Genomic DNA, 57,671 nt, shown 5'->3' on the forward strand with positions numbered 1-57,671 from the left:
TCACGTCGCTTCAGAACATGCGCCATGAACCTATCCGAGCACTTGCCTGTCAATATATCCATCTCTATGATTATCTTTTCCAGTGGTTATCCCGTGGCCCGAAAACAGACCCCACGGCAATTCAGAGCCCTACCAAGAATCATTTATATAATCTTGATAAACAGCGTTTTATATTTTCAAATATGGCATTACTGAAAATTACCATCTCTCGAAATCTTAGGCTACTTGGAGAGTAGCGTAAAAAGGTAGGAGAATGGTTATTACCCGGTTGTAGAGACGGGGCATGCCCCGTCTCCCACCGTCTGGGAGTAATTTTAAATACCATTTTGAAGGGATGAGACGGGGCACGCCCCATCTCTACAGGGATACACACAGGTTATGAGACATGGCGGAATGATACCGAAAACAAGGAGTCGTTTCGCCCGCATCACCGTGTCTATACGTCTAGGAAAAAATGGAAAAATCAAAGAATAGAGAGGGTCAAACACCAATAATGAACAAACAAGCGGATCTATTCGCTTGTTTTTAGCTATTTTTTATTACATTTGCGCCGTGAAAGAATACGCTACTCTCCAAGTAGCCTCACCCCGCTTGAGATTCATAATTATAGACACCGCCAAAGCAGGCGCTATTAACCTCCGTCATTTTCCCTAAAGAGAAACTCCTTAAATAAATTTGTGTTGTCTTGATAGATTTATGCCCCAATAGTTCGCTGATCATTTCAATCGGGACATTTTGTTCTTTTAATGTCATGGCAAAAGAATGGCGAATCGTATAAGAGGTGACATCCGAGGTAATTCCCGCAAATTCTTTCAACGCTTTTAAATTCCGGTTAAATCGAAATAGTGCCGCATTGTATTCGAGGTATTCCTCACGCCCCTCTCTGGTGCCACTCAGAAAGGGAAATAAATATCCGGAATCTCGCACTTTCTCTCCTGACAATTCCTTATACATTGTCTCGGCTGTCTCCAAGATCTCCAGTCTCATCGGTGTCCCGGTCTTCTGACGGTTGTAATCTAATATACCGTTTTTGATATTACCGGTCTTCAAGTGGGCAAAGTCAACGAAAGACATACCCCCAAACAGAAACATCAAGCAAAGCGCCAACTGTGTCTTTCTCTGCTTCCCATCCTCCACCGGGACTGTCATCAAACGGTGTAAATCCTCGATAGGCAAGGACTTCTTACGCTTACTTTCCACACCCGTAAAAATCCCCTTGAATAAAGTGGGAATAAATTCCGCCTTACCGTTCTCCACCGCTTTGTTATAGATACAACGCAAACGCCGCATATAAGTGGAAATCGTATTGCGCATACAGCCGTTCTCCAATAAATAAGCCTCGTACCGGCGAAGATTATCCTTATTAATAGCCGAGTAAGCTATACAGTCGGTTCCGCTATACCTTATAAAGGAGTTTAATGCGTCTTGATAACTCTTAGCCGAGGAATATCGCTTTTCTCGATTCAACTGGGCTATATACTCCCTCATACCTTCTACAAATCCTTTCTCATCCATATCCCTATTTTAAATACTGTTTTGTAAATGAATGAACAAATGTATTTAAAAAGAGATCCCCTTTACCCTATCTCACGAATGAGAATAGTAAAGGGGGAAGACTAAAGTTATTTCTTCAATTTTATCTCGATAACACCATTACGACCTTTCTCTCCAAATTTAGCGATCGCCTCGTTTCCTTTGTACACATTCATAGACGCAATATGATCGGGATTCAAATTGTCCATCCTCTCTTTAGATGATTCCACTCCATCGATGTAAACAATACCGGAGAAAGAGGATTTTACCTTTGATGCCTCCTTAACAGCCTTCTCATTGATATCTATGGCTTTCATGGCCTCCTCTATGGTTCGGTTGATCTCCGGTTGGATCTTCTCCATTTCGGCGGCAATAGTCTCATCTATCTTGGCTGCCTCTATCGCCGCTTGCACAGCCTTGTCGATCTCAACTTGGTGTTTCGCCATTTCCGCAGAAACGATCTCGTCGATATTCGCCGCTTTCACAGCCTCTTCGACCGCCTTGTCAATCTCCGGCTGGTATTTCTCCATCACGGCCGAGACCTTTTCCTGTATCGCTTGCATATCTTTTTCAGAAACGACCGAATCCCTCGCGAGGGTCTCAACCTCTACATTTCTTTTAGGCTCTTTTTTTTCCTGAACCGGAATAATTTCGCTAATTTTGACACTCGAAATCTTCTCCAATTCGTGAGAGATTTCCGGACGGGCAAAGGCTACCACCGTTAAGGCTGCCAACGGGAGTACATACAGATACTTCAACCGTGCCCATGGACTTGATTTTTGTTTTAACATCATAGCTATTCGCTTTTTAAGTGAACTGTGATTAAAGCTGTTGGCCATAGAAGTGAAGCGCTGTGCACCAACAGCTTTTTTGATTAATAATAATTGATATCTTTTTGCGTCGACGCCTTGATTTAATACGCTCTCGTCGGCCTCGTATTCATGGATATTTTGCAATTCCTGTCTCAACAACCAGACAGATGGGTTGAACCAATGGAACAGGATACAAATCTCGGAGATCAGCAGATCAATGGAATGACGGGCTTTTATATGCGCCATCTCATGCGTCATGATCTCTATCCCACTTTCCTCAAAATCCTTCCGGCTTATTACGATCGTTCGCATCCAACTGAACGGGACGACTGGTTGGTCCGTAAGAATCAGATGGATTCCGTCCACCAGCTTCGGTGTACCTTGTCTCATCAACCGAAACAAGGCATAAAATGAATATGCGAATTGACAAAGCGTTAATATCCCTCCAATTATATAGGCTATCACCATAACTCGTAACCATACAGGTTGGCTAGCGGATTCTGCCGACGTTCTCATGGAAACCGCCGCTAGCAAATTCTCCAAATCCATGACCGGACGCTGAATGGCCGTCGCTTCCTCCAAAGTAATCTCACAAAATGGGATGATAACCGAAAGCATGATCAAGCTTAATAAAGCGATCCGGTTGAAACGATGGAAGGTATCACGGCTCAACAATAGCTTATAAAACAGATAAAATATCGTCAAGCACACGGATGATTTAAGGATATATACAAAGAAGATTCCCATATTCGTTCTTATTTACGATTCCCTTGTTCTACATCATCTATTAGTTTTCGCAGATCATCCACAGAGATATCCTCTTCCTTGATCAGCGTAGAGACAACCCCCAGATAAGAATTATTGAAATACTTAGCGATCACATTTTTCAACGTACCGTTGCTATACTCCTTTTCTGTTAAGACCGCATAATATTGATAGCTATTCCCGAAATTTTTATGGGCGAGGAAACCTTTCTCCTCCAAGCCTCGGACAATCGTAGAAAGGGTATTGAAATGAGGTTTAGGCTCCTCGTAATATTCAAGTAGCTCCTTCACGAACAATGGGCCTTTCTGCCAGAACCAGCCCATGATTTCTTCTTCTTTCGCCGTAAGTCGTTTCATAACCTTATCTTGTTTGCGACAAAGTAACTAAAACTTTTAGTTGCCAAACTAATTCGTATAGTTAATAAACTAAAAGAGATAGTTTATTCATTGATCCAATCAAAAAAGCCGCCCCGGGAATGTCCGGGACGGCCTTTATTATATCCAGATGTTTGAATGATTAGGCGACAGGAATCGTTCCGCCAATCAAGATCACAACCAATAAGGCCAAGATAGCGTATAACTCAGGGAATACGGCCATTACCATCGTAGCACCGAATACGTTGTGTCCGGCACCAACACCAGCGATACCATTCGCACAAACTTGAGCTTGGCGGATTGAAGAGTAAAAACCAGCGAAACCTAACACTAAACCAGCGCCGAAAACAGCCGTAGCGGCCAACATGGAAATATCAGCGACCAAGAACTTCTGCATCATAAAGTAGCCCACGAATCCATACAAACCCTGTGAAGAAGGCAACGCACTTAAAGCGATGTACGTACCCAGAGCATCCGGATTTTTCTTCATCGCACCTACCACCGCATTACCTGCGATCGTAACACCATAACTACTGCCGATAAAAGTTAAACCTGTCATCAACGCAATACCTACATAAGCTAATAAAATTGGTTCCATAATAAAATGTGTTTTTAAATTATTCTTTTATTGTTTTATTTTCTCGTTTAATTGTTATGCTTTTCTGAATGGCTCATAAGCCTTACCTCCACCTTCGAACTCTGCGTTCTTGTAATATTCCACGAAGATCAAACGAAGCGGGTGTACCAAGGAGCTGATCGTACAAAGAGCGATATTGATGGAGTGACCCACTAACAAGATCAACAACATACAAATCGCACGTGCCACGATATTCATACCGTCTGTCATCGTAACCGCCAACGTATTAAATACGCCACCCAAGATGGAACCGGTCAGACCGATAGCGAACAAACGAATGTATGATAACGTATCACCCAGCAATCCGGAGGCCATATTGTACGTGTTCCAAAGTCCGGTACCAAAGTTCAAGAATACGTTCTTGCCCGGTGTATTGTACAGATAAGCGACAACCAGACCCAAGATGGCGATTCCGTAACATACCATAACGACAGCGTTCGGCAAGTGAACGTTTAACATCGGAAGTCCGAACGCCAATGCCAAGGATATGATCACGAACACCCAAGCGAACGGAGCGATACTGTGTTTCGTTCCTTTCTGTATCTTGATCTTGTAAGCAGCGACACATTTACCGAATATGATCTGTACCAAACCGATGACAATAGAGAATGTCATCAAGTTGTCGCTATTCACAAAGTAGTTCTTGATCTTTGACAAAGCCGGGATATCCGCCAAGGCCACTCCGAAGAAAGATCCCGTACAAGTACCCACCAATAAGGCGGCGAAACCTAAATACTGGAACAAGGTCAAATAAGGCTTGAAATCCGGGTTCACCTTCTTCTTCAAGATCGTACAAGCGATCATGACCAGCAAACCGTATCCGCCATCGCCGAAACAAAGTCCGAAGAACAGCATAAAGAACGGGGCGAACAACGGGGTCGGATCAAGTTCACCGTAATTAGGCAAGGAGAACATCTTCGTGATAGGCTCGTACAGCTTACTGAATTTATTATTCCGTAACTTGATAGGCACCTTATCCCCATCCTCGATCTCTAATTGCTGGAAGAAATAACCTTGCTTATCCAGCTCGTGCTCCAAGGCCGGAGCGTTTTCCGTCGGCACCCAACCTTCCAACAGCATGAGCTTATCACCCGCTTGCCGGTCTGTCTGCACTAACGCATTAGAAAGATTAAACTCGTCCTGCAGGTTCTTATCGAATTCCTCCAACGTCTTATAATCCTCCACGGCACGATGTTTTAGCTCATCCTCCACATTCTGGATATCCTTGGTACGTTGATCCAGACGGGCACGCAACTTCGCCAATCCTTGAACCGGCATCTTCGGACGTTCAGCGTCTATATCGATCAAGGTACCTTCCTTGGTAATCGTGATAAAATACGTCACCGATTGGAAGTTATTGATCAGAATGGCGTTATACAGCACGCCCCATTCCGGCTCGTACTTAGCGGTAGGACAGGTAAAGAACGTAACATCGTATCCCGCTCTTTTCAGACGGTTGATATTCTGATAACTGAACTCACCCCATATTTCCATATAAGCCAGATCCTTCTCGATCGATTGCTTGGAAGCGATCAATTGCGCTTTCTTATCTTGCAATTCCTCTATCTTACGCACCAACTTCAAGCCTTCCTCTTTCGTCAACTCACGGGCCGGGGCAAACTTAACGTCTTTCTCCGCCGCATGGAGGTTCTTAAAGTAACGCATCAGCGTATTGATCTGTTTACGCTCAGCCAGAAGCTCTTGCAACCTCTCGTTATCCATCACGGAGTTTGTCTCCTTGATATGGACGACACCTAAGTCACGAAGCGTAGAAAGGAACGTATCATACTCCTTATGGTACACCATAAAGGCATATTTACTCATCTTTACTATCATACCTCGGCCTCCTCTTTTTCTTCTTTTGCCTTACGTTTCTCCTGATTGGCTCTCATGATCTTCTGTGAGGACTTAGAAAGACTCTCCTCGTCTTCCATAAACCGTTTCACCTTACGGATCGCATCCTTATAACCCGGAATCTGTACCTTCTCAAACAGGTTCACCTTCTGAGTGGTCTTTTTCCTAGCATGCTCCAACAACTCCAGCTTCATGCCCGAGAACTCCGCCTCGATACCGGTACGAGCCAGCTTTTTCAGCAACTCGATACCATCCGTATACCATGCGGGGGCATTAAAGAGACTATAGTGTCCGATCTCGAACTTAATCTCGTCCAATAACGGGACGATCACGCCGGCGATCTTCTTCGTGGAGAGCGTAACGTCCTTCACGGAGATCAGCTCCGGATTGAACTCGTTCCACAAAGCCACCATATTCTCGTAACTCTGAATCTCTCGTTCTAGCTGAAGTTCCAATTTATTCACTTCGTCCTTGGTCCGCTTCACCTCGATACGCAGGGCGCTCTCCTTGCTCTTGATCGTAGGCAGGGAGCGTTCACGCATCTTCAGTTGCTTTTCCAATTGCTGAAGAGAGGTTTTATTATATTGAAACTTTATTGCCATGTTTATTTAATTTACTTCCAGTACTTATCAACCAATCCTTGTTTGATATTTACCTCCTCCGGGCTGAAATATCTAGCGAACAATCCCCAAGCTACGTCCAGCATCTCCGTCGTATCCAAGTTTACGTCGATAGCCAACAGCTTAGAAGAATAATCCTTGGCGAAAGACAAGGTACGGTTGTCGTAGTCGGTCAAGTCGAAACCGTTCTCCAGCTTGGTCTTAGCGTTGGCGGCATCGGCATACAAACGTACGGCGGCGTTCATTACCTGTGGATGATCCTCACGGGTCTTCTTTCCGGTTACCAGCTGTTTCAAACGAGACAAGCTTCGGAACGGATCGACGATTACCTTACCCACATCGCTATCACGACGCAAATACAACTGACCTTCCGTGATATAACCCGTATTATCAGGTACGGCATGCGTGATATCACCACCGGATAAGGTCGTTACGGCGATAATCGTGATGGAACCTCCCGCCGGGAATTGAACGGCTTTCTCGTAAATCTTCGCCAAATCCGAATACAAGGAACCCGGCATAGAGTCCTTAGACGGGATCTGGTCCATACGGTTTGATACGATCGCCAAGGCATCGGCGTAGTTGGTCATATCGGTAAGCAATACCAAGACCTTCTCGTTCTTCTCCACGGCGAAATACTCAGCGGCGCTCAACGCCATATCCGGGATCAAGATACGCTCTACGGACGGGTCCTCGGTCGTGTTGATAAAACTAACGATACGGTCTAGGGCACCGGCGTTACTAAATGTATTCTTAAAGAACAGGTAGTCGTCGTTCGTCATACCCATACCTCCCAAGATAATCTTATCGGACTTTGCACGCAAGGCTACCATCGCCATAACTTGGTTAAAAGGCTGGTCGGGGTCGGCGAAGAACGGGATCTTCTGACCGGTTACCAAGGTATTATTCAAGTCGATACCGGCGATACCCGTAGCGATTAATTCAGAGGGTTGTTTACGACGTACCGGGTTCACGGACGGACCACCGATCTCGACCTCACGTCCCTCGGGGATCGGACCGCCATCGATAGGCTCGCCATAAGCGTTGAAGAAACGTCCGGCTAACTGGTCACCTACTTTCAAGGAAGGGGCCTTCCCCATGAATACCACCTCGGCATTCGTACGGATACCTTCCGTTCCGGAGAATACCTGCAACGTCACCTCGTCGCCGATAATCTTTACCACCTGAGCCAGCTTTCCGTCTACAGAGGCCAACTCATCATACCCAACTCCCGTTGCTTTCAGCGAACAGGTAGCTTTTGTGATCTGGGTAATCTTCGTATATATTTTTTGAAATGCTTTTGTTGCCATAACTCTTTTAATTTTCGATTCTCTCCTTCAAAAGTTCATCCAGTTCCGTATTAAACTTCTTGAATTGGTCACTCTCATATTCCGAATAGTTCATCTGCTTAAAGATGTTGATCATCTTCTTAAAGTAGTCCATAACCTCAAGGAAGTTATCAAACTTAAACTCTGAACGGCAAACATTTACGACTCTATCCAGCATAAATTCCTGACGTTGCAACGGAGTAACCGCATCGATGGCATCGAAAGCATCCTGTTGCAAGATCACGAAGTCGATCAACTCGGACTTCCAGAATGTAACGTGATACTCGACAGGCACACCATCATCACCCAAGATATTGATTTGCTCGGAGATCTCCTTACCACGCAACATACGGGTCTTGATCTCGTTTACTTTCTCGATCCATTCCGGGGAGATATGTTTAGCGATGTATTCCTGAAACTCCGGATACTCGATATACTTGGAATAACTCTCGATCGGGTTTACGGCCGGATAACGTTTACGGTCGGCACGCTCCTGCTCCAAGGCATAGAAACAACGGGCCACCTTCTTCGTATTCTCGGTCACCGGCTCCTTCAAGTTACCACCGGCCGGCGATACCGTACCGATGAAAGTGACGGAACCTGTAGCGTTGTTTTTCAAATGGACGAATCCCGCACGAGCGTAGAAGTTCGCCACGATAGCGGACAAGTCCATCGGGAAGGCATCCGGTCCGGGCAACTCCTCCAAACGGTTGGACATCTCACGCAAAGCCTGTGCCCAGCGGGAAGTAGAGTCGGCCATCAACAGAACCTTCAAGCCCATGCTGCGATAATACTCGGCGATGGTCATCGCCGTATATACGGATGCCTCACGAGCGGCTACCGGCATGTTGGATGTATTGGCGATAATGATCGTACGTTCCATCAATTTACGTCCCGTATGCGGGTCTACCAATTCCGGAAACTCCGTAAAGACCTCCACTACTTCATTCGCACGCTCACCGCAGGCGGCGATAATCACGATATCCGCTTCCGCTTGTTTAGAGATAGCGTGCTGAAGCACCGTCTTGCCCGTACCGAACGGACCGGGGATAAATCCGGTACCACCCTCAACGATCGGGTTCACGGTATCGATCGTACGAACGCCCGTCTCCAGCAATTTGAATGGACGGGGCTTTTCCTTATAACAAGTGATGGCTTTCTTTACCGGCCATTTCTGGATCATCGTCACGTTTACGTCCGTGCCATTTTCGTCCGTAAGGACAGCCATCGTATCATTGATGGTATATTGTCCGGCTGGAACCACCGATTTCACAGTATAAGATCCCTCGAACTTAAAGGGGACCATAATCTTATGAGGTTGGAAATTCTCGTCCACCTCTCCCAGCCAATCACCGGCGCTCACGGTATCGCCCGCTTTAGCCAGAGGCTTGAAATCCCACTTCTTATCATTGTCCAACGCAAACGTATAATCGCCACGTTTCAAGAATACACCTTCCATCTTATCCAAGTCATTCTGCAAACCGTCATAGTTGCGGGACAACATACCCGGACCCAGCGTAACTTCCAACATATGCCCTTGGAATTCAGCCTCGTCACCGACACGCATACCACGTGTGCTCTCAAATACTTGTACAAAGGCATTCTTACCTATCACCTTGATTACTTCCGACATCAGCTTCACGCCTCCGACAGAAATGTAACAGATCTCATTCTGAGAAACCGGACCATCCACCTCTACGGTTACTAGGTTGGATACGATTCCTTTTACAATTCCTTTCGTAGCCATAATTTATTTTATATTGTTTCTTTTAAATTCTTCCAACGCATTCTCACTACCCATCTTCATGGCGCCTACCAATTCACGGAAAGTCTTCTCGCCTCTCGCCTTATCCAAGGTTACCCAGCGCTCTATCATCTCCAATTTCAATAAATAAGCGAATACACTCTCTATGTCGAACGTCTTGAAGAAGGTATTATCGTCCAGCCATTTCCATTTCAAAAGATCGATTTTCTTCTCACGAACGATCAGATCGGTCTCTTCGGCGATGCGTTGTAACTCGGGCAAATATTCCACGGAATCGCCCAAGCCGAAATCACGGGCGTTCGACGTACGGATATTTTCTGCTATCTCATTATGCCCCACGATATAATTGGCCTTATCAAATCCATATTTACGGCAAGTGATCGCAGTAAGAACATTGTTGATATTCAAGTTAAGCTCGAACCAATCGGCCACGAACTTATTCCCACATTTCATGGCATATTCATAATATAACGCAGCCAAGCGGTCTTCCCATGATATATATTCTTTCTCACTTTTGGTGTCCTTAGCCTCTTCGGCTAGATACAGTTTAAAAAAGTCCACGAAATAAGGCGGGAGATTATCATTTTTGGGAATTTTTTCCTCATCCTTCAACGCTTTATATAAAGTATTGAACTCATCATACGTTATTCTTCCTCTTTGATCCGGATCGGAGTCCGGTCTTTTAGCGTGAGCCAGCAGATTTATATTATCATATTTCAAATAAAATAAATCAATCAGCTTTTTATCCTTAGAAGATAGCATATCCTCTATTTCCGTCCGGAACTCACAGACCGAATAGGCTAGTTTACTATCATCCAACGCTATGTTAGGAAGTCCGGAGATTAAGTAGTAATACTTACTCATATCAGAACAGCATTTCTACTAATTGCGGACGCAAGAACTCTTTAAAGAACTCGATGAACTCGTCTTCGCCAAACGTCACTTTATAAGACCCATCCGCCGGGATAATAGAGAAAGACGCTTTCTTTCCGCTTACCTTCTCGATCTTATACCCTTTCTCTAGCAAGCCTTTGGCATTGGCCTCAAAATACGCCTTCAAGCCATCGGAATCAGAAGCTTGGATAGTCAAGAACTCATTAGCGGGCCAGCTTTTCACAAGCTCAAGGATCACTTTCTGCATATAGGCGGGATCCATCAACGCCGCTTTCACATTCGAACTAGCGATATCACCAGTGATAAGGTTTGTCACCTCGCTCTTTAATGCCTCGACAGACTGGGTGGCGAACAATTTCAATTCGGCTTCCGTATTCTTCTTCAACTCGGCAGCTTGTTTCTCAGCAGCCGCTACGATACGTTTCGCTTCCGCTTCCGCATCTTTAAGAATCGTATCCTTTTGAGCATTGGCCTCGGCGATTATACGCCCCGCTTCTTCGTTCCCCTTCTCTACACCTTCCTTGTAGATCTTGTCTGTTAGTTCCTGAATCTTTGTATCCATTTCCTATTATGTATTTGAATTGTATTTTTCAATAGTAAACGCCCACAAAGTTATTATTTTTCGCGGATTAACATCAAAATAAGTGTGAAATCAAGCTAAAAAATAACACTAGTCAAGTAAAATTCTATTTACATTCGTCTATATTGTATTTTTGTTCGTCTATTTGTATCTTTGTGAGTCAAAATACAAAATTAACATGTTTACGATTAGAAAAGCGACTATTGATGATCGTTCTCTTATTCATGATCTTGCCTCACGCATTTGGGAGAACACGTATGGAAAGATACTTTCTAAAGAGCAATTGGATTATATGTTCGATATGATGTACGCTCCGGATAACATTCTTAAACAAATGGAAGAGTTACATCATCAATATTTTATTATATTGGTGGACGATATGCCGGCAGGCTATTTATCCATAGAGAAAACAGGTGAAAACACGTACAATTTTCAAAAGATCTATTCCCTACCGGAAATGCATGGCACGGGAATCGGGCGTTTTATCATCGAACAAGGTATTAATTATTTGAAGGAGGTACATACCGGGCCTTTCACTATAGAATTATACGTAAACCGTTACAATCCCGCCATAGGCTTCTACAGACATATGGGATTACGGGAAATAGGCACACGGGACCATCATATAGGAAACGGCTATTTCATGAACGATTATATCATGAGCATGGAAGTGGAGAATAAATAGACAGTCATCCCCTATTCATATATTTATATATAGAATAGGGGATGATGATTGTCAACGGGTCTTCCCTCTTTTCGGATTACGAGGTTTCTCTAGGATTCGTACACTACTAACTTTTACAGAGTAAATAACAGCGATCCTATCATTCTTCGGATTCTCAATCGCAAGTTGAGAGTTCCAGATTTTCTTTTCTTGTTTTTTATCCATAACGCTACAATTTAATAGTTCATATTTAATAAGTCAAACCTTGACTGTCTTTTTCTCTTTTCCTTCCGCTATCTCAACCAGATAAACCCCGGCGCAAATACAGATAATGGCGAACGTCTGTGTCCAACTGAAACGGTCTTGCCCGATCAATAGGGATGTAATCGTTGCCACGATCAAGATCAGATAGCCATAAATAGCCACCAACGTAGTTTTCAAATACTTCAATCCGATAGGAATCAACAGATAACTAATTACCGTAGGGAAAATAAGCACAAACATCAATACGGCAAAAGGCCACCAATGAAATGGCTCCGAGAATAAAGGAGCATGAAAGCCCTCTATCGGCAAAATCAATAGACTGGAAAAAGCGGCGCCCGTGAATGTATATCGAAGCATCGTCATCGTCCCTACTTTTTGTAAGATCCGCTGGCTTAATACCAGATACACGGCATAAAACACGGAGCTAGCCAGACATAGCATATTTCCATTAAAAGCGTCCGCCGCTAAATCGTCGCTTTGCTGGGTCAAGATGCAAACCAAGGCCCCAGATAAACCAATCAAGATACCGAGTATTTTCATCCAAGTAGCCTTTTCCTTATAAAAGAATACCATAATCAAAAATACCCAGATCGGTTGCAAGCTCGTGAAAATAGAACTCGAGACCGGCGTTGTCTTGCTAAGCCCCACTAAATAAAGAAACATAAAACCATAGATACCGATAGCGCCTAGTAAGAATAGCCACACCTTATCTTTCGTCGTAGAAACCTCCGGTTTCATAAACCAGCCGATCACCCAAAACGCCACGGCCGCAAACACGCATCGGAAAGAAGCGCCCGTCAACGGGCTCATCCATAAGGGAAGCAAGTATTTCAAGGCGTTCATATTCAATCCACTGAAAGTTTTTGAGACCACCATGCTAATATTAGCTTCTGTTTTCTTATTTTTCACTGTCTATCATTTTTTAGTTTTATATTCGTAAATCAAATTTTATCGTTGAAAAGGAACGAGTCTCGTTTTACATAAGCCCAGATCGTAGCGACCAGCGCAATACAGAGGTTAAAAATAAACGCGAATTGCTGGCTCTTGACATGGAGTATAGACTGGAAGAAATCGATAATAAACGGACAAAGTAATATCGCCAAATAATTCATCGCCATCACGAAAGCTAATGCCAATGTAACTTTCTCAGGAATGGCCGTACGAGTCGTTTTATCATAAGCGATTGGCTGGATAACACCATATCCAAAACCGATAAAAATACATCCCAATCCAATTAGCCATTCCGTACGAGATATCAAAATCAAGGCCATCCCTAAAGCGATCGCCAATAGACTGACAAATTTTGTCTTTTGCTTAAATAAATCAACGATCTGATTCAAGATAAAACCGGGAGCCATAATAGCCAAGAAAAACAATGAAATCATTAATCCGGAATTACCGCTTGTAAACTTATATTCCTTCATTAAAAACGGTAAGTTAAAGCTGACTATAATCACTAAATACGTAGCCAATCCATAAAAACACATGATTTGTACCAGATGCTTTATATCCACACCATATTTACCCGGAACCGTGACGGGATCTGCCGCAACAGGGGCTTTCACTTCTGATTTCGATACGATCGCCGGCTCATTCTCCATACTCCTTTTCAAGTATACGGAAAGTACGATGGAAATCAAGGGCAATAGATAAACGGCAAACGGTAAATGCCAATTCACCTCCGCCAGATATCCCGTTAAGATCGTGGCTAATACCAACGTTACATTTGTAATAGCAGAACTTAAACCAAATTGCTTCGTCCGGTATTTCCCGATAAAGAAACGAGAAATCAAACCGGTCGATAAGGGTACGATCAAGCCAGATCCGATTCCCATTAAGGCGCTCACCGCTATCAACTGCCACATCTTATTAGAGAGTAAGTATAGAATACCACTTAGGGCAAAGATCACTAAGCCTAATTGCAATAGACGTATCTCATTTACTTTCTCCGTTAATTTACCCGACAATATAATAAATGGAATTATCAATAACGATGGCAAAGAGGAAAGCATCTGAATATCCAGTTCCGTAGAATGAGGAAAAATAACGGAAAGTTTCCCTAATATCGGAGAAACCGCTAAACCCGGTAATGCATTTAAAGCGGAGATAGACCATATCCCTACCAGAGTTATAAGGGGAATTGTGCCCCGGCCTGTCTGTATTCTCATAAAGATTTAGTTTTACGTTTTTATCTAATCAAAACAAACATTTTATGTGAAAGTTCATTATTTTCGCTCTTTCCAAGAGGACTGGACTTGTATCGCTAATAAACCCCAAATAATGTAAATCCAAAAAACATTCCAATCCATAATCTGTTTTGGCATAAACGCTCAGTGGAAGCAGTATTCCATTGACTCAAATCATTTTATTAACAAAAAAACTAAAGAAAAATGAAAGACTCAAATTTCAGAAATGGCGATGCCAAAACAGCGATTTTTGGCTCAGAAGTGATGTTGACACCCTCTCCAGTAGATAAGATTCCTGATGGCCCTACAACCCCGGAGATCGCTTATCAAATGGTTAAAGACGAGACTTTCGCACAAACACAGCCTCGCTTGAACCTAGCTACATTCGTTACTACGTATATGGACGAGTACGCGACAAAATTGATGAACGAAGCTATCAACATCAACTATATTGACGAAACAGAGTATCCGAGAATCGCTGTTATGAACGCCAAATGTATTAATATCATGGCGAGTCTTTGGAATTCTCCCGAGCAAGAAAAATGGAAAACCGGAGCCTTGGCTATCGGTTCTTCAGAGGCTTGTATGCTAGGTGGTGTAGCCGCTTGGTTACGTTGGCGCAAAAAGAGACAAGCACAAGGTAAACCAACTGACAAGCCTAATTTCGTGATCTCTACTGGCTTCCAAGTCGTATGGGAGAAATTCGCCCAGCTATGGCAAATCGAAATGCGTGAAGTTCCCTTGACTTTAGACAAGACGACACTTGATCCGGAAGAAGCGCTTAAGATGTGTGACGAGAACACGATTTGTATCGTTCCTATCCAAGGTGTAACATGGACAGGACTGAACGATGACGTAGAAGCCTTGGACAAAGCGCTCGACGCATACAATGCCAAGACCGGTTATGATATACCTATCCACGTAGATGCCGCCAGCGGTGGTTTTATCCTTCCGTTCTTAAGCCCGGAGACAAAATGGGACTTCCGTTTGAAATGGGTTCTTTCTATCAGCACATCCGGACATAAATTCGGATTGGTTTACCCGGGATTGGGTTGGGTTGTTTGGAAAGACAAGAAATATTTGCCGGAAGAAATGGCATTCAGCGTAAACTATCTTGGAGCGAATATCACTCAGGTTGGTTTGAACTTCTCTCGTCCTGCCGCACAAATCCTCGGACAATACTATCAGTTTATCCGTCTCGGATTCGAGGGCTACAAACAAATCCAATATAACAGTATGGAAATCACGAAATACATCCACCAAGAAATCGGTAAGATGGCCCCATTCGTTAATTACAGCAACGAGGTTGTGAATCCATTGTTTATTTGGTACATGAAACCGGATTACGCTAAGAACGCCAAATGGACACTTTACGATTTGCAAGATAAATTGCAACAAAGCGGTTGGATGGTTCCAGCGTATACACTACCGAAGAAGCTGGATAACTACGTGGTTATGCGTGTCGTAGTTCGTCAAGGTTTCAGCCGTGATATGGCCGATATGTTATTAGGTGATATCAAGAACGCTGTAGCTGCATTGGAGAAACTTGAATATCCGACTCCTACTCGCATCGCTCAAGACAAGAACGTTCCGGTTAAGGGTAAGGTATTTACTCACACCGCAATGAGCAACGCTAAGAAATAAAAACAAAATTCATCAAGGCGTGCATGAAAGGACTATCAGTGTTTTCATACACGCCTTCTTTAATCCAATTCATATATGGACAAAAAAATAACGATCGCCCAAATAAAGGAAGTAGCTCAACAGGCTTACGATCTTTACAAGACAAATACGGATGGTAAGAATGCCGATTACATTCCTTATCTGGCGAATATCAATAAAAATCTATTCGGAATCAGTATTTGTCTTTTAAACGGACAAACCATCGAGGTGGGAGATTCCGAATATCGTTTCGGTATTGAATCCGTATCGAAAGTACACACCGCTATCTTGGTACTGCGCCAATACGGAGCGAAAGAATTATTGGAGAAGATTGGTGCCGACGCTACCGGATTGCCATTTAACTCCATCATCGCTATCTTATTGGAAAACGACCATCCTTCTACCCCATTGGTAAATGCCGGCGCTATCACGGCTTGTAGTATGGTGAAGCCTGTCGGTGATTCCAAACAGAAGTGGGATGCTATCGTAGCCAATATCACGGATTTGTGCGGAAGCGCACCGCAGTTGATCGACGAACTCTATAAATCCGAGTCCGCAACGAACTTCAATAACCGCTCCATCGCTTGGTTGCTAAAGAATTACAATCGCATTTATGACGATCCGGATATGTCTTTGGATCTGTATACCCGTCAATGTTCTTTGGGTATCACGGCTAAGCAACTATCTGTCGCTGCCGCTACGGTCGCAAATTTAGGTCTTAATCCTGTGACAAAGAAACAAGTATTCGATGCAGAGTTATCTCCGAAGATCACTTCCATGATCTCTACCGTAGGTTTTTATGAACACACCGGTGATTGGTTGTACACTTCCGGTATTCCCGCAAAAACTGGCGTAGGCGGTGGCGTCATGGGTGTACTTCCCGGACAATTCGGTATTTCCGCATTCGCTCCTCCTATTGACCAAGCTGGTAACTCTGTAAAGGCACAGCTTGCTATTAAGTATGTAATGAATAAACTCGGATTGAACGTGTTCAACGGGCACCGTGTGACGATCGTTGACTAATAGACTGAATCAGTTTAAACGAGAAATAGTATAGAAAAAGTGTTTCATTACGATGGGCAGTTATACCATCTAAATGAAACACTTTATTTTTTGTATCAATAAAAATCGGATCAATTCTCCGACACGACCCAAGCCGAATCGTATACTTCCGTATTCGGGGTCTTATAATACATATCCTTTTCTTGAGGAATGCTTAATTTATAGGTCTTCCCACCTGTCACCAACTTCCGATCACGGAGCCAAGGATTAAAACGTTTCAAGTCCGCATAAGTGATCCCATGCTCTTTAGCGAAAGCCGACAGATTCTGTATATCTTGGCTTACAGCCACGTCTACGGTAGGGATCGGCTTATACAGGTCACGGGCACGAAGCACAAAACCGTATTTCGACGGATTCTCGAAAATTTGCTTGATCGCCATGATTCGATAAATATAACGGGTAGTCTCCTCCACCAGCCAGAGATCAAAGGAGGAATCCGCATCTTGTTTGACCAGCTCACCGGATATACGTCCCATGCCGCCATTATAAGAAGCGGCTACCGCCGCCCAATCTCCATATTTCTTATAGGCGGCTTTCAAATAGCGGCAAGCGGCCCCAGTAGCTTTCTCCACATGGCAACGCTCGTCGACCGTCGGGGTGATTGTCAAACCATACTCCCTTGCCGTGCCCTCCAGTAATTGCCACATCCCGACAGCACGAGCCGGAGAGGATACACGGGGGTCCAAATGGCTTTCTATCACCGCTAGATATTTGAAATCATCGGGAATGCCGTTCGCCTTCAAGATCGGCTCGATCACCGGGAAATAACGGTTCGCCCGCTTGATCAGAAGCATCGTCGTAGAATGGAAATAAGTAAAGCTACTCAATTCACGGTCATAGGCTTCCCGCATATCATAGCGGGTAATATCGATTAGTTTCCCACAAAAAGGAACCGAGGACGGAACATCCGGAGACAGGGTCATGGACGAGACAACCGGACGGCTCTCTATCACTTTTTCCACGTCATTCGAACTCATCGAGATACATGCGGTCAAGCAAACGACGCCTCCACATAAAAAACTAGCTAAATTATTCTTGGATATTCTCATTTTCATCTTGAATTGTTTTAGGTCTAAGAATGTTTATATCGCCTTTTTCCTTGTACTTAATGCCATCGGAACCTTCGGCTTCTATCACATAAAAATACACACCCGGCTGAACGTATTTACCGCCCTTCTTTCCATCCCATCCTTGGGCCGGATCTGTCCAGTAATACATCTGTAGGCCCCAGCGATTAAATATCCATGCCTTAAATTTCACCAACGACTTATAGGCAACCCGGAACTCATCATTAATTCCGGGCGTGGTACCCGGGGAGAATGCGTTCGGTATCATCAGATAAGACTCCGAGATATCAATCTGAACCTCATCTTCCGTGCTGCAAGTAGTGCTTTGGTCGCTTACTTCCAACTTGATGATAAAAGTCCCGGATTGGTTGAACGTATAATCCACCTCCTCACCCGTAAAACGAACAACCGGATTATCTTCTTCCCCTTGCCGATAGATTTTCCAATTAAACAGGGCGGCTGTCGGCGTATTCGCGATAGCCGAAAATTGAACAGTGGCGGGAGCGCAATAACCGCTCTTCGTCGTATTCATATTCGGGGCCTCTTGCTCAATCAGCAACGTGTCTATATGAGCATCTACCGCAGCGGCCTGATATTCATCGATACAAAGCGTAACCTCCTTTCCAAAATGACGAGCGAAATAATCGCCTTTCACACAGATCTCCGTATCACACCAAGGAGCGGGAATGGATTTACCGAACAAATTGCCCTCGATGACCGCCGTCTCTTGTTTAGAGGTATATTCTTTTTTATCCGAATTATATTCCAATGTATTATAAATAACATCAAATTGGCGAGACAGTTCACGTCTTGTTCCCGTATTCGGCCAATAATAATAAATAGGTTGGATCGTACCTGTCCCAGCCAAGACCAATCCGCTACATGGATCGCTATTATCGGAGACATGCAGGTTGGATATGTTTAAGGTGTATTTGCTGTAATCAACGATCCAGACGTAACGAGATACGGCTCCTTCCTCGACAAAATAGCCATATCCCTCCTCTACATTCCGAATGGTGGAAGTAGTTCCATTTTGGGTGGAGGCCACCTTCTCGGCCTCCAATCGCTTGGTTTTATAACGATACCATTGATGCGAAGAAGAAGATGATGAGGTATAACTAATCGTCACGTTATCCATTCCATACACCAAGTAGACCTCAAGTCGCTCGGCGGAATCGCCGGAACTCTGCGTGGCTTTCATCGGGCTACCACTTCCTCCCGTCACCACATACTGGGCACACGAGACAGCCGCTACAAACACAAAACTTAGCGATAACAGTATCTTTCTTAATTCCTTCTTTAGCATATATAGTCTAAAAATTACGGTTCCAAAATTAGGGAAATAAAAGGACATACGTAGCATGATAAGCAAAATTCACTATCTTTGTCACAAAATACTCCGAACAGCAAATGAACAAGATTAGTATATACGCATTGACGTTCTTTTTAAGTTTATCGAGCGTAACCGTTTATTCCCAAAAGAATAATAAGCAAGTTATTTTTACTAACGAACAAGGGAGCGATATATTTTATCATACCATCGAACGCGGACAAACCGTATACGCCATAGCGACCATGTATGGCGTAAGCGTAGAGGATATTTATCGGTTGAATCCGGAAAGTAAAGAAGGGATCAAGGCCGGTTCTACGTTAAGAATCCCGCAGAAGGACTCCGCTATCGCACCTTCCGGCAAAGCAGATAACTATACATACCATACGATCCAGCCGAAAGAGACCTTGTACTCTTTATCCATTAAATATTCAGTGCCCGCCACGGATATTATCGCCGCCAATCCGGGTCTCTCCACATCGACCTTTACGATTGGCAAGAATATCCGGATCCCGCCGACACGACTGGAAACCTTGCCTACTACGGAAAAAAAGACCGTACAGAAGGAAATGGAATATACCATACAGAAAAAAGAGACCATGTACCGTATCTGCCGGAAGTTCGATATTTCCAGCGCGGAGCTTTTAAGACTCAACCCCGAGCTGAAAAACGGAGTAAAAGCGGGCATGGTTATCAAGATACCGGTAGCCAGTGAAGAAGTGATCACCCAAAACATAAGACAGCCGGAAGAGCGTGAGGTGAACGCCCTCCTCTCTACTCCTAAAGATATAAAGAAGGTGAACCGTATCCAAGTCGCCTTATTGTTGCCGTTCATGACGAACGAGACAACGCAATCATCCGCGACCTCCCGTTTCGTGGAATATTACGAGGGATTGCTATTGGCGGTCGACAGCTTGCGAAATATGGGAACCTCTATCGAGCTATCGGTATATGATACTGGAAACGGTACGAAGAAAGTCAAGGAGATATTGAAAGAAGATGCGTTATCAAACGCTAATTTGATCATTGGCGCCGTACAGAACGACCAAATCGGATTGATCGCTGATTTTGCCCAAAAGCATAATATCAAATACGTGATCCCTTTCACCTCCAAGAATGATGATGTCTTGTCAAACGCGAATGTTTATCAAGTAAACACACCTCATTCCTATTTATACTCCAAGGCGGCACAAGCCGGATGCGATTTATTCTCGGATTACAATATCATACTTGTCAATATAAAGGATAAAGAAGAAAAGCCGGAATTTATCAAAGCCTTCAAGACGGAGATGCAGCAACGCGATATCCCGTTCAAGGAAGTAACTTATAAAGGGGATACTTTCGCCACGGATATAGAGGCAGCCATGGTAAGGGACAAGCGGAATGTGGTATTGCCAACCTCCGCCTCCTTAGATGCGGTGAATAAGATCAAGGCACCGCTCCGTATGCTTTCCGAGTTAAAAGAGGAGGAGAAAGAGCCTTATATGGTCAACCTATTCGGTTATCCGGAATGGCAGACCTATACAAGAGAGTGTCTGGAGGACTTCTACGCATTGAACACCTATATCTATAGTAATTTCTATGCGGACAACTTATCTCCGGAAGTCCATAGCTTTTATTCCGATTATAAAAACTGGTATAGCAAGAATTTAATCAACACATTCCCGAAATATGGAATCCTAGGCTTTGACACGGGTATGTATTTCCTAGGCGCCATCAATAAATATGGCTCGAACTTCGAGAATAATTTAGACAAGATCCATTATAAGAGCATCCAGACCGGATTCGATTTCCATAGAGTGAATAATTGGGGCGGTTTTATCAATACGAACTTGTTTATTGTACATTACAAGAATGATTATACGGTAACCCGCAGTGAGGTAAGATAATTGATATGATGACGAAAAAGATATTTGTAGCGATATTTCTGTGCATGGCAAGCTTATCGATTTGCTATGCGCAGAAAAGTACTTTTAAGCAAGAGCTTGCGGTTGGAGCGTCCTTCGGATTAAATTTCTCTAGCGTAAGTTTTGCCCCAAAAGTCCCTACGAAGATGAAACTTGGGTTTAACGGGGGAGCGACGATACGTTGGAATACGGAACCCAATTTAGGCATACAGGCGGAATTGAACTTTACCCAACATGGATGGGAAGAGAAGTTTGAGGAGAAACCTCAATATAAATATAGCCGTACGGTAAACTATATGGAGCTTCCGTTCTTGACTCACATCCATTTCGGAAGCAAGCGAGTGCGTGTATTCGTCAATCTAGGGCCTAAAATCGGTTATGCGCTGAGCGAAAGCACGGAGTCGAACCTTAATGGCGAGAACCCGAACGCGAACCGTCCGGACGAACAACATACAATGGAAGTCCAAAAGAAGTTCGATTGGGGGCTTTGCGGCGGACCGGGAATCGAGCTCCGCACCGGAATAGGCTCTTTCCTGTTGGAAGGTCGTTATTACTATGCACTGGGCGATATGTTCAATAGCCGTAAAGGAGACACTTTCTCTAAATCTTCCAGCCAAATAATATCCGCGAAACTAACCTATCTGATTCCCATCTTTAGTAAATAAAGGGGATGGACTCGTGATATCGTAACAATCAATTGAAGATCTGTGCCGCAAGTAATCCCACTCACGGGATAAGAACGGTGGATAATATAGCCAAGCACCGGACGATCTGATCTTTTCACGAATGTGAAGAGATCTTTTCACGCTCGTGATACGATCGTTTCACCCTTGTGAAAAGATCATTTCACATCCGTGAAAAGATCTTTGGATACAGGCGTACAAGCTACTTCCGATAATACCTTTATCCAACAGGAAGGTTCTACAGTAATAAATCATGAATACAATGGGGAACGCATCTAACTATCATTATTGTTGAGGTGACCTACTATAAAAGAAAAGGCCATCCGTCACGGACAGCCAATCTCATTGTTAACCTTAAATCTAATACCATGAAAAACACAGTGCAAATATAGAGACTTTATGTTATGCAGCATAATTTTCCAACAAGAAAAGCCTACTCATTAACTTTATTTAAGATAAACATGCTATACAACATAGAATTCAGCTCTTTTTATCTCGTTTTTTCTATTAACAGCGAAATACTACCACTATAAATATTTCTTACCTTTGCATTTATAAACATAAATATGGATTAATATAAGAAATCATGCTAATTATAGGTATAGCGGGCGGGACTGGTTCCGGGAAAACTACAGTGGTAAAAAAGATCATAGAAAGTTTACCTCCCGGTGAGGTCGTATTACTCCCTCAAGATTCTTATTACAAAGATAACAGCCATGTGCCGGTAGAGAAACGTCAATATATTAATTTCGACCATCCCGACGCATTTGATTGGCCGCTCCTCTCAGAGCAAGTCACCTTGCTGAAAGAGGGGAAATGCATCGAGCAGCCGACTTATTCTTATCTTACCTGCTGCCGATTGCCCGAGACCATTCATATCGAGCCTCGTGATGTTGTCATCATCGAAGGGATCCTCGCTTTATGCGACCCTCAATTACGAGACTTGATGGACTTGAAAGTATTTGTCGATACAGATTCGGACGAACGTCTTATCCGTGTGATCCAACGGGATATGATCGAGAGAGGACGCACGGCGGAAGCGGTAATGGAACGCTATACCCGGGTACTAAAGCCTATGCACCTGCAATTTATAGAGCCTAGCAAACGATATGCCGACCTAATTATACCCGAAGGAGGAAGCAACCAGATCGCCATCAATATATTGAAAATGTTTATCGAGAACAATCTGGGGCTTCCCCATACAGAAAATCAATAAACCAATCGTTCCGACAGGGATCTCCCCAATATAAATGCGTGTACCCCGCCAATACGTTCTTGTAGCGATATAGCGGGGTATCCGTTTGACCTCCTTTCGCCGTAAAGGCTTTCGCTACCGAAGGCAGCGGGCTTTCCATAGGCACGATCCGGGAATAATGGAACTCATGCCCTCGTAGGACATCATTCTTATAGCATAAAGTCCGATACCCTAAACGTAACTTCATGTTCTCCATCGTGGTGGATTGCGGTAATACACCGGCCATTGGATAGGCAATCCCATCCGTACCGATAATCTCTTTACAGAGATACATCATCCCCCCACATTCCGCCAGCAACTTGCCCCCCACTTCCACAAAGGAATGAATCGATTCACGCATCCCGGAATTCATGCTCAACTCCGATAAATATAACTCGGGATATCCACCCGGCAAATAGACAAAATCGGCCTCCGGTAAACAATCATCCCTCAATGGACTGAAATAGGTAATCTTGCCTAGAGTAGATAAGAAATGTATATTTTCCTCATATGAGAAATTAAAAGCGGGATCACGGGCGATGGCTATATTTAAGTTTGCCTTTGAAACAGTCCTCATGACTTCCTTAACCCGAGGAACTGGCTGTCGCTCTGGCAAAGCCGTGATTGCCAACAGGCGGTCTATATCCACATGCTCCTCCACCAAGCAAGCAACCCGGTCCGCAAACTCCTCAAAGCAAAAATCCTCATCCAACGACAACCCCAAATGCCGGCTCGGGATCTCTACATCCGCACACTTCGGTAGATAGCCTAACGCTTCCACACCCGCATCCTCACACGCTTGTCTCAAGAAAGAATAATGACTCTCCGACGCCACGAAATTAAATACCGCCCCCACGACATTCAGATCTTTCCGAAAATTCCGGAAGCCATAAAGCAAGGGAGCTACCGAATAAGCCGTACTTTTAGCGTTCACCACCAATACGATCGGTATCCGCAATAAACCGGAGATCTCCGCACTACTCCCTCGCATGGCATCGTAGCCATCGAACAGCCCCATCACCCCTTCGGTCACGGCTACATCCGCATTCGAGGTATACCGGGCATATAAATCCTTGATATGCCCTTCCGACATCATGAAACCATCCAAATTCACGGAAGCGCAACCAGCCGCCATTTTATGATGACGAGTATCTATATAATCCGGCCCACACTTAAAAGGCTGCACCCGTAAAGAACGATTTCTCAAGGCACGAAGCAATCCTAAGGTAAAAGTAGTCTTCCCGCTTCCCGACGAAGCGGCACCTATTAGCAAATGAGATCTCATGTATTCTGTTTCTAATATATCTGGGAAACAAAGATATGAAACCAACTCGTAAATGTAACATAGAAATAACATAAATTCTTGTTATACTATAAATCGATCCTATTATATTCGCTGCATGAAACAAAAAGAATAAGTAGTTAGTGAAAACAAGATTAACCATATTATATAGTATTTGTTGCATATCAATGTTTCAGGGCACGACTTTTTCCCAAACAAGCACTTTTACCCACCGGAACGACAGTTCCAGTCTAGCGCCTTTATCTACTTGGGGAAGAATCCAAAGACAAACCGACAAGATAATTACCAGCAATGTTTTCCAAATGACCTATATCGGGGTACCGTTGATCGTTAGCGGTTTGATTATCAAAAATGAGGACGATCATTTTCAGAGTTTGCGCAATACATATATTCCAAATTTCCGATACCATTACGACGATTACCTGCAATATCTACCTGCCGTAGCGATGCTTGGCTTAAAAATAGGCGGTGTACAAGGAAGAAGCTCTTGGTCCCGAATGCTCGTATCCGAAGCCATCACCGCCAGTATCATGGGAGCAACCATCAATACGGTGAAACATACGGCAAATGTCACCCGTCCGGATGGTTCGAACAATCATTCTTTCCCTTCCGGGCACACGGCCATGGCATTTATGGCCGCCACCATGTTGCATAAAGAATACGGGACGACCCGTAGCCCTTGGTATAGTATAGGAGGCTATACGGTAGCGACCGCCACGGCCGTATCCCGTATGCTCAATAACAAGCACTGGCTATCGGATGTAATGGTTGGTGCCGGAATCGGGATCTTATCGACCGAGGTCGGATATTTTCTAACGGATCTGATCTTCAAGGACAAAGGTATCACCCATAGCTATCTGGGATTCGAGACATTCAAATACCAGCGAAATCCCTCTTTTTTCGGAATCTATATGGGGTTTAGCTTGATGCCGACAAAGTTTAATCTGGCTCCGGATGTGCGATTAAAAGCATCGCCGGGAAGTACGGCCGGATTTGAAGGCGCTTGGTTCATGAATCGTTATATAGGCTTCGGCGGACGCATCTCGGCGACAAGCATGCCTTTATCCCTTACGAAACCCTTAGCGAATCCGACAGTTCCCGGTACGACCTATCAAGTGAACGCCCTAAAATCCGATCCTCTCGACATGATCGGCGGATACATCGGCTCCTACCTATCGTATCCGGTGACCAATCGATTTCTCTTGGGCACGAAACTGCTAATCGGATGTAATTACAGCCCAGCCTCCCGAATATCAGCATTGGGCGTGGAGGAAGGCAAACCGGAAACGATTGAGAAAGAGATCGTAAACACGAATAAAGCGTTTAATATAGGATATAGCACAAACTCCTCTTTCTCATACATATTGCATCCTAATCTAAATGTGCGGGTATTTCTCGATTATACTTTTATCCCCTCACGATTCGTATCATACATAGCCAACCCCAAAAAAGAAACCGATCGCTTCGAGCATCATAAGACCTTACAGGCCTTGACGCTCGGAGCATCGGTAAATATCATGCTTTGGTAGATTTAAAAATCAATATTGCTCCTTCTCGTTCGGGAAATCTTGAGATTTCACGTCCTCGATGTACGCTTGTACGGCACGGGTAATCTCCTCCCCTAAATTAGCGTAGCGACGTAAGAAACGGGGAGAAAAGCCTTGATTGATACCGAGCATATCATGCATAACCAACACTTGACCATCTACGCCTCCACCGGCGCCAATGCCGATAACCGGGATCGTAAGCTCCGAAGCGACACGAGCCGCCAACTCCGCCGGGATCTTCTCCAACACCAAGGCGAAACAACCTATCTCCTCTAGCAAATGGGCATCCTCGATCAGTTTATTAGCCTCGGCCTCTTCACGGGCACGTACCGTATACGTACCGAATTTATTGATCGATTGCGGCGTCAATCCTAAATGTCCCATAATTGGAATACCGGCACACAAGATACGTTCGATAGATTCCCGAACCTCAGCCCCGCCTTCCAACTTGATACAATCGGCATGCGTCTCTTTCATCACCCGGATAGCGGAGGCCAAGGCTTCTTTAGAGTTTCCTTGGTACGTACCGAAAGGCAGGTCTACCACCACCAGCGCACGATTCACCGCTTTCATGACCGATTTACCATGGTAAATCATCTGGTCGAGCGTAATCGGCAAAGTGGTCACGTTTCCAGCCATTACGTTAGAAGCGGAGTCTCCCACCAAGATCACATCCATTCCTGCTTGATCGATCAATTTCGCCATCGAATAATCATAGGCGGTAAGCATGGATATTTTCTCGCCACGCTGCTTCATCTCTATCAGGCGATGCGTGGTCACCTTTCTATTATCATCTACTTTTGCGACAGACATATTATATTTTTTTATTAATTGTTTCGGCCGCAAAGGTAAGTATTATTATTTATTTTCAAGACAAACATTCACGGCACTTAAGCCTCTGTCGCCACGTTCAAGGTCGAACGTCACGATATCGTTCACGGAGATATCATCCACAACATTGTTCACGTGAAAGAAATACTTTTCCGTCCCCGACAAGTCACGGATAAACCCGAACCCTTTTGCCTCATTAAAATAGTCTACCCTGCCCCTTAAGATAACGGGAGCCACATCCTCTTTCTTAGGAGTCGAGATCAAGATATCTTCCTGATTTATCTCTTCTTTTTGACGAAGTTCGGGAGGGACAGAGGTGATCATCCCATTTTCATCCACATAAGCGATCATATCCTCAAAGCTAGTCGCCTTACCGGATGATTTTCTTTCCTCTTTCCTGTTCTGTTTCTCTACTCGGCGGGCTTGTTTCTTTTTCTCGTTTTCACGTTTACCAAATGATGCGTATTTTGCCATACAGTCGATTTTAATTTATACTAGGGCCTCACGTTCCGTGAAGCGTTGTTTATACTAACTTAGCGTGAGAATTGATGATTAAAGGTGAGATCCGCTTAATAATAATATAAAAAGAAGAACTATGTCGATAATGATTCTAGACTCAAACTTTCGCAAAGATAATAAAATAAACGGAGAAAACCTTATAGATCCTCTCATTTAAGAATAAAAAAACTTACTTTTGCATCCTATACCAAAAAGCATTTATGAAACTACTTTTTTTTGATTTAGAGACTACCGGCATAAAATACTGGAGAAATGGCGTCCACCAAATAAGTGGGGAGATCGTAATTGATGGGGTTACGAAGGAATCTTTTAATTTCAATGTCTGCCCACATCCCCAATGTGAGATAGAGGAAGAAGCGCTTCGCATTTGCAACGTGTCCAAGGAACAGATACAAGCTTATCCTCCCATGCGAGAGGTGTACGTTAAATTCGTGAACATGCTGTCCAAATACGTGGACAAGTTTGATAAAAAAGACAAGTTCTTTCTCGTAGGATACAACAACGCCTCTTTCGATAATCACTTCTTGAAAGCCTTCTTCGTACAGAACGGAGATAATTATTTCTACTCATGGTTCTGGGTGAACTCGATCGACGTAATGGTATTGTCTACCCAGCATTTGATGCGCAAACGGCATGAGATGACAGATTTCAAGCAGGAAACAGTGGCAAGGGCTTTAGGCATACAAATAGATTCCGCTAAATTGCATGACGCATCCTATGATATTCAATTAACCAAAGAAATTTATAATAGGATATCCTCCCTCTCATTTATGGGTTGATTGATTCTTTTTATAAATTATCGTTTTTGACTATAGGTTGATTTAATTATCTTTACGGCGTAGAATCAATTTTTAAGATGTCTGTGAAACATAGTATCCGTATTTTCTTCTTTATTATCGCTCTCGTATATACAGGTTCCTTGACTGCCCAAGAAAAGGCGTATCCGAAAAACGGAGAGGGCATCACTCTTTTTCTCAAACGCTTCAACCGTACCGGCGGGACGTATCAGAAAGAGTTTATCGAGCTTAATAAAGGGAAGTTGGGTAAAAATAACACTCTGCGCATGGGCGTAAAATATACCTTGCCTCCGCTCGCCTCCGCCCCTCAGAAGAAGAATTATCAGCCCCTATTCGGCAAGTCGCTAGCCAGTTACAAAGTAACCTCTTCCGATTTAAAGGGAGCTTGCTTTTATCTGGTCAGCGGTCATGGCGGTCCGGACCCCGGAGCGATCGGTAAAATGGGCTCCCATGAATTGCATGAGGATGAATACGCTTACGACATCATGCTACGTCTGGCACGCAATCTTTTAACGCGAGGCGCAAAGGTACATATTATCATCCAAGACGCAAAGGACGGAATACGTGACCAGCAATTTCTCAATAACAGCAAACGGGAAACTTGTATGGGTAGTCCGATCCCCCTCAGCCAAGTAAGCCGTCTGGATCAGCGTTGCGCCAAGATAAACAGCTTGAGCCGGAAAGATAAAGAAACTTATAAGAGAGCGATATTCATCCATGTGGACAGCCGGAGCCGGCATCAAAGGACCGATGTCTTTTTCTATCATAAGCCCAAGGATCAAGCGAGCAAGCGCTTGGCTAAAACGATGAAATCCACTTTCTCGCGCAAATACAACCGCCACCAGCCGGGCCGGGGATTCTCGGGCACGGTAGACGATCGTAACTTATATGTATTACGTCACACGACCCCGACCTCCGTATTCGTCGAATTGGGCAACATACAAAACCAATACGACCAACAACGGATCATCCTCAGCAACAATCGGCAAGCCTTGGCCAACTGGCTTTGCGAAGGTTTTGTCACGGATTATAATTATTATAGGAAGTAGCATCCCTAATGATCTATTATACTAACACATATCCTGCGGCAGAAATGTTATATGAGCGATCTTAACAGCAATGTAACATATATTTCATTTCTCCGAAATAAGAATATCCGTTCTTTGCCAAAAATAATTATATTTGTATATGGAGAGCCGTAAGGCACTCTTTTAAAAACAGAACAGCTTATGGCAACAACTCGTATTCTTGTAGTGGATGATGAAGAGGATTTGTGTGAGATCCTTAAATTCAACTTAGAAATAGAAGGTTATGAAGTAGATACCGCCTATAGTGCGGAAGAGGCATTAAAAAAGGATCTGACCGTTTACAATTTATTATTGTTGGATGTCATGATGGGAGAAATCTCCGGTTTCAAGATGGCACGTATCCTGCGACAAGATGAGAAGACGGCCAATACCCCTATCATCTTCCTCACGGCCAAAGATACGGAGAACGATATGCTCACAGGGTTCAATCTCGGGGCGGATGACTATATCTCCAAGCCTTTCTCCATCCGCCAAGTGATAGCGCGTGTTAAGGCCGTACTAAGAAGAACTTCCGAGAAATCAAAAGAAAAAGAGATTGAGAAACTCGAGTATGAGACATTAGCTCTTGATACGAAACGCATCAAGGCTACGGTAGACGGGGTGGAAGTTCCATTGACCAAAAAAGAGTTTGAGATACTAAAACTTCTATTGGAAAATAAAGGGAACGTCTTCTCCAGAGAGGAAATACTATCTCGCATCTGGAAAGACGAGGTATATGTTCTAGACCGTACCATCGATGTCAACATCACCCGGTTACGTAAGAAAATAGGTCCTTATGGAAAGAACATCGTAACTCGCTTAGGTTTCGGTTATTGTTTTGAATGCTAATATTGTCGTGAATCATGGTAAAGATAGATGGTGAGAAAAGACACCGGATACCGTTTAGCCAACGGCTTTTCTGGTCGGTCTTTTTTATGTTCTTGGGCTTTACGGTCTGTTTCCTGCTATTCCAATATCAGCGGGAAAGGGAGTTCGCGCAAGAAAAGTTGAACAATGTGTTGAGTAACTATAATTACCAATTATTCCGCAAATGCCAACAAAGTACGGACATCAACAAGACCGTAATAAGTTTCATGGACGATATCCCTCAAAAGGATTTGCGGGTAACCATTATAGATCCATCCGGCGACGTATTGTTTGATAATAGCGGGACGGACGAGTTTAATAACCATAACGACCGGAGCGAGGTACGCAAAGCCCGATTATATAATGAAGGGTTCGCTATCCGTTCCTCGGAATCTACGGGAAAAAGGTATTTCTATTCGGCATCAAATATAGGAGGTTATATTTACCGCTCAGCCCTGCCCTATGATCCATATGTAAGAGGGATATTGACGGTAAACAAGGACTTCATTTATTTCATGGCATTGATGACCTTGATTTTCTTCTTTGTCCTTTCCCGTTTTACTTTCAGCATAGGTAAAACGATATCCAAACTAAGGGATTTCGCCTTAAACGTAGAGAAAGATCGAATGCCTGCGGTCGATTATGTTTTCCCGAATGATGAGCTAGGTGATATCTCACAGAATATCGTAACCTTATACCATCGGCAACAGAAAGCGAAAAACGAGTTATCCATGGAACGGGAAAAGCTTATCAAACATTTCCAATATTCCAAGGAAGGCTTCGCTATGTTTACAAGTGAAGGGCGGGAGATTCTTTCTAACATCCTATTCATTCAATTCATAAATGTCATATCCGACACCCAGATCCACCAAGTGGAAGACGTTACTGATATAGCCGAATTAGAACCAATCCGTACCTTCTTGAATAAGAATATCCGGAATCTGAATCGGAAAAAGAAAGTATTAAGAGAGTCCGTGACTATTGACAAGAACGGTAAAATATTCTTGATCGAATGTATTTTATTCCTCGATAATAGTTATGAGATCTCTATTAATGATATATCCCGTCAAGAAGAAGAAAGCCGGATGAAACGACAGCTTACGCAGAACGTCTCTCACGAGCTGAAAACACCGGTCAGCAGCATTCAAGGGTATTTGGAAACAATCCTATCCAACCCAGATTTGAGTTCGGACAAACGTCAATTTTTCTTGGAACGCTGTTATTCCCAAAGTACCCGCCTTACAGGATTATTACGAGATATTTCCGTATTAAACAGACTTGACGAGGCATCCGAGATGTTCGACCTCACGGAAGTAAATATCACGAAGCTTATCGCCGAGATACAAAAAGAATGCTCCCAAGATATGGAAGAAAAACACATCACGTCGGAAATTATCCTCCCGGGAGATCCGACCGTGTTCGGGAATAACTCCCTACTCTATTCCATATTCCGGAATCTATATGACAATGCGATCGCTTATGCGGGAGAAAACATAAGGATTACCGTCAACTGCTATAAAGAAGATCCTAAATATTATTACTTTAGCTTCTCCGATAATGGAGTGGGTATCCCGGAAGAACATATCAATCGCATATTCGAGCGCTTCTACCGGGTAGACAAGGGACGCAGTCGTAAGATCGGAGGAACCGGATTAGGATTATCCATCGTTAAAAACGGGGTTAATTTTCATAAAGGACAAATATCGGCGAAGAGCAGTCCGGGAAAAGGGGTTACTTTTTTCTTCACTTTGAAAAAGAAACTATAAGGCAGACCTCTAAAATTCCATAACATACGCTTGATATTTAATATTAAAATGTATTTTTGTATTGAACATCATACAATATCATGAGAAATACCTATTTAGTATTATTTATCTATTTAATGATCCCAATGTTTTCTTTAGGGGAAAACACCTATACTACCCAACAAAGGGAAGACAGCCTTTTATCCCTATTAAAGTCCTCGCCAGCCATAAATGAACAGATCGAGTTATATAAGGATTTAGCGACAATGTACAGGCAAATGCCCAAGGAGATTGTTTACCTAAACAAAATGGCAGATGTGGCAAGCTCCACTTCGAAAGGTCATGCTTCCTTATATTACGCATGGGCCAATTTATCCCGCCATTATTACAATATACAAAACAGGGATAGCCTGATTTACTGGTCGCATAAGATAGATTCATTGGCCGCGGCCAAGAATGAGGTTCCGGACGCATTATTCGATGCGCGAGGATTCATTTGCCAAATGGATCTATGGGACGGCAATTATGAGTTAGCGATGAACGGGGCGATCAGCCTATACAACTATGCCCGTGATACAAAGAGTGAATATGGATTGATTTGTTGCAATGAGAACTTAGGTTTAATCTATCAAGAAATACATCGGGATAGTGACGCGATAGTAGCTTATCGGGAAGGTCTCGATTTATTACAGAAACGAGGTGACAATCCGAAATTCGAGATGCAATACATGGGAAACCTCATCGAATCTTATCTACGAACCGATCATTTCACCGAGGCCGAGGAATTATTAACCCGTTACGATGAAATGATCCAAGATAGGGAAAGAGAGAATGAAGAACAAGGCACCGCATTCCCCGTGGATCGTTGCCGTGCGCTAATGTATGTTTTTTATGCGGATATGTATGTCCTTCAAGACAAGCCCAAGAAAGCATTGGAGACCTTGTTGAAGGCGACACCGATCGTAGAGAAAACCGGAGATGATTATACGGAATTCTGCTACAACTTCGTTTTCGCCAAGTATTACTATTTAATAGGTAAGTATGGAAAGGCGCTGAATATCATAGACACAAATAAATTAACAGAAGAAGATATACGAACCTCGGAGCTGAAAGTCGAGATACTCGAAGCATTGGGACGTTATAAAGAAGCGCTCGCATTTAGTAGAGAAGTTGTAGAACATACCAAGATGTTGCATGACGAGGCCTTCAACCGGCAGATCAATCAGCTCCGGACATTACATGATCTAAACAATCAAGAGATGCAGGCATACGAGCTACAGCTACGTGAACAACAACTGCATACCCAAAGGTTGTTAATGATTATTCTACTCGTAGTATCGATCGTTCTTTTAGTGATGCTATACATCGTATACAAGTCCTATCGCTCCGCACGCCGCTACCAACGAGAACTTATGGAAGACAAGGAAGCCTTAGTAGAGTCCGAGCGTCAACTTCGTACAGCCAAAGAGATAGCGGAACACGCCAACCAGATGAAAAGCACGTTTATCGCCAATATCAGCCATGAGATCCGTACGCCGCTTAACGCGATTGTCGGCTTTTCGGAATTAATATCCGATGAATCTATTTCCGCTGGCGAAAAGAAAGAGTTTTTCTCCATTATCAACAATAACTCTTATTTATTACTTAATCTGATAAATGACATTCTTGACCTTTCTCGCCTAGAATCCGGGAATATGAAGTTCATTATAGAGAAGACAAACTTATCGGATTGTTGCCGGAACGCTTTAGCAAGTGTAGAGCACCGGGTCTTTCCGGGTGTTCAATTGACCTATACACCTTCTGAAGACCCCTTACATATCCAGACAGATTCGATACGTCTCCAACAATTATTGATAAACTTATTGACCAATGCCTGCAAGTTCACGAAAGAAGGAGAGATCAACCTATCTTATCAAATAGATGAGGACAAGCAGCATGTACGTATCACCGTAACCGATACCGGATGTGGAATACCGGAGGATAAGCAGAAAGCCATATTCGAGCGTTTCGAAAAGGTAGATGAATACGCGCAGGGTACAGGCTTAGGGTTATCCATCAGCCAAACAATTATCGAGCATTTAGGTGGCTCCATTCAATTAGACCCGACGTATAAGCATGGAGCCCGGTTCATCGTACTCCATCCCTACAACCCTCTTGATAATCCATCATGACGTAAACCACGTCTTGAAATCCGGCACTCTCGCCTTGCTAACCAATATACGGTCCAAGGTCGGTACGATCAAATTGATCGCAAGGCGTCCGTTAAACCAGAGATCGATATCTTGCACCGCCTTTCTGGATATCAAGTATTGACGATTGATCCGGAAGAACAAGGCGGGATCAAGGCTATCGGCGAGCTCATCCAAGGTCTGCGTGAAAAGGTATTCCTTCCCGTCCGTCATCACCGCCTTTACATTTCCGTCCGCTATATAGAAAAATAAGATCATATCCACGGAAACAGGTAGCAGCTTATCCCCTTTCACAGGGATCAAGAAATGCGTTTTATATCCTTCCACCCGCTTCAAGGCTTGCATGACAGCGGAATAATCGATCGCTTCTTTCTCCACAGCCGTCGATTGTAACCGTGACAACTTATCCAAAGCTTTCCGTATATCATCCGCGTCGATCGGTTTCAGCAGATAATCTACGCTATTCACTTTAAACGCTTTCAGCGCATATTCATCATAGGCTGTCGTGAAAATGATCGGGCAAGAGATATCTACATGACCGAAGATCTCGAAAGCCGAACCATCCGCCAAATGGATATCCAGAAAGATAAGTTCCGGCATTGGATGCGATTGAAACCATTCAACACTATCCGTAATACTATCTAGGACATCGATCACCTCGATATCCGGATCAACCTCTCCCAGCAATGCCATCAAATTACGGACAGCCGCTTTCTCGTCTTCTATTATCAAAGCTTTCATACCAAAGGGATTGTTACGCTGAATATACTAGCATCTTCTTTTATGGAAATATCTTTCTTATACAAGAGGTTATAACGTTTACTCAGGTTCACCAAGCCAATACCGGTGCCTCCGCTATGTGTCAATTTCGGTTGGATGGGATTGCTAACCGTCAAGGAATCATGGTCTGAACGAACGGATATGGTCAATGAATGGCGGTTGCTGATCTCGTTATGCTTCACGGCGTTCTCGATCAAAAGCTGCACCGACATAGGAGGCAGTTGCTTAGACTCGTGCTCCTTCCCTAAGTCTATATCGAAGACTAGATTATCCTCATAGCGCATTTTCAAAAGGAAGATATAAGCGTTCACGAAATCCATCTCCTCCCGTAAAGTAACACTACGGCACTCATTCTCTTGCAAGGTATAACGTAAGACACGGGATAACTCCTGCAAATATTCTTGTGCCTTCCCGGGAGTCTCCCGGATCAAGGAACGGAGCGTATTTAAGGAATTAAATAACATATGAGGATTAAGCTGACTCTTCAACGCCTCATATTGGTTCAATAGATTCTCCGCCCGCAATTGCTGGTTCTCGACCTGTACTTGCTGGCTTTGACGAATCAGGTAAATCATATAGCAACTCCCCGTAACGACACACGACATGATAAAATCCCTCAACGGATGCAGATAATGATGTACCAAGGCGTCGATCGCCGGAATATCAAACTGATGGTGCAAGAACACGAAACCTTTTCCTAATAAATTATTCACGCACCAAGTCATTACGAACGAGAGAAGGACCTTCTGCCAAGAGATACGCGCTTTCTGCCGATTGAAACCAAAGACATACGTGTTCATCGCAAATAACAGTAAGAGGGACACGAAGGTGAGAAAGACCTCATTCGCTACATCCAATACCGACATATCCGGGAAAAGAGCGTTCTGCCCGGTAACGTCAAACAACGACACCAATTCCGGGAAATGGATCAAGAAGGCCACCATGATCGATATGATGACCAACGAGAACACATATTTATTCTTTATATTCATTTTCTTCATGAAGGCAAAGATAGTCATTTCTTCTCTACCCGTGCGGAAACATACATACCGGGACGAAAACGAGGATTTGTCTCTTTTACCCGAGCGTACATTTCCAAGGAACGGCTCGTCTCGTCCACCTCCTGTCCGATCGAGATCAAGACCGCATGGAAGGTCTCCTTCCCCATTCCATTCACCCGGAACTGCACTTGGTTCCCAATGGATAAGTCCGCTAAATCCTTCTCATAAGCGGTCAGGCAAAGAAGAGTCTCGCCTTTATCGATCACATCACAGATCGGTTCGCCCGCGTTCACGTATTTACCGAGATTAATGGACAGCCCGGCGACATAACCGCTCAGTGGCGCTTTTACCTCCAAATAAGGTTGGATACCGTCTTCCAGAAGATCGCCGGCGGAGACACCTAGGATAGCAAGTTGCGCGGCGGCGGCATCTTGACGGCTCTTCATGGAAAGATAATCCGCCTTGCTTTGCTGGAAACGTTTTTGCGAGGCCGCTTCTTGCTCACTCAAACGCTGTTGCCTTTTATACTCAGCCTCTAAGTATTCCGTTTGGGCATGGGCATCCAAATAGGTCTGTTGCAACGTGATAAAATCCGGATTCTCCAAGCTGACGATCACCGAGCCCTTCTTCACATAATCGCCCGGAAGCAGCGTAGTAGCATGAACCGTGCCTCCCATCGTCAACGTAACCGTAGCCTGCCGCTGCGGGGGAACTACCATGATCCCGTTGAAAGAGGAGTGATTCGGAAGGGCCGTTGCCGAGGAAATCCCATCCACCTCTACGCTATCCACGGATGGTTCGGACGGTACGCTTTCCGCTACTTGAGTAATAGCGGGCCGGGCAGTTATGTCTTGCGAATCGCCCTGTCCTTTCTCCGCGTTGTTTGTCATACTGCATGCGGCCAATGCCATAAGAGCCGCAGGAATCCATATCTTTTTCATCTTATACTATTTTTCTGGTTATCTACTATACAACTCCAACTCAAGCGCCGATATATTATAGGCATATACGGCCTCGATATATCCCCGCCGGATCTCCCGGGCGGCGTTCAGGCTTTGAACAAACTGCGTGATATCTGTCTCGTTCTCTTTGAACTGTACCGTCGCGCTCTTCAACAAAGCCTCCGCTTCCGGTAAAGCGCCGGTCGTATAATAGCGGATATGCTCTCCTTCCTTACGAAGCGCGACGCTCAACTCCTCCACCTTATTGTTCAATTGACGGATGTTACTCTCCGCTTCCGTACGGGCGATATAGGAATCGATCTTCGCTTGCCTTACCCGGCTATGCTGCGGGAAGAACAATACCGGGAACGAGATCCCGACCATCCAAGAGTCCAGACCGCTCAACGGGGCTATTTTCTGACGCACATATCCTACCGATAGTTCCGGGAAGAAACGGCTTCGTTCGATACGAAGCATGGCTTTCTTCTCATCGGCCACGCTCCGGAAATAATTCAGATGGATATCGGACGGAGCGATCTCGGCTACGCGAGCGGGGAATAAAACCAATGTCGTATCCATAGGCAGTAATGGGGAATCCGAATAACAAGTCCAAGAGAAACGACGGGTAGCCAATTGCAACTCCTCTTCCGCCTGCGACAAACGGGTTTGCAGATCGGCTACCAAGGTAGATGACATATTCCGCTCCAATAGCGTGATATCCCCTTGCTCATAACGCAACTGACTTGCCTTTCGCAAACGTCCGGCCCACTCGATCTGCTCTTTATACAAGGCACATAGATGAAAGGCATATTGATAATAAGCCCATGCCCGTTTTACCTCGGCCGTAATCTCCTTCTTCACCAAGTCCCGGTAATATTCTCCCGTGGTGACTTGACGGTTCACCAAGGCGTTCTTATAAAATGGGGTCAATAGAGAGCCTAAGGATTGCGTGATCTCCATCTGATTGTCGTTTCGTGTCTCACCGTTGATCTGCCCCCATGAATAATTAAAGGTGGTCGGTGACACCTCCCAGCTCTCTCCCCGTGAAGCACGACTACGTTCAATGGATGCCATGGCAGTCTTCAGGCGAGGATGATTCTCCAAGGCGATCGTCACGGCTTCTTCCAACGACACCGTCTGTTGGGCATGCGTGGGGAATAAGATACCTAAAAAAAGAAGAAACGGCAATAGGCGCTTCAACCAGCGTTGGCGCTTCCAAGCGGCCGAGCTATTTACCAACCGATAAAATACCGGGATAATAATCAACGTCAAGATCGTGGAGACAATCAAGCCTCCGATCACGACCGTCGCTAACGGACGTTGCACCTCCGCGCCCGCGGACTTCGCTATCGCCATCGGCACGAATCCTAGAGAAGCTACCAAGCCGGTCAAGAATACGGGGCGAAGTAGATGCGGACATCCTTTCGCGAGGATACGATTCGTTGTCATTTGATATTTAGTTTGTTTTCGTAAGTTATTAAAATGATTAATCATTAATATACCATTCAAAACCGCTACGCCAAACAAGGCGATAAAGCCGACCCCCGCCGATATACTGAAAGGCAACCCTCGTAACCAAAGGGCCAGAATACCCCCGATCAAGGATAACGGGACGGTAGAAAATACCACCAGCGAGTAGGTAACACTCTTAAAGGCAAAGAACAATAGCAATAAGATCAATGACAAGGCGACCGGTATCACGATCGTAAGCGTATCGATCGCATTCTGCAAGTTCTCGAACTGGCCGCCATACTCAAAGTAGTATCCCGGTTCCAGCTTGATATGCTTGTCAAGGGTTTCTTGGATAGTACGCACGACTTTCTGGATATCAGCGTCACGGACATTCACCCCGATCACGATACGGCGTTTCGTGGCATCCCGGTTAATCTGTAGAGGCCCGTTGACCAGCTCGATCGTAGCGACCTCGCTAACCGGGATCTGGATTCCCTCGGCAGTCCGTACAAAGAGCTTATCCAAATTCAGATCCGCCACTTTATCGTTATCCAGACGAAGCACCAAGTCGAAACGTCGCTCATTCTCGAAAACGACACCCGCCGCCTCTCCCGCATAAGCCGTACGGATGATCGTGTTCAACTCCTCTATATTCATCCCGTAACGGGCGATCTTGGCACGATCGTAGTGTACGACCAATTGCGGTAGCCCCATCGCCTGCTCCACGATCACATCGGCGGCTCCCGGTACTTGCTCCACGAAAAGAGAGGCTTCCTTCGCCTTCTTATAAAGCTCCGCCATATCCTCTCCATATAGCTTGATCGCGATATCCGCCTTGGCTCCCGTCATCAATTCATTGAAGCGAAGCTGGATCGGCTGGCTGAAATTAAACTCCGCCCCCGTAATCGGTTCCAAGGAGGCCTTCATCTTCTCCACCATCTCCGCACGGCTGGAGGCCGAGGTCCATTCCTTGAAAGGTTTCATCACGATCATGATATCCGCGTCTTCCACCGCCATCGGGTCGGTCGGAACCTCGGCCGTTCCGATCTTGGCTACCACATGCTTGATCTCCGGGAAATTCTTCATCAAGGTCTCTTCCGCTTGCTTCGATAGCTCGATACTATGCGTCAGGGAACTACCGGCGGGAAGCGTCATCTGCATGGCGAAATCCCCCTCATCCAGCGTAGGGATAAACTCCGCCCCTAACCTCGTGAATAAGAAAAGGGACACAGCCAGAGCCGCGAAAGAACAAGCGATCGTTCCCCAGATATGACGCAAGCAGAAATGAAGCGTACGCCTGTAAACCCCGTTTAATTTCCCGAAGAAACGATCGGCGAATGTAGGCTTCGAAGAGATCGTACGCTTTAGGAACAGGGAGGCCATCATCGGCACGTAGGTGAGCGAAAGGATCAAAGCTCCGATAATACAAAATACCAAGGTCTTCGCCATGGGGGTAAAATACTTGCCCTCTATCCCGGTCAGCGTAAGTAGCGGGAAGAAGACGATCAAAATGATCAATACGGCAAAGGTAGCGCTCCGGGCGACATGACCGGCTCCGGCCTCGACCTCCCGGTCCATCTCCTCGGCAGAGAGCGTACGCCCCATCAACCGCCTCGAATAGATATGCGCCAATATCCCCTCCAATATAACGATCGATCCATCGACCACGATACCGAAATCGATGGCCCCCAAACTCATCAGGTTGGCGGAGACCCCGAAAACACGCATCAAGATAAAAGCGAAAAGCATCGCCAACGGGATCACGGAAGCCACGATCAAGCCGGCCCGCACATTCCCCAAGAAGATGATCAATACGATAAAGACGATCAACGCTCCCTCTATCAAGTTACGGATCACGGTGGATATATTTCGGTCTACCAATTCGGAACGATTCAAATAAGGTTCTACACGAACACCTTCCGGCAACATTTTCTGTACCCTTTCGACCCGTGCCTCCAGTTCCTTGGTCACGACATTGGCGTTCGCACCCTTCAACATCATGGCGATACCGCCCACGCACTCTCCCTCGCCATCCTTTGTCATGGCGCCAAAACGCTTGGCGGAACCAAAGCGAACCGAACCGACATCGCTTATATGAATCGGTATCCCTCCACGGTTCGTGATCACAATGCGCTCGATGTCCTTTATCTTGCCGATCATTCCCTCGCTACGGATGTAGTAAGCCTTATTGATTTTCTCGATATAACTGCCCCCTGTATTCTGGTTATTCCGGTTGAGTGCCTCGAACACCTCGCCGATCGTAATATTCAAGGAATAAAGGGCATCCGGATCTACCGCCACCTCATACTGTTTCAGATAGCCGCCAAAGCTATTGATCTCCACGATACCCGGTATACCGCTCAGTTGCCGTTTCACGATCCAGTCCTGAATGGTACGGAGTTCCATGGCGTCGTATTTCTCCTCATAACCGGGCTCCACGCTCAATACATATTGATAAATCTCGCCCAAGCCGGTCGTGATAGGCATCAGCTCCGGCGTACCCAGTTCCGTGGGGATTTCTCCCGCCACGGTTTGTATCTGCTCGTTTATAAGTTGGCGGGCATCTAAGGTAGGCACGCTTTCCTTAAATACGACCGTTACCAATGACAGGCCAAAGCGGGAAACGGAGCGGATCTCTTCCACGTTCATGATATTACTCATCGCTATCTCGATAGGCATGGTGATCAATTGCTCTACCTCTTGCGGGGCCAAGGTTGGCGATACCGTCACGATTTGCACTTGATTGTTCGTTATATCCGGTACGGCATCTATCGGTAAAGTCATCATGGCATAGATTCCTCCCAGAAGCAGAAACAAGGTTGTCAACCCAACGAATAGTTTCTTCTGAATAGAAAAATGGACAATCGCTTTAAACATCACTTCATTTATTTAATATAATAGTTACAAAAATAAAAGGTAAGCGTTTGCCTGCCCGACATAAAATAATGAAGTGACCGAAATCAAGGTTGAAGTATCGGTATGAGGAGTTGGAGCATATCTATAGAAAAAGGCTTCACATGCCCTCTATGACACATGAAGCCCCTTTTGTTATCCTATATAAATAATAAGAATCGTTGCCGTTAAAAGCGGATCAGCACTTAATGCTCAACTGTCGCAACACCTCACGGATCTTCTCATACGTGACGATACGTGTAGGAACCAAAGGCAAACGAAGCTTATTCTCGATAAAGCCCATCATATTCAGCATACTCTTCGCTCCGGCAGGATTTCCATCCACGAACAACAGGCTGAACAGCTCCGTGAAGCTGTGATGGATCGTACGTGCGCTATCATAATCACCCGCCAAGGCCAGACGTACCATACGGCTAAACTCACGAGGGAAGGCGTTACCGATCACGGAGATCACTCCCACCGCACCTAATGTCATTAAAGGGAAAGTAATACCATCGTCACCGGAGATCACGTTGAAACGGGCCGGCTTGTTCTTGATGATATCATCCATCTGGGTGATATTGCCGGAAGCCTCTTTCACGGCGATCACGTTATCGAACTCACGGGCGATACGAAGCGTAGTCTCGGCCGTCATGTTCACACCCGTACGCCCCGGTACGTTATAGAGTACGATCGGTAAATGAGTAGCGTTGGCGATCGCCTTGTAATGCTGGTAAATCCCTTCTTGGGAAGGCTTATTATAATAAGGTACGACCGAGAGGATAGCGTCGATACCCTCGAAATTATCGGTCTTCAATTTCTCGACAACCGACCGTGTACAATTACCTCCCACGCCTAATACGATAGGGATACGGCCCCGTACACGAGTCACTACCAAGCTTATAATGTTTTTCTTTTCTTCTTCCGTAAGTGTAGGGGTTTCCGCTGTAGTTCCCAGCACTACCAAATAATCCGTACCGTTCTGCACCTGATAATCCACCAGCTTGCCTAACGCCTCGTAATCTACACTCTCATCTTCCTTGAATGGCGTGATCAACGCCACACCCATTCCTTTTAAATTTATGTCTGCCATGGGGAAAATATTCCTTTTTGTTATTTAGCACTGCAAAAATAAGGAAATTATATCATTTAGCACGGATGGAACGCAAATAAAATAATATCTGTCCGAATAAATACTGAATATCGTCCTTATCTGTTACAGTCAAGCCTAAGTCGTACCATTCTTGGCCCGGATACTTAATCCCGACCTTGAAGGCGGATGGATGCCGGAGAGCGATGTATTGCAAGGCATAACAACCCGGCCGGGTGATATCGATCAAGATATCCGCCTTGAGAGCGCCCACCTTTTTCAAGACACTATCGGAAGGGAATCCCCACGCGTTGAGATCGTTCTTTATATGTACAGGAATATTGGAATCATCGAAAGGAATATCCGCTCCTCCGGACGGCACATATACACACGTCTTGATGTCCTTCTTCGCCTTGCGCAAAGGCTCCAAGGCCCTCATGACGTCCTCGTGATCCTCTATATTATACAAGACCAAAAGCGAACGTGCCTCATCCAAGGAAAGGGAACGATGCGGACGCCCCCCGGCATCCGACACTAAAGCCTGTATCTTCTTCTTGATAAAATAATTCGTAAACATTTATTCCAGCATATTTAAGAACGCATCCTCGTTGATAATCTTCACACCCAGCTTCGCCGCTTTCTCCAGCTTGGCCGGTCCCATATTCTCGCCGGCAAGGATATAATCGGTCTTCCCCGAGACGGAGCCGCTATTCTTGCCGCCATGTTGCTCAATCATCGCCTTATACTCGTCACGTGAATGCTTGGAAAATGTCCCGCTGATCACGATCGTCAATCCTTTCAACTTCTCGGAACGGTTCGCCAATTGCTCTTCGGAAACCGTCATCCGCAAGCCCTGTTCCTTTAATCGGTTCACCAACGTACGGTTCTTCTCGTCCGAGAAATAACTCAATACACTCTGGGCGATCCGCTCGCCGATCTCGTCCACGGCTACCAAATCCTCTAAAGACGCCTGCTCCAATGCCTCGATCGAGTGGAAAGCCGAGACCAAGCGTTTAGCGACCGTCTCTCCCACGAAACGAATCCCCAGACCGAACAAGACCCTCTCAAAAGGAACTTGCTTGGATTCCTCCAGACTCGACATCAGATTCTGGGCGCTCTTCTCCGCCCACCGTTCCAGACGCAATAAATCGGCAACCGTCAACGTATATAAGTCCGCCGAGTCTTTTACATAACCGGCGTTGTACAAATCCTCCACCGTTTCCGGGCCTATATTGATATTCATCGCCTTCCGGGTCACGAAATGCTCTATACGCCCCTTGATCTGAGGAGGACAGCCCGACTCGTTCGGACAGTAATGTGCCGCCTCTCCCTCCGGACGCACCAAAGGAGTCCCGCACTCCGGACACACACGGATAAAGCGGACCTTATCCCCCATCAGCATCGAACGAGCCTCCACGTTCACTCCCACGATCTTCGGGATGATCTCCCCGCCTTTCTCCACATACACTTGGTCGCCGATATGCAAGTCAAGCCCCTCGATAATATCGGCGTTATGCAAGGAAGCCCGCTTCACCACCGTCCCCGCCAACAATACGGGCTCGAGGTTCGCCACCGGAGTGACCGTCCCCGTCCGTCCCACTTGGAAAGAGACCGAGTTCAAGCGAGTCTCGGCACGCTCCGCCTGAAACTTATAAGCGATCGCCCAGCGAGGGCTTTTCGACGTAAAACCTAAGTTCCTCTGCTGACGAAGCGAGTTTACCTTCAACACGATTCCATCCGTCGCCACGGGCAGGTTCTTACGTTCCACATCCCAATAAGCGATATAATCGAATATATCCTGTAGGCTCTGGCATTTACGGATCACGTCCGGAATCTTAAAACCCCATGCGCGAGCCGCCTGCAAATTCTCATAATGCCCTTCGGCCGGCAGGTTCTCACCCAATAAATAATAGAAATAAGCATCCAGCTTACGGGAGGCCACGATAGCCGGATTCTGCTGTTTCAACGTACCGGAAGCGGCGTTGCGAGGATTGGCGAACAAGGGTTCCTCCTGCTCCTCCCGCTCCTTATTCAAGCGATCGAACTCCGCCCAAGGCAGCAATACCTCGCCACGGATCTCGAACTCCTCCGGAAAATCAGAACCCCGGAGTCTTAATGGAACCGAACGGATGGTCTTGATATTCGCCGTCACGTCATCACCACGAGTGCCGTCGCCACGGGTCACGGCACGCGTCAAGCGTCCTTTCTCATAGGTCAAAGAGATAGAAGTGCCATCATATTTAAGCTCCGCCACAATCTCGAAAGGCTCATTCAAGGAGCGGACCGTACGATCATAAAAATCTCGGATCTCATCCTCGGAGTACGTATTACCCAACGAAAGCATCGGATATTTATGTACCACTTGCTCAAACTCTTTCGAGAGGTCGCTCCCCACCCTCCGGGTCGGGGAATCCGGATCGGCGAACTCGGGATGCGCCGCCTCCAGTTCCTGCAACTCTTTCATCATCTTATCAAACTCAAAGTCTGATATTGTCGGTGCCGAAAGCACATAATAATTATAATTATGCCGCTCCAGCTCATCACGCAGGGCTTTTATCTTTGCTTCGACCATATTAGTATATTAATTCTACGTTGTCTATCCAAAACGTATTTCCCGGAGAGCCGATATAGGCCCCTCCGTGGCTGGAGGTGAACTGCAACACCATATGCGTAGGTGCCTCGCCCGGCTCCGCCCAGCCTACCTCTTGGATAGGAACGCTTTTTCCTTTACTATTTAACGTATAACGTTCCTCTACTTGTATACGCATATACGGTTTATATTCGGGTTTGGATGTTATATTTCCATAAAGGATCGGGTAAGTAGCGTCATTTACCCAATCAGGGGTAGATTCCGTATAGCGTTGCACCATCGTACCGACCCGCTTGGAATAAACATTCCCTTCCGCGTCTTCCCATCGTTTCTGCAACAACAAGATCACCGCCAAGGAATCCTGCCCGGCCACCGTACTCTTACGGCTGAACCCCGTACTACGTACCCGATTCTTCTCGGGAGCGGCTTTCACCTTATAATCAAACCGCAACGCTTTCGGCTTCTTGGAGAAAGGCACTCCTGATTGTAACATCGCTTGAGGGTTTTTTGTTCCCTTGATCGGCTCATGCACCGTACCCAAGAAAACGGAGCCGGCGGCGATCACCTCGATATCCACCAAACCGAAAACCTTCACGCTCTCATAACGGGTCTCCATGCGGGCGCACATCCCATCCCCCCGTTTCTCCGGGAAAACAGACGTATTGGTTTTCACCACTCCCGCCACTTTCGCCATCACGTTGGAAGTAGCCCACGGAGAACCGCCCATATTACGAAACGCCGTATTACCGACAATCGTATCCGAGGGCCCCAGCTCATAAAGCCATTTCGTATTTCCCCCGATAATGCCAGACTCATGAATCTCACGGACAATCCAATTATCCATGTCTCCATAAGCGAAGGGCACCACATTCTCCGATGTCACCCCATCCCCGTCCGCGAGAACCACGGACAAAGGCATACAAGCGATTGCCAAAAATAACGCTTTCTTTCTTAAACTCAAACCCATCCCTCTATCAATTTAATACCTATCTAACCCTTTTATTTATAAGCTATAGCCCCATTCCTTCAAGGCCATGCCCCAATTTTCCTCTACGAGCCGGACCGTACGATCCTCGTACTTGTATTGGTTCTTCTTGTAGCCCTTCTTCTTGCCCAGATACTTCTCTATATCCGCCTTAGACTCCTTAAAGCCGGGTAAGTTTAATGACCCGTAAATATTTTCCGTCATGGCGAAAGCGTCTTTCTCGAAATCCTCGAACTTCACTTCCACCAGATTGCCTTCCGGTATCAGGTGCTTCTCTTCCTCGTACTTGTAGAAAAGACGGCGATATACCTCGATGAAGTTCGCCTCGATCTGCTCGTTCGTGATATCCTGCAAACGCAATGGCTGGATCGTATTCGTAAAGAAACTGCGGGTACTCTCGAATACCGTATACGGATTTCGCTTCAAGTAGATGAACTTAGCGTTCGGGAACATCTCCAGCAATGTCTTCACACGCCCCGTATGCGGTGGGTTCTTGCTCAAATACTGCGTACCGTTCGTATTCCAGAGGGAAACCTTAACCAGACGCATGAAAGTATCCATGAAGATCCGCCGCTCCTCCTCCGTGATATCGTTAAACAATAAGTAACGATCGCAATACTCCATCCAGCGTTTCGGGAAGAACCAGAAATTATAATATGTATAAGGCATCATGTTCGACAAGGCGAACTCCTCCTCTTGCGGAAGATCCACCTTCAACTCCATATTATCGGTCGGACGCTTATCCGGCATCAAGAAAGCCATGTTCTTCTTGAAGAAAGGCTGCCCCCAGAGCATCAGGTGCGGGAATACCGTCTGGTACGTCGTGGTATAACCGAAATGCTTATCGCAGGCGAAGATGTTATGAACAAAAGTCGTACCACTCCGCCAATGCCCCAAGATAAACAAGGGGTCCATCTCGAGCGGCTTATCGGCCAATTTCTTGAACCGGCTATCCTCGATCGGCTTCAAGGCGCTCAACAGGCGGCAAACACCGGTCGTAAGGCGATACTTACCCTTAAAGCCCTTGTCTATCTGCTGCCGGGCCGTCACCTTCCTGAACGTATCCCAATCCGCCCCGACCAACGTATTGATCGGTAGCTTATCAAACTCCAACAATCCCATATCCTATCGTTTTTCCGTTATACATTTCACAGATACGCCCTGCCGGCCCAACTCCTCACAAACCTTACGGATCGCCTCATAATGCTCCTCTCCGATTCCCATCTCCGGGAGGTTCAAGGTAGCCAAAGCGTCTTCCGTCACCATATCTTTAGCGTCCACACGGTCGATGATCATACCCACGGCGGACGTATTATTCGTAATCGGATCGATCAAGATAAACGAGCCGGTCTGCTTATTCCTCCTATACGGATCGAAGAACAACTCCTTGCCGGTAGTAAATACCACACGGCCGATCTCGTTCAGCTCCAGATGATCCACGGAAGACTGCTCCATCGTGTTCACGTTCACCTTATAGCGGATACTATCCACACGGGCACGTGTCGTATGAGTGGTCTGCTTGATGTAGAACTGCTTGTTCACGTCCATGGCTTCCTCATCCATCCACACCAGCATGGCCTCGAAATTACGGTCGCGGATCGGCAAGTTATCCGGGTGCACCAGCATCTCCCCACGGGAGATATCGATCTCGTCCTCCAAGGTGATCGTAATACATTGAGGCGGGAAAGCCTGCTCCAACTCACCCTCGTAGGTGACGATGCTCTTTACCTTCGAGGTCTTCCCGGAAGGCAACGCCATCACCGTATCTCCCTTACGCACGATACCGCTAGCCACCTTGCCGCTAAACCCACGGAAATCCAGATTCGGGCGCAACACGTATTGCACCGGATAACGGAAGTCCTCGTAGTTACGATCCAAGTCGATAGGCACGTTCTCCAGATAATCCAATAAAGACGTACCCTCGTACCAAGGCGTACGATCACTCTTCTCCACCACGTTATCGCCATCCAAGGCCGATAAGGGGATATACGTGATATCCGGGATATCCAGCGGCTCCACGAAACGTTTATAATCCGCCACGATCCGGTCGAACGTATCCTTGTCGAAGTCCACCAAGTCCATCTTATTCACGGCCAGTACCACATGCTTGATCCCCAGCAAAGATACCAGATAGGTGTGACGGCAAGTTTGCGTGATCACGCCCGTGCGGGCATCCACCAAGATGATCGCCAGATTCGCCGTGGAACCACCCGTGATCATATTCCGGGTGTACTGCTCGTGCCCCGGGGTGTCGGCGATGATGAACTTACGGTTGTTCGTGCTGAAATAACGGTAAGCCACATCGATCGTGATACCTTGCTCACGCTCGGCCTTCAAGCCATCCAGCAACAAAGCGTAGTCGATATGCTCGCCGGCGTTGCCCATACGCTTGCTGTCACGCTCCAAGGCATCCAACTGATCCTCGTATATTTTCTTACTATCAAACAGCAATCGGCCTATCAAGGTCGATTTGCCATCATCCACCGAGCCGGCGGTCAAGAATCTCAGCAGGTCCTTCTGCTCGTCCTTATCTAGGAATTCCTTTATATTTAATTTTGTATCTGCCATGTCTCTTCTGTGTTAAAAATACCCTTCCCGTTTCTTCTGCTCCATACTAGCGTCTTGATCGAAGTCGATCACACGGGTCGTACGCTCGCTCTTCGTCGTGGTCATCATCTCCTCCACGATTTTCTCGATCGTATCCGCCTCGCTCTCCACGGCGCCGGTCAGCGGCCAGCAGCCCAACGTACGGAAACGGACCATACGCATACGGATCTGGTCCCGGTATTGCTCCGGCAAGCGGTCGTCGTCCGCCATGATCAAATTACCGTCGATCTCCACGCACGGACGCTCCTTGGCGAAATACAGGGGAACGATCGGGATATTCTCCAGACGGATATATTGCCAGATATCCAGCTCCGTCCAGTTCGATAGCGGAAATACACGGATGCTCTCGCCCTTATGCACACGGGCGTTATAGATATCCCACAACTCCGGGCGCTGGTTCTTCGGGTCCCATTGATGGAACTTATCGCGGAACGAGAAGATACGTTCCTTCGCACGGCTCTTCTCCTCGTCACGACGGGCGCCGCCGAAAGCGGCGTCGAACTTATATTTATCCAAGGCATGAAGCAAAGCCTGCGTCTTCATCAAGTCCGTATGCACCTTGCTTCCATGCGTGAACGGGCCCACGCCCGCGTGGAAAGCCTCCATATTAGACTCCACGATCAAGTTCCAGCCGAATTTCCTCGCGTAAGAATCACGGAACTCTATCATCTCCTTAAACTTCCATTTCGAATCGATGTGCATCAACGGGAAAGGAACCTTACCCGGAGCGAAAGCCTTCTCGGCCAGACGGACCATCACGGAAGAATCCTTCCCGATGGAATAAAGCATAACAGGATTCTCGAACTCGGCGGCTACCTCACGGATGATGTGGATAGACTCGGCCTCCAGCTCCTGTAAATGACTTAACTTGTAATCAGACATATCTTTTTTCAGTGTTTAATTTCTACTTTCGGTACGATCAACTCCAACAACCGGTTCACGGATTGCTCCACGCTCAATACGGAGGTATCCAAGGACAGGTCCGGACGCTCCGGTGCCTCGAACGGGGCGGAAACCCCGGTAAACTCCTTGATCTCGCCTTTCCGGGCCTTGGCATACAGGCCTTTCACGTCACGGCGTTCGCACTCGGCGAGCGGCGTACTTACGTAAACCTCCAAGAAATCCGCTTTACCGATGATAGCGGACGCCATCTCTCTCAACTCATTGTTCGGGCTGATAAAAGCCGCTATGGTTATAACACCCGTATCGACAAACAGTTTACCCACCTCGGCGATCCGGCGTATATTCTCCACCCGGTCCTCCGGCGAGAACCCGAGATTATTGTTGATACCACTACGGATATTATCCCCGTCGAGGATGCGGCAAAGCAATCCCCGTTTATGCAACTCACGCTCCAAAGCGATAGCGATCGTGCTTTTCCCCGAGCCACTCAAACCCGTGAACCACACCATCACGCCCCTTTGCCCCAAAAGCGCCTCTTTATCCTCACGACCCAGCATACGGTCGAAAATCGGATAGATATTATTTTCTAAAACTTCCATATCATAGGTATTACAAACACGGAGATCAAGAACGTGATCAAGTTCAAGGGCAAGCCCACCTTCACGAAATCCGTGAACTTATAGCCTCCCACGCCTTGTACGATCAGGTTGGTCTGGTAGCCGATCGGCGTACTGAAACTAGCCGACGCCGCCATACAGATCACGACAAAGAATGGGGTCGGATCAACGCCTAATTGCGTAGCTACCGACAAAGCGATCGGGAAGCTCAATGCCGCCGCAGCGTTATTCGTGATCAACTCCGTAAATATATTGGTAATAATAAATAGAATCGCCAGCAACGCATACGGCCCCAAATTGTCGGCCATACCGATTATATGGCGGGCTATCATGGAGGCAAAGCCGGAATTCTCCATGGCCTTGCTGATAGCGAAAGCGCAAGCGATCGTTATCAAGATATCCCAAGAAATGTATTTCGTGTATTTTTTAGGCGGGAAAAGCTTCGTCCACGCCATGATGATTGTCGTAATACAGACAAAGAAGAACATATCCAAGCGCATACTTGGAACGGCCTCTTTCACGACTGGCAACTCTCCTACCGTCGCCCCCGTAATCATAAAGATCAACAGTCCTAAAGCCAGCCAACGTTTCTTCTTCGATACCGGCTCCGTTGCCTCATTACCATTCGCCAACATCAAGAAGACACTAGACTCACCCCATGTAGGGATAAAAGAATCGTCCGCCCACAACACCAAGGTATCGCCCTCATGCAATACCACCGTATCCAGATTACGGGTAAAACGCTGTCCGCCGCTTTTCACCTCTTTCACGATCGCCCCGTAATGGCGGGTAAAGTTAAACTCTCCCAAGGTCTTGTTGATACCCGGGAAGCGTGCGCCCAGCACGGCCTCCACCCGGTGGAAATTCCCGGGATTCTCATCCTCCCCGTCTTCGGATACCGTATCCGTCCTCGAGTCCGGAAGCAGTTTATTCGAGAAAGCGAACAAATATAAAATACCGGCGATAGCGATAAAAATACCGACTTTCCCCAGCTCAAACATCGTAAAGCCCTCATATCCCGCCTCCAGAATCATGCCGTGCACCACCAGATTCGTAGAAGTACCGATCAAGGTACATATACCGCCCAATATCGTGACATACGAGAGAGGGATCAAGAATTTCGTGGCCGGAAGCCTCACCGCCTCCGCCCATCGCTTGATGATCGGGGCAAAAATAACCACCACCGGCGTATTATTCAGGAACGCCGACACGAAAGCCACGGGCGGGAGCATCCTCGCCTGCGCCTTGAAGACGGTGGTCTTCCCCTCGGGAAGCAGTTTCTTGATCAATTGGCCTAAAGCCCCGCTCTGCCGCACTCCCTCACTGACAAGGAAGAGCATGGCTACGGTTATCATCCCTTTATTGCTAAAGCCCTCCAGCATCTCCTTGGGAGTAAGAATGCCTACGCAGAGAAAAAACACGACCACTGTCAGAAGAACCATTCCCGGCCGCATCTTATCCCATACCAAGGCTGCGATCATGCCGATCAGGGCCAGCAACACAAACACTATATCAAAATTCATGTATTTACTTTTAAGAGCGCAAAAATAATAAGAATACTCAAGTGCGCACTCCTTTCGCTAACCTATTTTTAGGATTATATGGGATATAGACCAATAATGATTGATTCTGGGCCAACTTATATTCTTACAAGGTAGTCTTCTAAATTTCGTTCATAACCAAATAAACAAGAATGCATTGTACGGCTTGTAGAGACGGAGCATGCTCCGTCTCCCACCGCTGACAATAACTTAAAATACACATCCCCCTCACTTCACGATAAACCACGGATTATGCAAATCTTCCTTGTTATAGCGAAGCGGGGTCTTGCCGTCGATATGATATATGTCGCAACCGGCAGACTTGGCGATGGCGTGGCCGGCGGCGGTATCCCACTCCATCGTCGGGGCGAAACGGGGATAGATATCGGCCGAGCCTTCCGCTACCAGACAAATCTTCAGGCTGCTGCCGCTACTGATCAACGTAACGGGCTTTCCCTGCTTGCGGAGATTATCGATGAAAGCGGTGGTCTCCTCCGTTTGGTGAGACCGGGACGCCACTACCACGACTCCTTGATGCGCCAGCGCTATCGGCAAATGTATCGCCCGCTGCTTCATCTCGTCCATCGAGGGCTGGCTACTGCTATCGATTCCCGTAAACTTATAAGCACCCACAGAGGAGGAGGCGAAATACAACTCCTTCCGGACGGGCACATAAATGACGCCCAACACGGGCACACCCTTCTCCACCAAGGCGATATTCACGGTAAACTCGCCGTTTTTCTTGATAAACTCTTTGGTACCGTCCAGCGGGTCCACGATCCACAGCGTCTCCCATTTGGAGCGCTCCTTGAACGGGATCTCCTTTCCTTCCTCGCTTAAGACCGGAAACGGGGTAACGGACAAAGCGTTTGTTATCAATCGATGGGCCGCCTTATCCGCCTTTGTCAACGGCGAGTTGTCTGCTTTTCTCTCTATCCCGAAGTCTGATTCGGGGTCGTTATAAATATCCATGATCGACTTGCCTGCGTCTACCGCGGCACGGATCGCTATGTAAAGATAATTGGCGTAGCTCATCATCACTTCTCGTTTTATTATTTGTTAATAAGCAAATATATGGAAAAAAAAATAAATTAACGCCCTGTCGCCTGTAAATATTCCGTACGTTTGATCAAATAAGCCGTATAATCACCCGTATACTGGTCACGGCTTTGCTGGAGGAGCGATTGGGCGTCCAGAAGATCGCTCAGCGTTACCGTGCCCGCCTTATAATAGTCCGTATTAAGGCGGACATTCTCCTCGGCCGTCGCTATGGACTCCTCCGAGAGCTTGACTTGCTTATAAGACTCCTCCAGCTCGTTCCAAAGCTTCCGCATTTGCACCAACAGAAGCTCATTGGCGTTTTGGCGGGAATACTCGGCCGCCTTCACCTGAAGCTTTTGCTTCCGGATGGCGTGCGAGCCGCCCCACCAATCACTGATCGGAATCGCTACGGTAGCGAAAACCATGCCGAACGGACGGTCCTTATCCAGTAAGTTGTGATACATATACCCGGCTCCGATCCCCACGGTGGGCAAGTATTGCCCAACCTTCAGCTTTTGTTGAAGACGGGCGGCCTCCACGTTCTTCTCCAGCAATTTATAAGAGAGTGTCGTAGGGAGCGCCTCCTCATGGCTCACCCGGTAAAGCTCCGGGGAGGGCACCTCGGCGGGCAGCGTGAAATCGATCTCGAAATCATCTTCCCCGATACCGATATATTGAGCCAGCACCATCTTGGAAAGGCGCAAGCCGTTCTCCACCCGCAGGCGGTCGCTCGCCACGCCGTTCTTTTTCAACTGGACTTGCAGTAGGTCATTACGAGTCGTCACGCCGGCGCCGACCGCTACCTCCACATCCTTATAAAGACTCCCCACCAAGGATTCCACGATCTCGATCGTCCTTAATTTCTCGTGAAGGGAGATCCATTGCCAGTAATACCGCTCCACCGTCAGGGCTACCTCATCCTCGGATTGGCGCATCTGGTAACGGCTCACCTCGAGCGCCAAGTCGGCCAGCTTATTGCCGTTCACGATCTGTCCGCCGGCGAACACGGGCTGGATAGCGGTCACCCCACCCAGCAAGCCGTCATCCATCATCGACAACTCGAGAAGGCCCGGTATCACGCTCATATCCATCATCCCGTGGTTCGCCTTGAATGCCGTTCCCACGGCACTGACATTCGGGAAGTATTTCGTAAAGGCCTCCTTTTTTCCTTCCCTCGCCTCTTCTACGTCCAAACGGGCGTTCTTCATCTTCGCGTTATTCTCCAAAGCCATTTCCCGGCATTCTTCCAGCGATAATGTCCGCTGGGCGCTCACGGTCCCCACGCATAAGACGAGGGAACCGACGATGCCATATATCCATCTTTTTATCATCTCTTTTTTCCGCATATATTCATTCCTATATTATATCCTAATCCACATCCGTATCATTCATTTATTCCCGAATATCTTCCAATAGAAAACAGGCAGGATGATGACCGCCAAGATCATCGAGAAGACCGTTCCCGAGCAGATCACCACACCCATCGGCATCCAAAGGGAACTGCCGCTGATGATCATGGGAACCACGCCCACGGCCGTTGTAGCCGAGGTCAGGAAGATCGGGAGCATGCGTCGCCGGCCGGCGTCGAAGGCGGCATCCCTCGGGCTATAATGCTTATGAAGCCGCAAGTCTTGCGCATGCTCGAATATCAAGATAGCGTTTCGCACCACGATACCAATCAAGCTGATAACGCCCAAGACGCACGTCAAGCTGAAATCGATATGGAACGCCCACAAGCCCAGCGCCGCCCCGAACAAGGTGAGCAGCAACGAGGACAGGGCCGCCAACGCCAAGCCGATCTTCTTGAAATTGACCAACAGGAAGAAGAAAACAATGATCACGGCGATCGCCAAGCCCTGCATCAGCGGGTTCATCGTCTCGAAATCCAGCTCCTTGGCTCCACCGTACTCGTACGTCACGCCCTCGGGCAAGGTCGGGATAATACGGCTTTCCATGACTCGCTCGATCCGTTTCTGCATAGCGTTCTGGTTGGTCCCCCGGGTTACCTCGGCGAAGACGCTCAAGGTACGCACGCCGTTGCGACGGACGATCTGCCCCTCATTCCAGCCTCCCTCGATCGTGGAGACTTGCCGGAGCGGGACGCTCACGCCGGGGACGATGGTGGGAAGATACTGGTCGCCGACCTTATCGAACGCGTCACCCTCCCCTTTCTTATCGGATCTCAGCTGGATCGGCAAAGCGTAATCGCCTTCCCAGAGGGAGCCAACCGAGAGGCCGTCGTAACGGATCGCCAGATCGGCCGAGGCCATCGCCTTCGTGATCCCGAGGCGGGAGGCTTCCACTGGGTCCAATCGAACCCGTACGTCGGGTAAGGCCTCCTCATAATTGGTGTGTACCCAGACCAAGCCGTCCATCTCACGCAACACGGCCATCAAGGAATCCCCGGCCTGCTTCAACCGGGCGATATCGTCTCCCATGAAACGGACCTCTAAAGGAGAGGATACGTTTTGGTAATCCAGTTGCTTGAACTTCACGTAAGCGTCGGGGAAATAATCGGCGTAGCGGTCCGTATAATCATCCAACACGCTACGGGTGGCCTCTACCGAGGCGGTGTTGACAATGAACTGGGCGTAATTCTTCCCGGCCAAGTTCGGGGCGTAGGTAGCTTGGAAACGGGGCGAGGAAGTTCCGATAAAGGAGGTGACGGACAGGATGCGCTCATCTTCCGACAACAGCTTATAGAGACTATCGCTCACGGCGGCGGTACGGTCCAGCGAGGTTCCCTGCGGGAGATAGATCTCGACGGCGAACTGATCCCGGTCGGCTATCGGCATCATACGCTGGCTCAGTTGAGTGATCATCAGGATCGCCAAGGCAACCGTCAGGATGCCTAGACCGATCGTGGCTTTCGGGAAACGGAAAGTCCACGTCAGCGCCCTCGTATAGACGGCCTGTACGGTATCCAGCAGATTGAACCTCTTCTTTCCCTTATTCTCCCGCCCGGACTTCAATCCCTTCTTGATCAAGACCCGCTCCAGCAGCGGGATAAAGACCATCGCCACCGCCAGCGACACCATGAGGGAGATGGAAAGCGTCCAAGGGAAGAAGGTCACGAAATCCAACATCTGCCCCGTCATCGTGAAAAGCAACGGGAAAAAGATCACGCAAATACACAGCGTAGCCAACAAAATCGAGCTGAAATAGTTCTTGGCGCTATAGACGGCGGCGTACCAACGGGAATAGCCCTTGTCCAGATATTCCAGATAGGCGTCTATCACGATGATGGAGTTATCCACGATCATGCCCAATACCACGATCAAGGCGGCCAGCGTCACCGTATTCAGCGGGATGCCGCAAGCGTACATGACACCGATCGAGATAAAGACACTGATCGGGATGGAAGTAGCCGCAACCAATGCCGAGCGGAAAGGGAAGAGTACCATCATCACCAAGATCACGACCACGATGGACACAAACAAATCCCGCACGAAGGAACTTACCGAGTCTCCCACCACCTTCGGCTGGTCGGCGATCCGGCGGATCGAGACACTCTCGGGAAGATCCCGCTCGAAAGCGTGCAATACCTCGTCTACCTCCTTTCCGTATCGTACGATATTATGGCCCTCACGCATCTCCATGGAAAGGATGATCGCTTTCTTGCCGTTGTTCGTTATATAGCTATCCGGCTCGGGATATTCCCGCACGATACGGGCCACGTCTTTCAAGCGGATCATATGCCCGTCGGCATCGGCCAGCAGGATCTGCTCGCCTACCTCCCGCTCCGAGGGATAGGTCACGGAAAGGTGGATGGGAATGTCCAAGCCGCCATTCTCCAAGGAGCCGGAGGCGGTGGTAAAGCCTTGGGTGAACAAGGTTGTCATCAGCATACGGGTATCTAGGCCGTAAGCGGCTAGCTTGTCTGGATCCAAGTAGACCGAGATCTGCTCGTTTTGTACCCCGTAACGGCGCAGGTTGGATACGGACTCGATCCGGCGCAGGCGGTCTTCCAGCGTCTCCATGTATCGCTGCAATTCCCGGTAGGTCTTGTCTTCCGATTCCAAGGTGATCAATAAGGCGGAAGTATCGCCGAAATCATCATTCGCGATGACGGCGAGTACGCCCGAGGGCAGTTGCGACTTGAAGTTCTGCAAGCCGAGCTTGATCTTCGACCAGACCTCGTCTTTATTGTTCACGTCGTCGTTCAGCTCCACCATCACGTACACCATTCCATCCCTTGACATGGAGTACGTCTTTTTCTTCTTTACCTCCTTGAAGGTAAACAGGTATCTCTCCAAAGGCTTGGCCAACTGCTCCTCCACCTCTCCGGAAGTCGCCCCGGGGTAAACACCCACGACCACGCCTTGGCGGATGGTGAACTCCGGGAATTCCTGTTTCGGCATGTCCACCAAACCCCAAATACCCAACCCGACCAGCACGGTAATCACCAGCAACGTGATCTGGTAATGACGCATGGTCCATTCGATCACTCCGTTTTTACGTTCTCTCATAACGCACGCACTCTCATGCCCTCACTGATTTTCTGGTAACCGCCTATCACGACGATATCCCCCTCGTTCAACCCTTCCAGAATAAACAAGCCCTGCTCCGTCAAGTCGCCCGTCCGTACGGGCGTAGCTTTCGCCTCTCCGTCTACGACCTTCCAGACGAAACGCCCCCCGTCGTTCGCTATCAGCACGGCGTTGTTCGGCAAGGCGATAGCCGGCACGGATTCCTCTCCCGACAGGCGTACATCGCAAACCATGCCGGGCAACAAAGCGCCGGACGGGTTCTCCAGCCGGATCTTCGCCTCGTAAGTATGGGAGATAGGGTTGGCCACGATACCTTTCTCCGTCACTTTCCCCTCAAAACATTGTCCGCCCAGAGCGGCTACCTTTATCATAGCGGCTTGATCGCCGAGCGTGGCGACCTCATTCTCCGGAACGGCGATCTTCACGTTTACCGTCTCTATCCTTAACAAGGAGAAAACCGGTTGCCCGGGCTGCACGTTCTCTCCCGCCTCAACCATGCGCTTGCCGATAACGCCGCCGAACGGGGCATACAGGTTCCGGTCCTCAAGGTTTTTCCTCGAGATTCGCTCCATGGAACGGGCCTGTTCCAATTTGCTCTCCACCTCTACCCATTTCATATCCGGCAGGCTCTTATTCTCGTGCAAGGTTCTCATGC

Annotated in this window: 48 protein-coding genes (1 of these 48 running past the window's edge); 13 read left to right on the forward strand and 35 right to left on the reverse strand. The window is 46.7% G+C overall.

Annotated features, from left to right (window positions below):
* The coding region (locus tag DWX84_RS21810; protein WP_233573916.1) for a hypothetical protein at positions 1 to 236 on the forward strand (236 nt) is incomplete at its 5' end.
* Positions 237 to 582: 346 nt separating this feature from the next.
* On the opposite strand, the gene DWX84_RS06095 is transcribed toward DWX84_RS21810, so the two are convergent.
* The 10 genes from DWX84_RS06095 to DWX84_RS06140 all read right to left on the reverse strand — a co-directional run bounded on the left by DWX84_RS06095 (position 583) and on the right by DWX84_RS06140 (position 11,144).
* The gene (locus tag DWX84_RS06095; RefSeq protein WP_005857356.1) at positions 583 to 1,515 is read right to left on the reverse strand and encodes a site-specific integrase; all 933 of its coding nucleotides are present in this window, start codon (positions 1,513 to 1,515) and stop codon (positions 583 to 585) included.
* 107 nt (positions 1,516 to 1,622) lie between these two features.
* Complete coding sequence (locus DWX84_RS06100) at positions 1,623 to 3,092, reverse strand: M56 family metallopeptidase (RefSeq protein WP_005862761.1); 1,470 nt, start codon at positions 3,090 to 3,092, stop codon at positions 1,623 to 1,625.
* Between the two features lie 8 nt (positions 3,093 to 3,100).
* Positions 3,101 to 3,466 carry a BlaI/MecI/CopY family transcriptional regulator gene (locus DWX84_RS06105; protein ID WP_005857360.1) on the reverse strand — a complete coding sequence of 122 codons (366 nt, stop codon included), beginning with the start codon at positions 3,464 to 3,466 and terminating at the stop codon, positions 3,101 to 3,103.
* A gap of 160 nt (positions 3,467 to 3,626) precedes the next feature.
* Entirely contained in the window at positions 3,627 to 4,082 is a 456-nt protein-coding gene (locus DWX84_RS06110) for a hypothetical protein (RefSeq protein WP_005857362.1), read from the reverse strand.
* Positions 4,083 to 4,136: 54 nt separating this feature from the next.
* The gene (locus DWX84_RS06115) at positions 4,137 to 5,957 is read right to left on the reverse strand and encodes a V-type ATP synthase subunit I (protein WP_005857364.1); all 1,821 of its coding nucleotides are present in this window, start codon (positions 5,955 to 5,957) and stop codon (positions 4,137 to 4,139) included.
* Positions 5,954 to 6,577 (reverse strand): V-type ATP synthase subunit D, encoded by a 624-nt coding sequence (locus DWX84_RS06120; protein ID WP_005857366.1) that lies wholly within the window; start codon positions 6,575 to 6,577, stop codon positions 5,954 to 5,956. Before DWX84_RS06120 ends, DWX84_RS06115 begins: the two co-directional genes overlap by 4 nt.
* An 11-nt stretch (positions 6,578 to 6,588) precedes the next feature.
* Positions 6,589 to 7,905 carry a V-type ATP synthase subunit B gene (locus DWX84_RS06125; RefSeq protein WP_005857368.1) on the reverse strand — a complete coding sequence of 439 codons (1,317 nt, stop codon included), beginning with the start codon at positions 7,903 to 7,905 and terminating at the stop codon, positions 6,589 to 6,591.
* A gap of 7 nt (positions 7,906 to 7,912) precedes the next feature.
* A complete protein-coding gene (locus tag DWX84_RS06130; RefSeq protein ID WP_008772320.1) occupies positions 7,913 to 9,670 on the reverse strand; it encodes a V-type ATP synthase subunit A in 1,758 nt (585 codons plus the stop codon).
* A 3-nt stretch (positions 9,671 to 9,673) separates the two neighbouring features.
* Complete coding sequence (locus DWX84_RS06135; protein WP_005862767.1) at positions 9,674 to 10,552, reverse strand: DUF2764 domain-containing protein; 879 nt, start codon at positions 10,550 to 10,552, stop codon at positions 9,674 to 9,676.
* A gap of 1 nt (position 10,553) precedes the next feature.
* Entirely contained in the window at positions 10,554 to 11,144 is a 591-nt protein-coding gene (locus DWX84_RS06140) for a hypothetical protein (protein WP_005857375.1), read from the reverse strand.
* A 196-nt stretch (positions 11,145 to 11,340) separates the two neighbouring features.
* Between DWX84_RS06140 and DWX84_RS06145 the strand changes: the two genes are divergently transcribed.
* Entirely contained in the window at positions 11,341 to 11,847 is a 507-nt protein-coding gene (locus DWX84_RS06145; protein ID WP_048928430.1) for a GNAT family N-acetyltransferase, read from the forward strand.
* A 51-nt stretch (positions 11,848 to 11,898) separates the two neighbouring features.
* Here the strand turns inward: DWX84_RS06145 and DWX84_RS21610 are convergent, their stop codons facing one another.
* From DWX84_RS21610 to DWX84_RS06155, 3 genes are read right to left on the reverse strand one after another with little or no spacing between them, the layout of a single operon-like run.
* Positions 11,899 to 12,051: a hypothetical protein gene (locus tag DWX84_RS21610; RefSeq protein ID WP_005857379.1), complete on the reverse strand. Its 153-nt coding sequence runs from the start codon at positions 12,049 to 12,051 to the stop codon at positions 11,899 to 11,901.
* A 33-nt stretch (positions 12,052 to 12,084) separates the two neighbouring features.
* Positions 12,085 to 12,999, reverse strand: a complete 915-nt coding sequence (locus DWX84_RS06150; protein WP_005857381.1) for a DMT family transporter — start codon at positions 12,997 to 12,999, stop codon at positions 12,085 to 12,087.
* Positions 13,000 to 13,031: 32 nt separating this feature from the next.
* Positions 13,032 to 14,258, reverse strand: coding sequence for an MFS transporter (locus DWX84_RS06155; protein ID WP_005857383.1), 1,227 nt, complete (start codon positions 14,256 to 14,258; stop codon positions 13,032 to 13,034).
* 222 nt (positions 14,259 to 14,480) lie between these two features.
* On the opposite strand from DWX84_RS06155, the gene DWX84_RS06160 reads away from it, so the two are divergent.
* Both DWX84_RS06160 and glsA read left to right on the forward strand, forming a co-directional pair.
* Positions 14,481 to 15,920, forward strand: a complete 1,440-nt coding sequence (locus tag DWX84_RS06160) for a glutamate decarboxylase (RefSeq protein WP_022191960.1) — start codon at positions 14,481 to 14,483, stop codon at positions 15,918 to 15,920.
* Positions 15,921 to 15,995: 75 nt separating this feature from the next.
* A complete protein-coding gene (gene glsA / locus DWX84_RS06165; protein WP_005857387.1) occupies positions 15,996 to 16,961 on the forward strand; it encodes a glutaminase A in 966 nt (321 codons plus the stop codon).
* Between the two features lie 110 nt (positions 16,962 to 17,071).
* On the opposite strand, the gene DWX84_RS06170 is transcribed toward glsA, so the two are convergent.
* Positions 17,072 to 18,055, reverse strand: a complete 984-nt coding sequence (locus tag DWX84_RS06170) for a lytic transglycosylase domain-containing protein (RefSeq protein WP_005857389.1) — start codon at positions 18,053 to 18,055, stop codon at positions 17,072 to 17,074.
* Entirely contained in the window at positions 18,030 to 19,373 is a 1,344-nt protein-coding gene (locus DWX84_RS06175) for a gliding motility-associated C-terminal domain-containing protein (protein WP_005857391.1), read from the reverse strand. Before DWX84_RS06175 ends, DWX84_RS06170 begins: the two co-directional genes overlap by 26 nt.
* 104 nt (positions 19,374 to 19,477) lie before the next feature.
* On the opposite strand from DWX84_RS06175, the gene DWX84_RS06180 reads away from it, so the two are divergent.
* The 3 genes from DWX84_RS06180 (at position 19,478) to udk (ending at position 23,203) form a co-directional block, all read left to right on the forward strand.
* A complete protein-coding gene (locus DWX84_RS06180; RefSeq protein WP_121961373.1) occupies positions 19,478 to 21,286 on the forward strand; it encodes a LysM peptidoglycan-binding domain-containing protein in 1,809 nt (602 codons plus the stop codon).
* An 8-nt stretch (positions 21,287 to 21,294) separates the two neighbouring features.
* Positions 21,295 to 21,969 (forward strand): porin family protein, encoded by a 675-nt coding sequence (locus DWX84_RS06185; RefSeq protein WP_048928426.1) that lies wholly within the window; start codon positions 21,295 to 21,297, stop codon positions 21,967 to 21,969.
* 604 nt (positions 21,970 to 22,573) lie between these two features.
* Positions 22,574 to 23,203 carry a uridine kinase gene (udk, locus tag DWX84_RS06190; protein ID WP_005857397.1) on the forward strand — a complete coding sequence of 210 codons (630 nt, stop codon included), beginning with the start codon at positions 22,574 to 22,576 and terminating at the stop codon, positions 23,201 to 23,203.
* Here the strand turns inward: udk and DWX84_RS06195 are convergent.
* Positions 23,160 to 24,506, reverse strand: a complete 1,347-nt coding sequence (locus tag DWX84_RS06195; RefSeq protein WP_121961372.1) for a cobyrinate a,c-diamide synthase — start codon at positions 24,504 to 24,506, stop codon at positions 23,160 to 23,162. The two genes, udk and DWX84_RS06195, sit on opposite strands and share 44 nt — an antisense overlap.
* A gap of 320 nt (positions 24,507 to 24,826) precedes the next feature.
* On the opposite strand from DWX84_RS06195, the gene DWX84_RS06200 reads away from it, so the two are divergent.
* Positions 24,827 to 26,053 (forward strand): phosphatase PAP2 family protein, encoded by a 1,227-nt coding sequence (locus DWX84_RS06200; protein WP_229036829.1) that lies wholly within the window; start codon positions 24,827 to 24,829, stop codon positions 26,051 to 26,053.
* A gap of 9 nt (positions 26,054 to 26,062) precedes the next feature.
* On the opposite strand, the gene panB is transcribed toward DWX84_RS06200, so the two are convergent.
* Together panB and DWX84_RS06210 are read right to left on the reverse strand one after the other, a co-directional pair.
* The gene (gene panB, locus DWX84_RS06205) at positions 26,063 to 26,884 is read right to left on the reverse strand and encodes a 3-methyl-2-oxobutanoate hydroxymethyltransferase (protein ID WP_005857401.1); all 822 of its coding nucleotides are present in this window, start codon (positions 26,882 to 26,884) and stop codon (positions 26,063 to 26,065) included.
* Positions 26,885 to 26,929: 45 nt separating this feature from the next.
* Positions 26,930 to 27,376: a cold-shock protein gene (locus DWX84_RS06210; protein ID WP_005857403.1), complete on the reverse strand. Its 447-nt coding sequence runs from the start codon at positions 27,374 to 27,376 to the stop codon at positions 26,930 to 26,932.
* 245 nt (positions 27,377 to 27,621) lie between these two features.
* Here DWX84_RS06210 and DWX84_RS06215 point away from each other — a divergent pair, with 245 nt between their 5' ends.
* From DWX84_RS06215 to DWX84_RS06235, 5 genes are all read left to right on the forward strand, one after another.
* Positions 27,622 to 28,200, forward strand: coding sequence for a 3'-5' exonuclease (locus tag DWX84_RS06215; protein WP_005857406.1), 579 nt, complete (start codon positions 27,622 to 27,624; stop codon positions 28,198 to 28,200).
* A gap of 77 nt (positions 28,201 to 28,277) precedes the next feature.
* Positions 28,278 to 29,267: an N-acetylmuramoyl-L-alanine amidase gene (locus tag DWX84_RS06220; protein ID WP_008779768.1), complete on the forward strand. Its 990-nt coding sequence runs from the start codon at positions 28,278 to 28,280 to the stop codon at positions 29,265 to 29,267.
* A 180-nt stretch (positions 29,268 to 29,447) separates the two neighbouring features.
* Entirely contained in the window at positions 29,448 to 30,134 is a 687-nt protein-coding gene (locus DWX84_RS06225) for a response regulator transcription factor (RefSeq protein ID WP_005857410.1), read from the forward strand.
* A 14-nt stretch (positions 30,135 to 30,148) separates the two neighbouring features.
* Positions 30,149 to 31,918: an ATP-binding protein gene (locus DWX84_RS06230; protein ID WP_048928423.1), complete on the forward strand. Its 1,770-nt coding sequence runs from the start codon at positions 30,149 to 30,151 to the stop codon at positions 31,916 to 31,918.
* An 80-nt stretch (positions 31,919 to 31,998) separates the two neighbouring features.
* Positions 31,999 to 34,068, forward strand: coding sequence for a sensor histidine kinase (locus tag DWX84_RS06235; protein ID WP_048928422.1), 2,070 nt, complete (start codon positions 31,999 to 32,001; stop codon positions 34,066 to 34,068).
* Here the strand turns inward: DWX84_RS06235 and DWX84_RS06240 are convergent.
* The 17 genes from DWX84_RS06240 to DWX84_RS06320 form a co-directional block, all read right to left on the reverse strand.
* Positions 34,063 to 34,827: a LytTR family DNA-binding domain-containing protein gene (locus DWX84_RS06240; RefSeq protein ID WP_048928421.1), complete on the reverse strand. Its 765-nt coding sequence runs from the start codon at positions 34,825 to 34,827 to the stop codon at positions 34,063 to 34,065. The genes DWX84_RS06235 and DWX84_RS06240 overlap by 6 nt on opposite strands.
* Entirely contained in the window at positions 34,824 to 35,885 is a 1,062-nt protein-coding gene (locus tag DWX84_RS06245) for a sensor histidine kinase (protein ID WP_121960730.1), read from the reverse strand. The genes DWX84_RS06240 and DWX84_RS06245 overlap by 4 nt, the downstream gene beginning before the upstream one ends.
* The gene (locus DWX84_RS06250; protein WP_048928420.1) at positions 35,882 to 36,808 is read right to left on the reverse strand and encodes an efflux RND transporter periplasmic adaptor subunit; all 927 of its coding nucleotides are present in this window, start codon (positions 36,806 to 36,808) and stop codon (positions 35,882 to 35,884) included. Before DWX84_RS06250 ends, DWX84_RS06245 begins: the two co-directional genes overlap by 4 nt.
* Before the next feature lie 18 nt (positions 36,809 to 36,826).
* Entirely contained in the window at positions 36,827 to 41,137 is a 4,311-nt protein-coding gene (locus DWX84_RS06255; RefSeq protein ID WP_048928419.1) for a CusA/CzcA family heavy metal efflux RND transporter, read from the reverse strand.
* Positions 41,138 to 41,351: 214 nt separating this feature from the next.
* Complete coding sequence (gene dapA, locus DWX84_RS06260) at positions 41,352 to 42,245, reverse strand: 4-hydroxy-tetrahydrodipicolinate synthase (RefSeq protein WP_005857419.1); 894 nt, start codon at positions 42,243 to 42,245, stop codon at positions 41,352 to 41,354.
* A 52-nt stretch (positions 42,246 to 42,297) separates the two neighbouring features.
* On the reverse strand, positions 42,298 to 42,819 hold the full coding sequence (locus tag DWX84_RS06265; RefSeq protein ID WP_036612725.1) for a hypothetical protein: 522 nt from the start codon (positions 42,817 to 42,819) through the stop codon (positions 42,298 to 42,300).
* Positions 42,820 to 44,814 (reverse strand): NAD-dependent DNA ligase LigA, encoded by a 1,995-nt coding sequence (ligA, locus tag DWX84_RS06270; RefSeq protein ID WP_121960731.1) that lies wholly within the window; start codon positions 44,812 to 44,814, stop codon positions 42,820 to 42,822.
* A 1-nt stretch (position 44,815) separates the two neighbouring features.
* The gene (locus DWX84_RS06275) at positions 44,816 to 45,799 is read right to left on the reverse strand and encodes a PCMD domain-containing protein (protein ID WP_008772341.1); all 984 of its coding nucleotides are present in this window, start codon (positions 45,797 to 45,799) and stop codon (positions 44,816 to 44,818) included.
* 36 nt (positions 45,800 to 45,835) lie between these two features.
* Positions 45,836 to 46,939: a sulfotransferase gene (locus DWX84_RS06280; RefSeq protein WP_005857428.1), complete on the reverse strand. Its 1,104-nt coding sequence runs from the start codon at positions 46,937 to 46,939 to the stop codon at positions 45,836 to 45,838.
* A 3-nt stretch (positions 46,940 to 46,942) separates the two neighbouring features.
* Positions 46,943 to 48,385, reverse strand: coding sequence for a sulfate adenylyltransferase subunit CysN (gene cysN / locus DWX84_RS06285; protein WP_005857430.1), 1,443 nt, complete (start codon positions 48,383 to 48,385; stop codon positions 46,943 to 46,945).
* A 12-nt stretch (positions 48,386 to 48,397) separates the two neighbouring features.
* Entirely contained in the window at positions 48,398 to 49,306 is a 909-nt protein-coding gene (gene cysD, locus DWX84_RS06290) for a sulfate adenylyltransferase subunit CysD (RefSeq protein ID WP_048928417.1), read from the reverse strand.
* Between the two features lie 8 nt (positions 49,307 to 49,314).
* On the reverse strand, positions 49,315 to 49,926 hold the full coding sequence (cysC, locus tag DWX84_RS06295) for an adenylyl-sulfate kinase (RefSeq protein ID WP_005857434.1): 612 nt from the start codon (positions 49,924 to 49,926) through the stop codon (positions 49,315 to 49,317).
* Positions 49,914 to 51,467, reverse strand: a complete 1,554-nt coding sequence (locus DWX84_RS06300) for an SLC13 family permease (RefSeq protein WP_036643784.1) — start codon at positions 51,465 to 51,467, stop codon at positions 49,914 to 49,916. The genes cysC and DWX84_RS06300 overlap by 13 nt, the downstream gene beginning before the upstream one ends.
* Before the next feature lie 246 nt (positions 51,468 to 51,713).
* Positions 51,714 to 52,523 (reverse strand): 3'(2'),5'-bisphosphate nucleotidase CysQ, encoded by an 810-nt coding sequence (gene cysQ, locus DWX84_RS06305; protein ID WP_121960733.1) that lies wholly within the window; start codon positions 52,521 to 52,523, stop codon positions 51,714 to 51,716.
* A gap of 53 nt (positions 52,524 to 52,576) precedes the next feature.
* The gene (locus DWX84_RS06310; RefSeq protein ID WP_008772350.1) at positions 52,577 to 53,872 is read right to left on the reverse strand and encodes a TolC family protein; all 1,296 of its coding nucleotides are present in this window, start codon (positions 53,870 to 53,872) and stop codon (positions 52,577 to 52,579) included.
* Between the two features lie 42 nt (positions 53,873 to 53,914).
* The gene (locus DWX84_RS06315; protein WP_121960734.1) at positions 53,915 to 56,995 is read right to left on the reverse strand and encodes an efflux RND transporter permease subunit; all 3,081 of its coding nucleotides are present in this window, start codon (positions 56,993 to 56,995) and stop codon (positions 53,915 to 53,917) included.
* Positions 56,992 to 57,671: the 3' portion of an efflux RND transporter periplasmic adaptor subunit gene (locus tag DWX84_RS06320; RefSeq protein WP_008779760.1), read on the reverse strand. The gene runs 352 nt beyond the window's last position; the window shows 680 of its 1,032 coding nt (coding positions 353–1,032); its start codon lies off the right edge, out of view; its stop codon occupies positions 56,992 to 56,994. Before DWX84_RS06320 ends, DWX84_RS06315 begins: the two co-directional genes overlap by 4 nt.

It is taken from the genome of Parabacteroides sp. AF21-43 (assembly GCF_003635435.1).
Classification (GTDB): domain Bacteria; phylum Bacteroidota; class Bacteroidia; order Bacteroidales; family Tannerellaceae; genus Parabacteroides; species Parabacteroides distasonis.

Bases quoted from the DNA above. Each gene is read 5' to 3' on its own strand.
- DWX84_RS06135 (WP_005862767.1), bottom strand. From the start codon at position 10,552: ATGAGTAAGTATTACTACTTAATCTCCGGACTTCCTAACATAGCGTTG.
- cysQ (WP_121960733.1), bottom strand. From the start codon at position 52,523: ATGATGAGCTACGCCAATTATCTTTACATAGCGATCCGTGCCGCGGTA.
- DWX84_RS06140 (WP_005857375.1), bottom strand. From the start codon at position 11,144: ATGGATACAAAGATTCAGGAACTAACAGACAAGATCTACAAGGAAGGT.
- DWX84_RS06125 (WP_005857368.1), bottom strand. From the start codon at position 7,905: ATGGCAACAAAAGCATTTCAAAAAATATATACGAAGATTACCCAGATC.
- panB (WP_005857401.1), bottom strand. From the start codon at position 26,884: ATGTCTGTCGCAAAAGTAGATGATAATAGAAAGGTGACCACGCATCGC.
- glsA (WP_005857387.1), top strand. From the start codon at position 15,996: ATGGACAAAAAAATAACGATCGCCCAAATAAAGGAAGTAGCTCAACAG.
- udk (WP_005857397.1), top strand. From the start codon at position 22,574: ATGCTAATTATAGGTATAGCGGGCGGGACTGGTTCCGGGAAAACTACA.
- DWX84_RS06250 (WP_048928420.1), bottom strand. From the start codon at position 36,808: ATGAAAAAGATATGGATTCCTGCGGCTCTTATGGCATTGGCCGCATGC.
- DWX84_RS06105 (WP_005857360.1), bottom strand. From the start codon at position 3,466: ATGAAACGACTTACGGCGAAAGAAGAAGAAATCATGGGCTGGTTCTGG.
- DWX84_RS06175 (WP_005857391.1), bottom strand. From the start codon at position 19,373: ATGCTAAAGAAGGAATTAAGAAAGATACTGTTATCGCTAAGTTTTGTG.
- DWX84_RS06275 (WP_008772341.1), bottom strand. From the start codon at position 45,799: ATGGGTTTGAGTTTAAGAAAGAAAGCGTTATTTTTGGCAATCGCTTGT.
- cysD (WP_048928417.1), bottom strand. From the start codon at position 49,306: ATGTCTGATTACAAGTTAAGTCATTTACAGGAGCTGGAGGCCGAGTCT.
- DWX84_RS06180 (WP_121961373.1), top strand. From the start codon at position 19,478: ATGAACAAGATTAGTATATACGCATTGACGTTCTTTTTAAGTTTATCG.
- DWX84_RS06095 (WP_005857356.1), bottom strand. From the start codon at position 1,515: ATGGATGAGAAAGGATTTGTAGAAGGTATGAGGGAGTATATAGCCCAG.
- DWX84_RS06265 (WP_036612725.1), bottom strand. From the start codon at position 42,819: ATGTTTACGAATTATTTTATCAAGAAGAAGATACAGGCTTTAGTGTCG.
- cysC (WP_005857434.1), bottom strand. From the start codon at position 49,926: ATGGAAGTTTTAGAAAATAATATCTATCCGATTTTCGACCGTATGCTG.
- DWX84_RS06130 (WP_008772320.1), bottom strand. From the start codon at position 9,670: ATGGCTACGAAAGGAATTGTAAAAGGAATCGTATCCAACCTAGTAACC.
- DWX84_RS06200 (WP_229036829.1), top strand. From the start codon at position 24,827: ATGACCTATATCGGGGTACCGTTGATCGTTAGCGGTTTGATTATCAAA.
- cysN (WP_005857430.1), bottom strand. From the start codon at position 48,385: ATGGCAGATACAAAATTAAATATAAAGGAATTCCTAGATAAGGACGAG.
- DWX84_RS06170 (WP_005857389.1), bottom strand. From the start codon at position 18,055: ATGAAAATGAGAATATCCAAGAATAATTTAGCTAGTTTTTTATGTGGA.
- DWX84_RS06220 (WP_008779768.1), top strand. From the start codon at position 28,278: ATGTCTGTGAAACATAGTATCCGTATTTTCTTCTTTATTATCGCTCTC.
- DWX84_RS06120 (WP_005857366.1), bottom strand. From the start codon at position 6,577: ATGGCAATAAAGTTTCAATATAATAAAACCTCTCTTCAGCAATTGGAA.
- DWX84_RS06110 (WP_005857362.1), bottom strand. From the start codon at position 4,082: ATGGAACCAATTTTATTAGCTTATGTAGGTATTGCGTTGATGACAGGT.
- DWX84_RS06195 (WP_121961372.1), bottom strand. From the start codon at position 24,506: ATGAGATCTCATTTGCTAATAGGTGCCGCTTCGTCGGGAAGCGGGAAG.
- dapA (WP_005857419.1), bottom strand. From the start codon at position 42,245: ATGGCAGACATAAATTTAAAAGGAATGGGTGTGGCGTTGATCACGCCA.
- DWX84_RS06255 (WP_048928419.1), bottom strand. From the start codon at position 41,137: ATGTTTAAAGCGATTGTCCATTTTTCTATTCAGAAGAAACTATTCGTT.
- DWX84_RS06310 (WP_008772350.1), bottom strand. From the start codon at position 53,872: ATGCGGAAAAAAGAGATGATAAAAAGATGGATATATGGCATCGTCGGT.
- DWX84_RS06300 (WP_036643784.1), bottom strand. From the start codon at position 51,467: ATGAATTTTGATATAGTGTTTGTGTTGCTGGCCCTGATCGGCATGATC.
- DWX84_RS06235 (WP_048928422.1), top strand. From the start codon at position 31,999: ATGAGAAATACCTATTTAGTATTATTTATCTATTTAATGATCCCAATG.
- ligA (WP_121960731.1), bottom strand. From the start codon at position 44,814: ATGGTCGAAGCAAAGATAAAAGCCCTGCGTGATGAGCTGGAGCGGCAT.
- DWX84_RS06160 (WP_022191960.1), top strand. From the start codon at position 14,481: ATGAAAGACTCAAATTTCAGAAATGGCGATGCCAAAACAGCGATTTTT.
- DWX84_RS06230 (WP_048928423.1), top strand. From the start codon at position 30,149: ATGGTAAAGATAGATGGTGAGAAAAGACACCGGATACCGTTTAGCCAA.
- DWX84_RS06100 (WP_005862761.1), bottom strand. From the start codon at position 3,092: ATGGGAATCTTCTTTGTATATATCCTTAAATCATCCGTGTGCTTGACG.
- DWX84_RS06215 (WP_005857406.1), top strand. From the start codon at position 27,622: ATGAAACTACTTTTTTTTGATTTAGAGACTACCGGCATAAAATACTGG.
- DWX84_RS06155 (WP_005857383.1), bottom strand. From the start codon at position 14,258: ATGAGAATACAGACAGGCCGGGGCACAATTCCCCTTATAACTCTGGTA.
- DWX84_RS06240 (WP_048928421.1), bottom strand. From the start codon at position 34,827: ATGAAAGCTTTGATAATAGAAGACGAGAAAGCGGCTGTCCGTAATTTG.
- DWX84_RS06245 (WP_121960730.1), bottom strand. From the start codon at position 35,885: ATGACTATCTTTGCCTTCATGAAGAAAATGAATATAAAGAATAAATAT.
- DWX84_RS21610 (WP_005857379.1), bottom strand. From the start codon at position 12,051: ATGGATAAAAAACAAGAAAAGAAAATCTGGAACTCTCAACTTGCGATT.
- DWX84_RS06315 (WP_121960734.1), bottom strand. From the start codon at position 56,995: ATGAGAGAACGTAAAAACGGAGTGATCGAATGGACCATGCGTCATTAC.
- DWX84_RS06145 (WP_048928430.1), top strand. From the start codon at position 11,341: ATGTTTACGATTAGAAAAGCGACTATTGATGATCGTTCTCTTATTCAT.
- DWX84_RS06210 (WP_005857403.1), bottom strand. From the start codon at position 27,376: ATGGCAAAATACGCATCATTTGGTAAACGTGAAAACGAGAAAAAGAAA.
- DWX84_RS06280 (WP_005857428.1), bottom strand. From the start codon at position 46,939: ATGGGATTGTTGGAGTTTGATAAGCTACCGATCAATACGTTGGTCGGG.
- DWX84_RS06115 (WP_005857364.1), bottom strand. From the start codon at position 5,957: ATGATAGTAAAGATGAGTAAATATGCCTTTATGGTGTACCATAAGGAG.
- DWX84_RS06225 (WP_005857410.1), top strand. From the start codon at position 29,448: ATGGCAACAACTCGTATTCTTGTAGTGGATGATGAAGAGGATTTGTGT.
- DWX84_RS06185 (WP_048928426.1), top strand. From the start codon at position 21,295: ATGACGAAAAAGATATTTGTAGCGATATTTCTGTGCATGGCAAGCTTA.